This is a genomic window from Novosphingobium sp. Sphag1I, from assembly GCF_056279125.1.
Window position 1 is genome coordinate 55,722 of record NZ_JBWBQS010000014.1, and the last position, 55,293, is coordinate 111,014.

57 protein-coding genes and 1 pseudogene (2 of these 58 running past the window's edge) are annotated in these 55,293 nt (G+C 63.6%); 12 read left to right on the forward strand and 46 right to left on the reverse strand.

Features of this window, described 5'->3' with window-relative positions:
* The 14 genes in view from traU to ACZ9HU_RS16410 are tightly spaced (at most 58 nt apart) and all read right to left on the reverse strand, a layout consistent with a single transcriptional unit that may run on beyond the window.
* Positions 1-529, reverse strand: the 5' portion of a protein-coding gene (traU, locus tag ACZ9HU_RS16345; RefSeq protein WP_476106544.1) for a conjugal transfer pilus assembly protein TraU. It extends 497 nt beyond the left edge of the window; only the first 529 of its 1,026 coding nucleotides appear in the window; it begins with the start codon at positions 527-529; its stop codon lies beyond the left edge, outside the window.
* A complete protein-coding gene (locus tag ACZ9HU_RS16350; RefSeq protein ID WP_476106475.1) occupies positions 529-798 on the reverse strand; it encodes a hypothetical protein in 270 nt (89 codons plus the stop codon). The genes traU and ACZ9HU_RS16350 overlap by 1 nt, the downstream gene beginning before the upstream one ends.
* A complete protein-coding gene (gene traW, locus ACZ9HU_RS16355; protein WP_476106477.1) occupies positions 798-1,454 on the reverse strand; it encodes a type-F conjugative transfer system protein TraW in 657 nt (218 codons plus the stop codon). Before traW ends, ACZ9HU_RS16350 begins: the two co-directional genes overlap by 1 nt.
* Positions 1,451-1,987 (reverse strand): S26 family signal peptidase, encoded by a 537-nt coding sequence (locus ACZ9HU_RS16360; protein WP_476106478.1) that lies wholly within the window; start codon positions 1,985-1,987, stop codon positions 1,451-1,453. The genes traW and ACZ9HU_RS16360 overlap by 4 nt, the downstream gene beginning before the upstream one ends.
* A complete protein-coding gene (locus ACZ9HU_RS16365) occupies positions 1,968-2,645 on the reverse strand; it encodes a TrbI F-type domain-containing protein (protein WP_476106479.1) in 678 nt (225 codons plus the stop codon). The genes ACZ9HU_RS16360 and ACZ9HU_RS16365 overlap by 20 nt, the downstream gene beginning before the upstream one ends.
* On the reverse strand, positions 2,638-2,997 hold the full coding sequence (locus ACZ9HU_RS16370; RefSeq protein ID WP_476106480.1) for a hypothetical protein: 360 nt from the start codon (positions 2,995-2,997) through the stop codon (positions 2,638-2,640). The genes ACZ9HU_RS16365 and ACZ9HU_RS16370 overlap by 8 nt, the downstream gene beginning before the upstream one ends.
* Before the next feature lie 5 nt (positions 2,998-3,002).
* Entirely contained in the window at positions 3,003-5,594 is a 2,592-nt protein-coding gene (gene traC, locus ACZ9HU_RS16375; protein ID WP_476106481.1) for a type IV secretion system protein TraC, read from the reverse strand.
* A gap of 1 nt (position 5,595) precedes the next feature.
* A complete protein-coding gene (locus tag ACZ9HU_RS16380; RefSeq protein ID WP_476106483.1) occupies positions 5,596-6,603 on the reverse strand; it encodes a TraV family lipoprotein in 1,008 nt (335 codons plus the stop codon).
* Entirely contained in the window at positions 6,600-7,478 is an 879-nt protein-coding gene (locus ACZ9HU_RS16385) for a DsbC family protein (RefSeq protein WP_476106484.1), read from the reverse strand. Before ACZ9HU_RS16385 ends, ACZ9HU_RS16380 begins: the two co-directional genes overlap by 4 nt.
* Complete coding sequence (locus tag ACZ9HU_RS16390) at positions 7,465-8,805, reverse strand: TrbI/VirB10 family protein (protein WP_476106486.1); 1,341 nt, start codon at positions 8,803-8,805, stop codon at positions 7,465-7,467. The genes ACZ9HU_RS16385 and ACZ9HU_RS16390 overlap by 14 nt, the downstream gene beginning before the upstream one ends.
* A gap of 1 nt (position 8,806) precedes the next feature.
* On the reverse strand, positions 8,807-9,616 hold the full coding sequence (locus ACZ9HU_RS16395) for a type-F conjugative transfer system secretin TraK (protein WP_476106488.1): 810 nt from the start codon (positions 9,614-9,616) through the stop codon (positions 8,807-8,809).
* Positions 9,616-10,182 (reverse strand): type IV conjugative transfer system protein TraE, encoded by a 567-nt coding sequence (locus tag ACZ9HU_RS16400; protein ID WP_476106490.1) that lies wholly within the window; start codon positions 10,180-10,182, stop codon positions 9,616-9,618. Before ACZ9HU_RS16400 ends, ACZ9HU_RS16395 begins: the two co-directional genes overlap by 1 nt.
* A 1-nt stretch (position 10,183) precedes the next feature.
* Positions 10,184-10,474 (reverse strand): type IV conjugative transfer system protein TraL, encoded by a 291-nt coding sequence (gene traL / locus ACZ9HU_RS16405; RefSeq protein WP_476106492.1) that lies wholly within the window; start codon positions 10,472-10,474, stop codon positions 10,184-10,186.
* 58 nt (positions 10,475-10,532) lie between these two features.
* Positions 10,533-10,853 (reverse strand): TrbC/VirB2 family protein, encoded by a 321-nt coding sequence (locus ACZ9HU_RS16410; protein WP_476106494.1) that lies wholly within the window; start codon positions 10,851-10,853, stop codon positions 10,533-10,535.
* Between the two features lie 379 nt (positions 10,854-11,232).
* Between ACZ9HU_RS16410 and ACZ9HU_RS16415 the strand changes: the two genes are divergently transcribed.
* Together ACZ9HU_RS16415 and ACZ9HU_RS16420 are read left to right on the forward strand one after the other, a co-directional pair.
* Complete coding sequence (locus ACZ9HU_RS16415; RefSeq protein ID WP_476106496.1) at positions 11,233-11,697, forward strand: hypothetical protein; 465 nt, start codon at positions 11,233-11,235, stop codon at positions 11,695-11,697.
* Positions 11,698-11,799: 102 nt separating this feature from the next.
* Positions 11,800-12,378, forward strand: a complete 579-nt coding sequence (locus tag ACZ9HU_RS16420; RefSeq protein WP_476106497.1) for an XRE family transcriptional regulator — start codon at positions 11,800-11,802, stop codon at positions 12,376-12,378.
* Here the strand turns inward: ACZ9HU_RS16420 and ACZ9HU_RS16425 are convergent.
* The gene (locus ACZ9HU_RS16425; RefSeq protein WP_476106498.1) at positions 12,375-13,355 is read right to left on the reverse strand and encodes a lytic transglycosylase domain-containing protein; all 981 of its coding nucleotides are present in this window, start codon (positions 13,353-13,355) and stop codon (positions 12,375-12,377) included. The genes ACZ9HU_RS16420 and ACZ9HU_RS16425 overlap by 4 nt on opposite strands.
* 110 nt (positions 13,356-13,465) lie before the next feature.
* On the opposite strand from ACZ9HU_RS16425, the gene ACZ9HU_RS16430 reads away from it, so the two are divergent.
* The gene (locus tag ACZ9HU_RS16430) at positions 13,466-14,764 is read left to right on the forward strand and encodes a hypothetical protein (RefSeq protein ID WP_476106500.1); all 1,299 of its coding nucleotides are present in this window, start codon (positions 13,466-13,468) and stop codon (positions 14,762-14,764) included.
* An 18-nt stretch (positions 14,765-14,782) separates the two neighbouring features.
* Here the strand turns inward: ACZ9HU_RS16430 and ACZ9HU_RS16435 are convergent, their stop codons facing one another.
* Positions 14,783-15,052, reverse strand: coding sequence for a hypothetical protein (locus tag ACZ9HU_RS16435; protein ID WP_476106545.1), 270 nt, complete (start codon positions 15,050-15,052; stop codon positions 14,783-14,785).
* A 267-nt stretch (positions 15,053-15,319) separates the two neighbouring features.
* On the opposite strand from ACZ9HU_RS16435, the gene ACZ9HU_RS16440 reads away from it, so the two are divergent.
* Together ACZ9HU_RS16440 and ACZ9HU_RS16445 are read left to right on the forward strand one after the other, a co-directional pair.
* Positions 15,320-15,583 carry a hypothetical protein gene (locus tag ACZ9HU_RS16440; RefSeq protein WP_476106501.1) on the forward strand — a complete coding sequence of 88 codons (264 nt, stop codon included), beginning with the start codon at positions 15,320-15,322 and terminating at the stop codon, positions 15,581-15,583.
* Between the two features lie 102 nt (positions 15,584-15,685).
* Positions 15,686-16,096: a hypothetical protein gene (locus ACZ9HU_RS16445; protein WP_476106503.1), complete on the forward strand. Its 411-nt coding sequence runs from the start codon at positions 15,686-15,688 to the stop codon at positions 16,094-16,096.
* Between the two features lie 47 nt (positions 16,097-16,143).
* Here ACZ9HU_RS16445 and ACZ9HU_RS16450 read toward each other — a convergent pair whose 3' ends face one another.
* From ACZ9HU_RS16450 to ACZ9HU_RS16510, 13 genes are all read right to left on the reverse strand, one after another.
* Positions 16,144-16,518, reverse strand: coding sequence for a winged helix-turn-helix transcriptional regulator (locus ACZ9HU_RS16450; protein WP_476106505.1), 375 nt, complete (start codon positions 16,516-16,518; stop codon positions 16,144-16,146).
* A gap of 166 nt (positions 16,519-16,684) precedes the next feature.
* Positions 16,685-17,368 (reverse strand): ZIP family metal transporter, encoded by a 684-nt coding sequence (locus tag ACZ9HU_RS16455; RefSeq protein WP_476106506.1) that lies wholly within the window; start codon positions 17,366-17,368, stop codon positions 16,685-16,687.
* Entirely contained in the window at positions 17,365-19,857 is a 2,493-nt protein-coding gene (locus tag ACZ9HU_RS16460; protein ID WP_476106507.1) for a heavy metal translocating P-type ATPase, read from the reverse strand. Before ACZ9HU_RS16460 ends, ACZ9HU_RS16455 begins: the two co-directional genes overlap by 4 nt.
* A gap of 70 nt (positions 19,858-19,927) precedes the next feature.
* Complete coding sequence (locus tag ACZ9HU_RS16465) at positions 19,928-20,359, reverse strand: hypothetical protein (RefSeq protein WP_476106508.1); 432 nt, start codon at positions 20,357-20,359, stop codon at positions 19,928-19,930.
* Between the two features lie 110 nt (positions 20,360-20,469).
* Positions 20,470-20,757, reverse strand: a complete 288-nt coding sequence (locus ACZ9HU_RS16470) for a TFIIB-type zinc ribbon-containing protein (RefSeq protein ID WP_476106510.1) — start codon at positions 20,755-20,757, stop codon at positions 20,470-20,472.
* Positions 20,758-21,224: 467 nt separating this feature from the next.
* Entirely contained in the window at positions 21,225-21,725 is a 501-nt protein-coding gene (locus tag ACZ9HU_RS16475) for an SRPBCC family protein (protein ID WP_476106511.1), read from the reverse strand.
* 153 nt (positions 21,726-21,878) lie between these two features.
* Entirely contained in the window at positions 21,879-22,223 is a 345-nt protein-coding gene (locus ACZ9HU_RS16480) for a DUF190 domain-containing protein (RefSeq protein ID WP_476106513.1), read from the reverse strand.
* Positions 22,224-22,237: 14 nt separating this feature from the next.
* The gene (locus tag ACZ9HU_RS16485; protein WP_476106516.1) at positions 22,238-25,495 is read right to left on the reverse strand and encodes an efflux RND transporter permease subunit; all 3,258 of its coding nucleotides are present in this window, start codon (positions 25,493-25,495) and stop codon (positions 22,238-22,240) included.
* A 3-nt stretch (positions 25,496-25,498) separates the two neighbouring features.
* On the reverse strand, positions 25,499-26,668 hold the full coding sequence (locus tag ACZ9HU_RS16490) for an efflux RND transporter periplasmic adaptor subunit (protein WP_476106518.1): 1,170 nt from the start codon (positions 26,666-26,668) through the stop codon (positions 25,499-25,501).
* Between the two features lie 122 nt (positions 26,669-26,790).
* Positions 26,791-28,056: a TolC family protein gene (locus ACZ9HU_RS16495; protein WP_476106520.1), complete on the reverse strand. Its 1,266-nt coding sequence runs from the start codon at positions 28,054-28,056 to the stop codon at positions 26,791-26,793.
* Between the two features lie 53 nt (positions 28,057-28,109).
* Positions 28,110-28,457, reverse strand: a complete 348-nt coding sequence (locus ACZ9HU_RS16500) for a hypothetical protein (protein ID WP_476106521.1) — start codon at positions 28,455-28,457, stop codon at positions 28,110-28,112.
* Between the two features lie 178 nt (positions 28,458-28,635).
* Entirely contained in the window at positions 28,636-30,621 is a 1,986-nt protein-coding gene (locus ACZ9HU_RS16505; protein WP_476106522.1) for an FTR1 family protein, read from the reverse strand.
* A gap of 103 nt (positions 30,622-30,724) precedes the next feature.
* Positions 30,725-31,144, reverse strand: coding sequence for a MerR family transcriptional regulator (locus ACZ9HU_RS16510; protein WP_286772170.1), 420 nt, complete (start codon positions 31,142-31,144; stop codon positions 30,725-30,727).
* A 67-nt stretch (positions 31,145-31,211) separates the two neighbouring features.
* On the opposite strand from ACZ9HU_RS16510, the gene ACZ9HU_RS16515 reads away from it, so the two are divergent.
* Both ACZ9HU_RS16515 and ACZ9HU_RS16520 read left to right on the forward strand, forming a co-directional pair.
* A complete protein-coding gene (locus ACZ9HU_RS16515; protein WP_476106525.1) occupies positions 31,212-33,734 on the forward strand; it encodes a heavy metal translocating P-type ATPase in 2,523 nt (840 codons plus the stop codon).
* 66 nt (positions 33,735-33,800) lie between these two features.
* The gene (locus tag ACZ9HU_RS16520; RefSeq protein ID WP_476106527.1) at positions 33,801-34,673 is read left to right on the forward strand and encodes an undecaprenyl-diphosphate phosphatase; all 873 of its coding nucleotides are present in this window, start codon (positions 33,801-33,803) and stop codon (positions 34,671-34,673) included.
* A gap of 466 nt (positions 34,674-35,139) precedes the next feature.
* Here ACZ9HU_RS16520 and ACZ9HU_RS16525 read toward each other — a convergent pair whose 3' ends face one another.
* From ACZ9HU_RS16525 to ACZ9HU_RS16535, 3 genes are all read right to left on the reverse strand, one after another.
* The gene (locus tag ACZ9HU_RS16525) at positions 35,140-35,481 is read right to left on the reverse strand and encodes a winged helix-turn-helix transcriptional regulator (protein ID WP_476106528.1); all 342 of its coding nucleotides are present in this window, start codon (positions 35,479-35,481) and stop codon (positions 35,140-35,142) included.
* Between the two features lie 121 nt (positions 35,482-35,602).
* Positions 35,603-36,322 carry a methyltransferase family protein gene (locus ACZ9HU_RS16530; RefSeq protein ID WP_476106529.1) on the reverse strand — a complete coding sequence of 240 codons (720 nt, stop codon included), beginning with the start codon at positions 36,320-36,322 and terminating at the stop codon, positions 35,603-35,605.
* Positions 36,319-36,582, reverse strand: coding sequence for a DUF2933 domain-containing protein (locus tag ACZ9HU_RS16535; RefSeq protein ID WP_476106530.1), 264 nt, complete (start codon positions 36,580-36,582; stop codon positions 36,319-36,321). Before ACZ9HU_RS16535 ends, ACZ9HU_RS16530 begins: the two co-directional genes overlap by 4 nt.
* Before the next feature lie 256 nt (positions 36,583-36,838).
* Here ACZ9HU_RS16535 and ACZ9HU_RS16540 point away from each other — a divergent pair, with 256 nt between their 5' ends.
* The 4 genes from ACZ9HU_RS16540 (at position 36,839) to ACZ9HU_RS16555 (ending at position 41,561) form a co-directional block, all read left to right on the forward strand.
* Positions 36,839-38,299 (forward strand): MBL fold metallo-hydrolase RNA specificity domain-containing protein, encoded by a 1,461-nt coding sequence (locus tag ACZ9HU_RS16540; RefSeq protein ID WP_476106531.1) that lies wholly within the window; start codon positions 36,839-36,841, stop codon positions 38,297-38,299.
* The gene (locus ACZ9HU_RS16545) at positions 38,296-39,834 is read left to right on the forward strand and encodes a thymidine phosphorylase family protein (protein ID WP_476106532.1); all 1,539 of its coding nucleotides are present in this window, start codon (positions 38,296-38,298) and stop codon (positions 39,832-39,834) included. Before ACZ9HU_RS16540 ends, ACZ9HU_RS16545 begins: the two co-directional genes overlap by 4 nt.
* Positions 39,831-40,715 (forward strand): ribose-phosphate pyrophosphokinase, encoded by an 885-nt coding sequence (locus ACZ9HU_RS16550; protein WP_476106533.1) that lies wholly within the window; start codon positions 39,831-39,833, stop codon positions 40,713-40,715. Before ACZ9HU_RS16545 ends, ACZ9HU_RS16550 begins: the two co-directional genes overlap by 4 nt.
* Positions 40,716-40,940: 225 nt before the next feature.
* On the forward strand, positions 40,941-41,561 hold the full coding sequence (locus ACZ9HU_RS16555; RefSeq protein ID WP_476106534.1) for a response regulator transcription factor: 621 nt from the start codon (positions 40,941-40,943) through the stop codon (positions 41,559-41,561).
* A gap of 179 nt (positions 41,562-41,740) precedes the next feature.
* Here ACZ9HU_RS16555 and ACZ9HU_RS16560 read toward each other — a convergent pair whose 3' ends face one another.
* The 10 genes from ACZ9HU_RS16560 to atpD form a co-directional block, all read right to left on the reverse strand.
* Positions 41,741-43,507 (reverse strand): oleate hydratase, encoded by a 1,767-nt coding sequence (locus tag ACZ9HU_RS16560; protein WP_476106536.1) that lies wholly within the window; start codon positions 43,505-43,507, stop codon positions 41,741-41,743.
* A gap of 79 nt (positions 43,508-43,586) precedes the next feature.
* The gene (locus ACZ9HU_RS16565; protein ID WP_476106537.1) at positions 43,587-44,432 is read right to left on the reverse strand and encodes a F0F1 ATP synthase subunit gamma; all 846 of its coding nucleotides are present in this window, start codon (positions 44,430-44,432) and stop codon (positions 43,587-43,589) included.
* Positions 44,429-45,949: a F0F1 ATP synthase subunit alpha gene (locus ACZ9HU_RS16570; protein ID WP_476106538.1), complete on the reverse strand. Its 1,521-nt coding sequence runs from the start codon at positions 45,947-45,949 to the stop codon at positions 44,429-44,431. Before ACZ9HU_RS16570 ends, ACZ9HU_RS16565 begins: the two co-directional genes overlap by 4 nt.
* A complete protein-coding gene (locus ACZ9HU_RS16575; RefSeq protein ID WP_476106539.1) occupies positions 45,933-46,682 on the reverse strand; it encodes a F0F1 ATP synthase subunit B family protein in 750 nt (249 codons plus the stop codon). Before ACZ9HU_RS16575 ends, ACZ9HU_RS16570 begins: the two co-directional genes overlap by 17 nt.
* Position 46,683: 1 nt before the next feature.
* Entirely contained in the window at positions 46,684-46,926 is a 243-nt protein-coding gene (locus tag ACZ9HU_RS16580; RefSeq protein WP_017501321.1) for a F0F1 ATP synthase subunit C, read from the reverse strand.
* The gene (locus ACZ9HU_RS16585) at positions 46,923-47,624 is read right to left on the reverse strand and encodes a F0F1 ATP synthase subunit A (RefSeq protein WP_021245230.1); all 702 of its coding nucleotides are present in this window, start codon (positions 47,622-47,624) and stop codon (positions 46,923-46,925) included. Before ACZ9HU_RS16585 ends, ACZ9HU_RS16580 begins: the two co-directional genes overlap by 4 nt.
* Positions 47,621-47,887, reverse strand: coding sequence for an N-ATPase subunit AtpR (locus ACZ9HU_RS16590; protein WP_454798705.1), 267 nt, complete (start codon positions 47,885-47,887; stop codon positions 47,621-47,623). Before ACZ9HU_RS16590 ends, ACZ9HU_RS16585 begins: the two co-directional genes overlap by 4 nt.
* Positions 47,884-48,159 (reverse strand): AtpZ/AtpI family protein, encoded by a 276-nt coding sequence (locus ACZ9HU_RS16595; protein WP_476106540.1) that lies wholly within the window; start codon positions 48,157-48,159, stop codon positions 47,884-47,886. Before ACZ9HU_RS16595 ends, ACZ9HU_RS16590 begins: the two co-directional genes overlap by 4 nt.
* Positions 48,156-48,566: a F0F1 ATP synthase subunit epsilon gene (locus ACZ9HU_RS16600; protein WP_037448025.1), complete on the reverse strand. Its 411-nt coding sequence runs from the start codon at positions 48,564-48,566 to the stop codon at positions 48,156-48,158. The genes ACZ9HU_RS16595 and ACZ9HU_RS16600 overlap by 4 nt, the downstream gene beginning before the upstream one ends.
* Positions 48,563-49,975 (reverse strand): F0F1 ATP synthase subunit beta, encoded by a 1,413-nt coding sequence (gene atpD, locus ACZ9HU_RS16605; RefSeq protein ID WP_037448022.1) that lies wholly within the window; start codon positions 49,973-49,975, stop codon positions 48,563-48,565. The genes ACZ9HU_RS16600 and atpD overlap by 4 nt, the downstream gene beginning before the upstream one ends.
* A 275-nt stretch (positions 49,976-50,250) precedes the next feature.
* Between atpD and ACZ9HU_RS16610 the strand changes: the two genes are divergently transcribed.
* Positions 50,251-50,670 (forward strand): hypothetical protein, encoded by a 420-nt coding sequence (locus tag ACZ9HU_RS16610; protein WP_017501314.1) that lies wholly within the window; start codon positions 50,251-50,253, stop codon positions 50,668-50,670.
* 27 nt (positions 50,671-50,697) lie between these two features.
* On the opposite strand, the gene fabI is transcribed toward ACZ9HU_RS16610, so the two are convergent.
* The 4 genes and pseudogenes from fabI to ACZ9HU_RS16630 all read right to left on the reverse strand — a co-directional run.
* Positions 50,698-51,471, reverse strand: a complete 774-nt coding sequence (gene fabI / locus ACZ9HU_RS16615; RefSeq protein ID WP_037448018.1) for an enoyl-ACP reductase FabI — start codon at positions 51,469-51,471, stop codon at positions 50,698-50,700.
* Positions 51,468-52,658, reverse strand: coding sequence for an acetate/propionate family kinase (locus ACZ9HU_RS16620; RefSeq protein ID WP_237364623.1), 1,191 nt, complete (start codon positions 52,656-52,658; stop codon positions 51,468-51,470). Before ACZ9HU_RS16620 ends, fabI begins: the two co-directional genes overlap by 4 nt.
* Positions 52,651-54,078, reverse strand: a complete 1,428-nt coding sequence (locus ACZ9HU_RS16625) for a bifunctional enoyl-CoA hydratase/phosphate acetyltransferase (protein ID WP_021245224.1) — start codon at positions 54,076-54,078, stop codon at positions 52,651-52,653. Before ACZ9HU_RS16625 ends, ACZ9HU_RS16620 begins: the two co-directional genes overlap by 8 nt.
* A 3-nt stretch (positions 54,079-54,081) precedes the next feature.
* Positions 54,082-55,293: pseudogene (locus ACZ9HU_RS16630) on the reverse strand (PHA/PHB synthase family protein) (it continues 511 nt past the right edge of the window).

A 55,293-nucleotide genomic window follows, 5' to 3' on the forward strand; every position in this document is an offset into this window, starting at 1 on the left:
GCGGATCGATCTCGGTCATATAGGCGATGTCGAAGCTCGCCTGCTCGAAGCAGACGAAATCGGTGAGGATCTCCATCCAGTAGAGCAGCGGGTAGACGTACCAGTGGACGTGCCATTTGGCCGTGCTCTGGGATCGTCCCCCGACCATCGACGGGCCTGTCAAATATCCCTGGCCGATATCGAACCCCGGCGCGATGCGGATGCCGCCGAGGTTGGGAAAGCACCAGGGCTTCATCGTCACGTCCGCGAGGCGGGCCGGCTCCCAAAAGCCGACGGAGATGCCGATGCGCGGAATGGGGCTCCCGCACAGGCAAATCGGCGACGCGGGATTAGCGGTATCGGGGCGACCGCTGGGCCAAATCTTGAGGCCACCCACTGACAACGGGAACAGGCAGGACCAGCAGACATCGGTTATCGGGTTCACGAATTTGCCGTGGCACGTTGGTCCCGCCGCCTGCGCGCTTGGCGCGAGTACGAAAGCGGCGATCGCGACGAGAAAAAGGCGCAGGGCCGATCGAGCGGAACGCATCATAGCTCCTCTCCGACTGCATCGAGAAACGCTGTGTCCGCGCGATGCTTGCGCACCAGGTAAAGCGCCGTCGTTGCAAGGACGGCGACCAACAGCACCGCGATCGCAACGGAGGCCATTCGGCCGAACCAGCCTTGCAAGGGATGCAGACCCAAAATGCTGGCACCGAGCGACAGGCAAAGCGCCTGCCAGATCAGGCGAAGGCGCCGGAGCGCACGGGTTTCTGGCGCCGCCATCGGGGTGCGGAGCATGTCCAGCCAAAGCGGCATCAGCCCGGCCCTCCGGTCTTCAGGACGACCTCGGAGACGCGCATCACCTTGCCCGCCTGAGACACAACCGCCGGCGTGTGTTCGATGCCGAACCGAGATGTAAGCTTTCCGGCCTGATCGAAGTAGAAGCGCCGCTTTTTCGCGGTCATCTGTTCGACGGGCGAGCCTCTGACGAGGATGATCTTGGCCTTGAGATCGGTATAGCGCGCTGTCGCCCAGGCCATTTGCTCAGGATCGTCGCCGTCGATGAAGACGAGGTCCTGCCGGATCGCGACGAAGTCGAGCGGGTTGATCCGCTGACCGGCTGTCGCAATCAGGTTGCCCTTCTGGTCACGGATATCGCGCTCCATCGTGACCGACGGATCGAAATCCCATGTGCGAGCGGCTCGCGCTGGCGTGATCCCGGCAACCGGATCAGGCCGGCGAACCTTCGCCTCCACACGCTTGGCGAACATCTCATTCGTGCGCGCGAGCTCGCCGCTGGCCTCGGCTCGGCGCAGACGGCTCTCAATCGTCGCAAGGAGATCCGGCTCAATCACCGGGAATGTTTGCGCGGCCTGACCGTAGTCCTTCGCCTCCGAACGCATGGGGCCCAGGACAAGCGCCGAACCGAGCGCCGTGACCGCGCAAACGCAGCCCGTGACAAGCATCCTCATAGGATTGGCTCCCCTGTCCCAATGATCTGGCGCCCACAGACGAAGCCGATTTCGGCGTAGCGACTATCGAAGCCGTCCTTGTGGGGCGTGGCCGCAAAATAGCAGCCGTCCGGCACCCGGCCGGTGAGGCCCGGGGTCAACGGCTCGCCGAGGCGTGTGAGCGGCTTCATATCCGCGACAGGGCGGCCGTTCACCGCGACCGTGCGGCCCACATGGCTGATGATGTCCCGAGGCATGCCATAGACGATCTTGCCGAACATCCGCGGTTTCGCGCCGAAATGGCGACGCAGCAGAGCGCCCGCAGGTGGATCGAAGAAGACATAGCTCCCGCGCGTCGGGAGCTTGTGGCGCTCGATGAAAAACGCCCAATTCGGCAGCGAGTCCGTCGTGTTGATCAGGATGATGTGGCGGTCCTGCCATGCGCTGATTGCGCTGAACCCCAGCGTCCCAACGACAGCAAGCGCCAACGTCCCCCAGAGGCGTTTGCGCGGCCGCCAGGGCTGCGCCGCGACCTTATTGGCCACCGTTGCCATCAGGGCCTCCGAAGGTGGAAACAGACGCTCCAGGCACTTGCGCTGGCGCCGGCTGCACAGTCCCCACCTGTCCTGCCGGTGCGGGCCCGTAACCGCCGGCCACGCCAGCCATGGGATCGATGGTGGCGCCCTGCATTAGCTGCGGCGCGGCACGCGAGGCGGCCAAGGCGGATTGGGCGGCCGAAAGCTCCTGCAATCGCTGCAATTCGTCAACCGAAAGGCGCTTGGGTTCTGGTACACCAGAGGCGAACACGGCCTTCTTGAGGCTGTCCGTAATGTCCGGCACGTTCTTGGTAAGAACGGCCTCGCCGACGAGGACGATCTGGCCGCCTTGGCTCCGGCGCTGCAATTCCTTGTCGAGCGACGACATGAACGCCTGCATCTCGGCTCGCACGCGTTCCGGGGGCGAACCAGAAAAGCGCTGTGCCTCAACATAATCGCCGACCAAAGCCGACAGCCGCGCCGAGACGATATTGTCCTGTTTCGACTGGGTCAGCGACCGGGTTACCCACATACCCCAGACGATCGCCGCGATCAGCAGCAGCAGGATCAGCGTCTGGATGCGCGTGAGGCCCCCAAATCCGACCCTGCGCTTCGCCGCTCGGGTCTCTGGCGCGGAAGGGGGAATCGGTAGGTCGAGTTGGGGTTGTTCAGCCATGACGGTGGGCTCCCTGCTCTGCGCGCGGAGGCAGGATGCGGTTTGCGCGAAGAACTACGACAGCGGTGGAAAGGATCATGTGCGCGACTGCGAACATGTTGAGGAAGGCACCGGCTCGCGCCGGATCGGCGGCGACGTAACGGGTCGTGAAATTGTTCAGCTGATGGACGAAGCCATCAAACGAGAAGCCGCCGATCGCGAGGAAAAAGAGAAAGAACAGGCCCCAGGTGATCAGGAAGGTCGACGCGACAAAACCAAGTCCGTGGAGCGCGAAGTACAGCACGTTCTGCCATTCGCGCCGCGTGAGCCTGGCACGGTGGCGATTGGTCCCTTGAGCTGAATGCATCGCCATTTCTGCTACTCCGCGGCAATCGCGACCTCATCTGACGGGACGAGGTTGCTGACCCACTTTTCGGGATTGTTGGGAAAGGCGATGCGCTCGATCGCTTCGTCCATGCTGAGCCCTTCAGCGATCAGGGCGTCGATCGCCGCGAAGGTCTTCGGGCTCGAGGAGAACAGCGCCGCCGAATAGGGATCGAGAACCAGGCGGCCGACCGCCAGCGTGTCGGGCCCTTTGATCATGATGTCCGAATATTCGAAGCCATTGCGTTTCAGGGACCGCAGTAGCGCATCGGTATAGTCGTCCATCTCGAAGCGATCGTGCTTCTTGAAATCCGCGATCGTCTCCGGCTTTTGCTGGAGAATCACGAACCAGTCCGAATTCTCGAGTGCCGCGACCGAGCCCGCCGACTTGTAATAATCGTTCAATGACTGGGTCGCCGTGACCAGCGACGCGCCGTACTTCCGACAGGTACGCGCGTAGGTCTCGATGAAGTCCGCCATCGCCCCGCCGCGCAGCATTTGCCACGCCTCGTCGAGCAGGAGCGCCTTGGGGATCGAGCGGTCGAGCTTGCGCATCATCTGCTGCGACATGAACATGATCGCCGTCAGCACGACGCTGCGCAGCTCCTCACGGGCCGACAAGTCGGAGAGCTCGAAGACGGTGAGCTGGGCCGACAGCTCGAACGAGACCTCGCCCTGAAAGAAGCGGCCGTAGGTGCCACCGGACGAGAAGGGTCGCATGGCGATCGCGAGGTTGGCGGCCAGCCCGTTTCCGGTCGCCTCAAGCGCCTCGATGACAAGATCGATCGAACCACGGCTGCCGTGGGCCTCCCAGACCTGGTTGACAGCGCCGTCGATCAGTCCGCGCTCCGTATCGTCGAGCAGATTTATGTGCCGCGACATCTGATTGATGATGGCCTTCAGCATCGCCATGCAGTCGAGGAGATAGTCCTCATCCTCGGCGGCCTGGGCCTCGTCGATCATCGAGAAGGGGTTGAGGCAGAAGCCCGAGCTCATCGTGAATTCGACAAAAGCGCCGCCCTGGAGCTTGGCCGAATGCTCGAACGAGCGGCCGTCATCGATCACGACCACGCGGGCCCCGGCACCGCAGAGCGATCCGCACAGCTCCTGCAATGCGACCGACTTGCCCGAGCCCGATTTGCCGAAGACAGCGACATTATGATTGCCGGCGGCATTCTCGAACGGGCTCCAGAAGAAGGGCTGTCCCCGCCGGCCGATCAGCAGGAGATGCGGTATGCTCCCGCCGAGATATTCGCCCTGCAACGGAGCGAGGTTCGCCGCCGTCGTCGTAAGCAAGGTGCGCATCCGCTTCATGCGCTCGAGATCCTTCGACAGGCCATTGGCCATCGTCATGGGCATCGCGCACAGGAGACCCATGACCTGCAGGTAGCGGTCGTCGAGAAGATCCCAGCCCGCCGCCCGATAGACCGACTTCAGCACGCGCTCGTTGCTGTCGCCCTGCCCCTTCGGCGAAAAGGACGTGACGCTGAAGAACACCCGCACGAGCTTGCGGCCCTGTCGGATCTCTTCATTGACATGCCGCCATTCCTGCGACTGCTCGCGCAGCTGCGGCAGGAACCGAGACGATTTGGAATCGGCCAGGCTGGTCGTGCGCATGAACTTGTAGCTGGCTTTGTTGGTCGAAGCCTGCGGGTCGGGAAATTCGATGCAAAGGTTGGTCGACACGGGGCACGGCATGCGCAACTTGTCCGTGAAGATGTCGCCGATCAGCCGCGTGACGTCCCACGGCGCCCAGCGTGTGGGCAGGTTACGCACCGAGAAGGAGCGCACGTCGAACACGTCGGGGTAGACCTCCCCAATCTCCGGGGCACCGTTCAGCGTCTTGCCGGTCGGACGAAACCGTTCGGTCCGCAGCAGCATGCGATCGGGCTCGATATGCAGTTCGATATCCCTGCGGATCGCCTGGTCGGCGATCGGGTCCAGCGGGTTGTAGCTGATCGCATCGTCACCGGCGGCAGTAGTCGGCGACGTGATGTCGTCGATCCAACCGATCAAGGAGACGGGGTCCATTTTGCGCGCGGATACGTTGACCGACTGGAGCGCGGAAATCAGGCCATCCATCAGCGAAACGATCTGCTCGATCGTGATCGAGGAGGAATCCGGGGTGGAATAGGAGATGGCGACGCGGTGATGGCGCAGGCAGAAGGGCGCATCGGCTGACAGGGATTCCCAGACGCCGTCGGTCAGGAAGTCGACCCGGTGCTTGGCCATCCGCTCGTAGACGCCCCTCGCCGAGTAGCGCGGCAGATACCACTTCGAGAGCTGCTCACCGATGCGCGGCGACATCCATTGATGGATCTGAAGGCAACCAGGCGCCGGAATGCCCTCGGACAGGAACTGCGCCAGGATTTCGCCTGTGCGCTCGTCAGCACCCACCAACGGCGCGGCCTCAATGACGAACCCGCGCGACGCGCTGTTGTAGAAGATCCCCGTCTTCGGGTCATAGCTGCGGTAGGGAAGCCAGTGCGCCAGCATCGGAATGGCGAAATCCGGCCGCTGGGCGTCAGGCCGCTTGCTGTCGCCAAAGATGCCAGACAGCAGCTCGTCGAGGAAACCGCGCGCCATGTCAGTTTTCCTCCGGAACTGCGGCCGGGAAGCTCGCCGCCCGCACCGTCGACTGCGCTTTGCCGTCCTGTGCTGGAACCGTGCCCGTGAGAGCCGCCGCCTTCGCGTCGCTTTCCGCCTGGGCCGCGCGCGACCTAAATTCCGGTGACGCCTTCACTCGCGCGGCCGCGTCGGCGCCGACGGCGGTCCTCGGCAAGCTGATCGGCGCTGCTGCCGGCTCAGACTGTGCCGTGGGTGTTGGCCTCGTCGCCGGTGCCTTGGCATCTGTGGCCGGCGCCACCGGCGCCGCTCCGTCAACGCTACGGGTTTCCGCACGTCGCTTGGAGGCCTCGGCAGCCGGTTGCGCCGGATTGTGACCCGTCCTGGGGGCTAGGCGGGCCGCAACATCGTCCTGGATTGCCTTGACCGGGTCGGATAAGCGGGCACGAGCCGCCGCCACAACCGCGGGATCGGGAAGATCGGGATCAACGCCGCCGGCCGCACGGTCGTCCAATTCGGCGCGATCGACGGCATCGGCCAGCGAGTTAGGCGGCGCGACCAGCGCCATCGCATTGCGATCAGGAATTGCGCTGGCGTTGGCCAGGAGCTGCTGCTGCCATTCGCCGCTTTGGACGACGGCGTGAACAGCCGTCACTTCATGAAGACGTCCGCGCTCATCGATATAGGGCTGGAACACGATGCGCAGGACACGCTCTTGTGTCCGCCGGGCATCGATCTGCGACGCCGATGCCCCCTGCCCCATCGAGGCAATGCGGGACGATCTGGGCGCCGTGCTGCGGACCCTGCTGTCGCGTGCGGGCGACGGCTCACTGATTGCGCCCTCGCCGGCGATCATCGCCAGTGCGCGATCGTCGATCGAGGAGGACGGCGCGCAAATGCCGTCCGGCGCCGTGCAGGAGAAACTTCCCTTCACGTTGCTGCCGAAGGTCGCACAGCCGGAGAGCGCCGCCAGCGCCGCCAGCGCGCATGAGCCCCGCAACAGCAGGGTGCTACGGAATGCCCCCTTCATGATTGGGCCCCCCGCAGCCAGGCCTCGAGAAACTCCTTGGGTCGATAGCCTTCGAGAACAGCGCCATCCCCGCGCACGATGATCGGCGTCGCATTGAGCCCGTGTTCGCGGGCAAATCGCTCATTCGCGTCAAGGCCCTTGGTGTCGCAGGACGCGGGTGCCTTGAAGGGTTCGCCGGCATAGGCGGCATGGAGCGCCTGCTCCTGGTTCTTCGAGCAATAGACACGATCGGCGATGTCCCGGCTTCCGAGCACCGAGATCGGTCGCTCGACGACCTTCACATCCATGCCGCGCAGCACGTTCGTGAGCGCCCTGCAGTAGCCGCAGCGGAAGTCCGTGAAGATGGTGACGCTCTGCTTTGCAGCCCGATTGCCCCAGACGATGGCGCCCTCGGTTGGAAGGCCCGACAAGTCGAGCGCGGCCGGGCGTACTGGCACGCTCGTCTTGCCGATACCGCGCGCGGGCGCGGTGACATCACCCTGGTCGCCGTCATCGGTCGCTGCGGCGTTCGCCTTGGCGGCGCCACCTACCAGCATGTCGGGGTTGATTTCGAGCAGCCGCGCCGCTGTCAGATCCTGGCGCGTCTCCATATCGTAGACCCGGCCGATGATCAGATACCGGGCGCCGCGATTGACGTAGAAGAGGTTCGCCCCGGATGTGACCTCGCACAATCCCTCGATCTTCTCGCAGTCGAGCTTGGTCAGCGGCGTTTTGGGAAGCCGCGTCTTGAGGAGGAGGCTGACCTTGGTCTCGTCCTTGCCAGCGACGTCGGCCGCAAGGGCAATGCCCGCAACGCTGAGCGCGGCAGCGGCCGCCACGATCGGCGCGGGACGAGCGAACGCACGCAGCTTTCGCAGACGATCAATTGCGGACATAGACACCCTCCAGGAAGACGATTTCGACGTCGATGCCGGTCGGCATCTCGATCACGGGTTGGTATTGCTCGGCCCGCTCGATCAGATATTTCGAGACGTCCTTGCCCGATTCCGCGGCGCCGCCACCGAGCGCACGCAAGCCGACGCTGCCGAAGTTTGGGGTTCGGTTGGTGCCCCCCTCCCCGTCGGTGCTGATGCTTGCGAGCGGCTGATTGAACGCTGTGTTGAGAGCATTGCCGCCACCGCTCACCAGCCCGGCCAGGAAGGCCTGCATGGCGAGTGATCCTTCGCGGCTGACCACACGGCCGCGCACGCCGGTCTTGCCGCCGAACGCGATGAATCCCTTGACCTCGGACACGGCGTAGCGGCCGCCCGGCTGAGGGCAGGTCATCTTCTGGAGTTTGACGTAGACCTTCTCGCTGGAGAGATCGCCGCGCGCGGCTCCGTTGATGAGGCAACCTTCGATCTTGGTCGTGAGAAGCCGGCCGTTCTGATAGACGGAGCGCGCCGGACCAGTGACGCGCAACACCACCGGCAGAGGATCGGTCTGACTGTTCACCCCTGCACTGGCGTCGACGCCGACGATGACCTTGGCGCTCGCGAAGCTGTTCGGCGGCAGATAATTGATGCTGTCGCTGAAGGTAGTCGTTCCCTTGGCGACCCGCGTCGCATTGCCCGCGTCGGCGGTCTGAAAGCTGACCAGCTTGACCTCGGCAGCACCACCCATCGGCATCGGACGGCCGCCGGCGGCCCCATTCTGCCCGTCCGGCCGCTGATAGGCCTGCGTCCCGTTCGGTCCGTACATCGCGCCCGGCCCTGTGGAGGGCGCCGGCGCGGGCGTGGCACGGGCGGAGGCCACTTGCCGCCGAAGCGCTTCGTTCTCTTGCTGATAGGCGGAGAGGACGCGCGATCCGTCCGCGCGCATGGCCTGGTTTTCGCCCTTCAGGAGTTCGACCTGCTGCGAGAGCTGGTCGAGCCGCTGCTGCTGACCGTTGACGGATTTCAGCTGGTTCTCAACCGATTGCATCTGGTTTTCGGAGAGGGCCATCCACTCCTGCTGGTTGAGGTTCTTGTTGACCATGTCCTTGGTCGACACCTCGACCTTCGCCGTCCCAGCATCGTCGCCGTCGTGGGCCTTTTGATCGCCACCGAAAATCCAGAAGGACGATGCGACCAGGCCTACGCCGGCGACCCCTGCGAGCAACATCCGCTGCTTCTTCCTCACGCTTTCGTTCGCGGACAGGTCGGTCGAGATCGGTGAGACGCCTTCGCCGTCGCCGCCGTCGAGCGGTTCCCGCTTGCGCTTCAGGAAGTCATTCCAGGCCATGTCACTGCCTCCCGGTTTGTGAGACGAGGTAGGCCGTCGTGACCTTCCCAGGATCGAGCTTCGGCTCGGCGATGGACACCGCGAGCGCACTGTTCGGCGCGACCGTCGTTTCGGTCAGGGTGATGGCTTCGGTGCCGCGATTCTCGATGCGCAGGACGCGGCCAGTCAGCTCCGATCCGCGGTATTCCGCGATCATCTGGACTTTGAGAATACCGACATAGACGGGCCGCAAGGTGCGCTGGCGCATCTCGTAGCCATCGGCGACGCTGTTCGAATACATGGCCTGGACCAGCTCGACCGCCGCTTCCTGCGGGCTTGGGACAGCCGCCAGTTGAGGCGCGCCGTTCTCGTCCGCCTTGGCCTTTGCGATCGCCGGATTGGAAATGAAGAGCTGGACGGCCTGTTCGCCAGCGATCCGGCAGACGATCTTGTAGACGTACCCCCGCTTGCTCGTCGCGAAGAAGGACAGCGCGGGGCGCGCAAAGCCCTCGGGGACCGACAGATAGATGTCCCCGCGCACCGGCTCGTTGACGACGGAAAAATCGTCCTGCGGGTTGCCGGTCGAGATCTTCGATACCGAGGCGAATTCGTCCTCGACGAGGCTGATCCTCGTCAGGTCCTTTGCCGAGGCGGCGCAATCCACCTGACTGCCATCAGCCGCCATCACGGTCTGGTCCGCCCACGCCGGGGATACGACGAGCACGAAGCTCACCGCCACCAGCGCGACACCGATCAGCCGGCTCAAAAGGCAGTAGTAGCGCGACAGGAAGACCGCGCCGGTTGCGGCGCTGCCGATGACGTAGACCGACATCACTGATCCTTTTCCTTGCCGGTCGTCACCATTCCAAAGCCCACAAGCTTCAGGGACAATCCGGAATATTGCCAATCGAAGCGGAAGGAGCGACGCTCGCTGGAGACGACCTTGTTGCCCACGATGGTGTGCAGGTCGCCAGTGACGGTCGACTGCAGATTCTTGGTGTCCAGCTCCATCGTCTGGATGGTGAAGAACTGCGCGATCGAGGAGCCGCGCTGCTCATTCACGATCTTCATGAGGTCGGCGCGGATCTTTCCCTGTGCGCTCGGCGCGGTGATCTCGAGCACCGACTTCATCCAATATTCGAGGTTCGCCGGGCTGCGGTCGAGCGTCAGCACCGCGGTATCGCGGGTGACCAGCTCCAGATACTGCCGCGAAACACCTGAGGAGTTCACGACCAGCGGCGATCCGAGGATCGGCTGAAGGACCACTTCGCGATCGCGGGTGACGGTGATGAGCCCGAGAATGGCGCACAGGGCGCCGAGGACGCAGGCGACGATCACCAGCAGGTTGCGCTGCTTCAGTACTCGCTGGCTCTGCGCGTGGGTGTAGGAGATTTCCATCTCAGCCCGCCATCAGCCGAAGATAGGAGGGCGGTGTGGCCTTCATGCCGGTAAAGCCGGCCGGAAGATGCCAGTAGGCCATGTGCAGCAGCCAGGAGATCGCCCGTCCTGCCTTAGCCTTCTTCAGCCCCCACCAGCCCGCGCCCGCAAGCAACATGCCAATGAGGATATGCTGAGACAGGATGCCCCAGACGAATGGGAGAACCATCGCCAGGAACTCATCTAGGGTCCACAGCCCGATTAGCTCAGGATCGTCCAGATGAGACGGAATGACGTACTTGTCCGCGGCCATATCACCACCCTCCCCGCAGGCCGACCGGATCTGCTATTCCGATCGACCCTTGGACTGTTCAGATTGTTGCCGTGACGGTGGAGGTGACGATCGGAATGCCCGTGCCCGCGCCGACACCGACGCCCACGGGAATCGCGATCTGGCCCATAGAGAAGCGGCCCGACGCGAGCGCAACGATGCCGCCGGCCAGCGAGAGGACAGTGATGATCTTGCCGCCCGAGCCTTCGAGGAAGTCAGTGAACTTCGTCAGGGCCGTATCGAACGTGGTGTCGGCGCCGGCGAATGCTGGGCCGGCAAAGAGCAGAAGCGCGAATACGAGTGCGACGAGAGCGAAGATCGCCAGCTCCGCACGGCCGCTGTACTTGATGACAGACTGCATGAGAGTTTTCCTTCAATCGGAACGCGACTGATCCGCGCCCAATCGAAGGGTGGTCTCGTCAAGTGACGGGTCGCAATGCAGTTCCCGACGGCGCCAGGATCGAGTCGAACATAATTTGACTTTGATCGGGTCGTGCCCCGGAAGCCGGGGCGGCCTGCCCCAGATCGCGGGGCGGGCCGCCCTGAATATGGGGGCAGGCTGCCCTTTTTCCCGGGGCACAGTACTTTTCGATTCGGCACTCGCCCCGATAATTGCGATTAACGATTATGCAGGTTAGATTCGCTAACCGGAGTCGCAAGAAGGCCGTCAGCCAGACTTGATAGAGTTTACGATATGGACCGGCGGCTACGCGGATAACGCATTGCCTGGAGCAGGTGCGATGGCAGGAGATCAATGCATCCTGGCGCTCGACATCTCGGAGCATCTTTTCCATCTGACGACGGAGAGCCTGCGTCTGCGCGCGAACGAAACGAAGCGCTACCAGACGCTCGAAGACCTGCTGTCGGATAGGGTGGGCATGACGTGCGTGCTGGAAGACCACCCGCCCGAGACGATACGCGAACATCTGTCGGCGATCCCGACAACCGGCGATATCCGCATCGATCTGACAATTACCAAATCGAGTGCCGATAGCCTCGATGCAGTGAAACAGCTTATTGCCGATCGCTTAGGGTCCGATATCACCCTTGGCGATACGCTTTCGGTTATGCTGTTTCATTATGTCGTGGGCCAAAAAGCGGCGCGTGTTCTTCAACGGATTGGTCTTGAGTGCTCGCATGACGGGCCTGGAATAGCAGCGGCCAGCAAAGATGCGCCCGCAGATAACATAGTTCCGCTCAGATAGTTACACCCCAGTTTTGCTGCAAATGCACAAAGATACTGTGGCTTGCCAAGTTGCCGCCACTGTGTTTCGTTTTCAGCGTTGCGTGCAAAAGGGGGCTGTGATTTGTCATCCCTTGCCCAGTTCGAGGCGTCAGACGATGGCTGCAGTCCAGTCAGCGTCGAGCAGCGGGATTTCGTTCCGCTGATCCTCGAAGCCATGTCCGAGCAAAACATCGGACAACGCAAACTCGCACTCAAGACCGGCATCAGCAAAACCCGCTTGGGGCTCCTGCTCCACAGCGATCCCGGCAAACGGGCGGCGATGTTTCTAGGCGAGTTTCAGCAGATTCTAGGGGCTCTCGACATCAACGTCGTTCAGGCCATGATTGCCGTAGAGACATACCGCGATCCGAAGCTGTTCCTCGACGAGCGATTCCAGACCTCGATCGCAATGCTAACCGAACTGTTCAAAGGGCTCCCGTCGATGCTCGTGGCTGCGCTCGATGAAATCGAAGGAATGGACGGCACCGAAGTCCGCAAAGAGTGGGCCGGTCCGCTGAGACAGGCCGTGATTGAGAAGTTGGTTAGAGAGGTCGGCGCCGTCATGGCGCGAAGAACTCATCTCGCGCAGATATCGACCTTGAGTCTGCTATTATGGTTTTCGACATTGGCCACAAACCTGTTCGAGCCGCTCCTGATCTAATATGAAGTAACTGTTACCGCGCTGCCGATCAGCGGCGACCGCGTTGCAGGCGCCACCGTCGTTCCTTGCACTGTTAAGCGCGGCGGAAGCCCGGCCAAGCGTCGCCAGTTTAGCAAGACATTTTCGACATAAGCCTGTGTTTCCACGATCCGTGGCAGCATCCCATCCCTAATGCGTCCAGGCCCAGCATTATAGGCCGCGAGCGCCAGATGGACTTGTCCGAACCGATCGAGCTGCTGGCGCAGATAGCGGGCGCCACCTCGTAAATTCTGCTCGACGTCATAGCGATCTACACCGAGCCTGGCAGCCGTGCCGGGCATGAGCTGCGTAAGGCCGAACGCGTTCTTTGCGGAGTAAATTCCGGCATCGTACGCGCTCTCCCGAATGATCATTGCATCGAATAGCCCAACCGGAATCCCGTACTCGCACGCGATGCTGCTCATCATTCCATAATAGCCGAATCGTCTGGATTCGGCGCGCGCATCCAGAAAGCCCGTGGGCCGATAGCCGCCTGGAGAACAGCCGGGCGCGAAGCTCGTTGGCACGCTCGAAAACGGCACCCCTTCTCGCATCCAACCCGGGATGGCGATGGATGGCGGCGAGGAAACCGCCGTGTTCATGGATGCAGGGTCAACAGACGCCAATCCGACGTGAGCGAATGGATCGGCGTCGCCACTGTCAGCCTGGCCGGTAGCGGCGAAGCTGTTCGCCATCTCAAAGGCAACCCAGCGTCGACTCAAGTCATGGGTCCGAAACCCGGCAGGGATCGGTTCCAGGGCGGGCGTTCCACCATTATCCTCGCCCTCGAGGGCGGTCGCGGCAGGAGGTTGATCGCGTGGTAGCGTGCCCGCTGCTGACCCCGCCCCCATCACGATGACCTGCACCGTCCTTGGGGTCTTGGTTCGTTGGCTGGCACCCGCCTCCGAAGCACAAAGCCCGACGCACAGGGTCACGCACGTCAACAAAATCGATCTCATATGCGAACTCCCACGCGACATCAGCGATAGTGGAGGTCAAGGCGAATGTTGTTGTCAATCCCACGAGCCTCAGGAAGCATCGCTGAAAATCAGTTCAGACAGGTTTGTTCATGTGGTTGATCGATCGCCATAGTGACGGGCTGGGCGGCGCCCGCATCCCGCTCCCCCTCCCACTTCGGGCGGCACTGATACTGTGGTACTCCGGCGTGGGCTCCCGTCCCGACGAGGACGCTGGCATCACCTTGGTGCAACAAGCGCGCATTGGCGCGAAGTGGATCGCCTGCGACTGCCTTGGCACGGATCGCCCACCTCCGATTCTGACCCCGGCGTTTCTGTCCGAAGCCGAAACCTATTATCTGCGCCGGCTCACCAGCACGAAGCGGCCCGAGCATCACGTGGATTGTCCGTTCTTTCGGGATCAGGTCACGAACCGCCTAACCGAGACCCGCGGCGCCCAGACGCCTGCAGACCCTCCCATCGGCTATTTCGAGGTTCTGCGTCCTGCGCCAGAGAAGCTGGCTCAACGCCCCGACAATGACGCAAGCGACGATCGCACGCGAAACGCTTCCGTACCGCGCCTGGCTCGCCTGCTCTGGCGCCTGCTGAGCAACGCCGGTCGCAACATAGCCATTCCCTATCATGAGGAGCTGCCCGAGCGGACGATCGCAGAGGAGTTCAAAACGCTCGCCAGCGCTGCCGCTAAGATCGAGGTTGCGCCGGGCATCGAGCTCGGTCGTGTGCTCTGGACCCACGGGGACGCGCTTCACAGCAGGCGCGCCTATGCCGGCATTCGAGAGCTCGCGCGCCGCTGGCCCCGAGGCCATGCCCCACAAGGCTTTCTCACAGTCTTTGCGAAGGAGTTCAAAGGTTCGACGATCTTCCCGGCGGGATCAGAGCCCATAACGGTTGCAAATCGTGTCCAGTCGCCATCGGTACGGGCGAACCCGATCAAGGGACCATATCTGGTGATCATCGTGATGGGCGAATATCCCGAAGCACACGGCTATGCGCCGCTGCGAGCCTATGCGCAGCCGATCTATTCGGGCACTCGCTTCATGCCGGTCGAGAGCGATTTTGAACGGAGCGTGCTCCGGGCGATCCTTGACTCCAGACACGAATTCGCACGCCACGGCGTGGACATCGCGTTCGAGAAACCGGTCTTCGACAGGCTGACGCCGCTCGGTCCATGTCGGCCGGATTTCCTGATAGAAGCGCGCTCGCGATCGACCGGGGAGATCCGGCAACTGATCGTCGAAGCGATGGGTGGGGCGAGCGCCGACTATCTGGCTCAGAAAGCGGCAGGACACCAAAATCTGGCGCAGATCGCACCTGTGCTTATCATTGGGCCCGGCGACGTCGCCGATGGGAGGGTCAGCCGGCTTCTGTCCGAGGCATTGATTTATGCGTGAACTGTGCCCGGAGGTTCTTCAGCTCCACGAGAGGGTCGCTGCGAACGAACAGACGATTCCCAGGGTGACCGGGGTCGAGAGCAGGTAAAGCTTTTGCCATCGCCACCAGGTCCTGGGGACAAAAAGGATCGCGCTACGGAAGCTCTTGAAATTTCCCCATGCTTCCTCGCGATACAGCTCGACAAAGATGGCCGCAATCGAGAGAACCACTGCAAACGCGCAGCACAGGCCTGCCGCGGCGTAAATCGCGATCCAGTTCTGTATTTCCAAGGCCGACAGATGTGCCACCAGCTTCACCGGTCCTTCTATTTCGCGAGGCTAGGAAAGATCTCCAGACCAAGATCGTTTCCTGAGCATAACTGCCTGAGTCGTCCGTCGGAATAGTGCCTTGACGGTTAATACCACCTCAACGAACCACCCTGCGCTGCAACATAGCACCATAACGGACACGATTGTCAGGGAACCGGATTATTCAACTCCCTACCAAGATAGGCTCAGCCCGATTGCGCTCGCGGCTGCAGAGCCGGTCAATGAGTTTTGAGTGGGTGCGTTGCTATGCGAGTTTCGGTCCTTGTCATCCTGCACCGTGGCAAAGACCATATCACGATACACGAGGACGACGTTCGCGCCTGGTCCGAGCTTCTGCACTTCGTCGACAGCAGGTGGAACAAACATCTCGAGACGGCGGACACGCCGCGGCCGGCCTTGGAGGATGACCGGGTTAAAGTCTTCTTCGCGGCGCCTGGCGCTTCATACATCCTGGGCAACGCGGATGTCTCCGCGCTCGAGGCGCATGTCAGCGCTGCGCTTAACGGCTAGACCAACGCCTTTCGCTCACGTCACAGACGGATCGATTGACAGCCTCCCGGTTGCGCTGCTCGCACAAACACGAATAGCTTAGGTCTCTCAGAGGGTAGCTCCATGTTCGAATGCCTCATCTTGGGCGACAGCATTGGCCTCGGCATCGCGAGAGAGATCAACGCCCGATGCGCACGTCAATGCGACGTGACAGCAGTGGAACGCGCGACAACCGACCAGATATTGGCTTGGCGGAAACCGCGCAAAATCTATGGAGCCTGCATATTTGCAATCGGCTCGAACGATGAAATCGGTGCGGGATTGGCAGCCAAGCTCAGCAAGCTGCGCCAGAGTATCACCACCCGGCGGGTCATTTGGCTCCTCCCCTATTCAAGGGAGCGCGCATATCTCGTCAATTCAGTTGCTGTCAGTTTCGGTGACGAAACGCTGGATCTCATGCGCTTTCGCTCGAAGGACCATATTCATCCGATCAGCTACGGCGATGTCTCAAAAGTGCTCCTCGCGCGACCGTGATGGGCCATTACCCCTATTGCTGATCATTGGCGTGGGCCAACCACGGATCAGCACTGCTGATCGTCGTCGAGCGAAGTGCTTCGATCGGATTCAGATAGCTCCAATTTCCATCGTTCAAGATGATCGAGCGCAGGTCGCAGGCCTTGGGCAAGTGGCCCGAGTTTATAAATTTGGTGGGCATTTGGCGGAGGTAGGTGGTTACGCGTTATCAGACGAGCCGTCTCCAGCTCTCTTAGACGGGCCGTTAGAACATTGGCGCTCACCTTCGGTATCGCCCGCCGAAGACAAGTGAAGCGCATTTGCCCCTTATTCAGAGCCATGAGGATCTGAAGAACCCAACGTCCGGTCAGATGAAGGAAAATCTCATCTGCCTCAGCTTGCCGCAACGGGACATCGCCGAGCAGATTCTCTTCGACACACATAGTAGGCACTCACGTAACTCCTGGAGGACGATTGCGCGCCAATCGCCTTCCGGTAGATGAAAGACATCTCAGGACACCTCGTGGTGGCCACGCGGTCGCATTGATCTCTGGCGGCTTTCTCCAAAAGCGAGGACATCCACGGCATCGCGCGTCACCGTCGAACAGGTCAGATCAATTCTTCGAGCAACAACAGCGCGAGAAAACCGACGAAGAACATCGCGCTGATGAGCGGGCTGTCCGGCTTCTCGTGCGCCTCGACGAGCAGTTCCTCGGTGACCAGATAGAGCAGCGCGATCAGCCCGAAGCTCAGAAAACCGGCGACGATGGCAGGTGGAAACCCGGCGACGGGCAGCGCGACCAGCGTTCCCAGCGGCATCAGAAGGGCGAGCCCGGTCGTAATCGCGACGATGCGCAGCTTGGACGTGACCGTTTCGCCCAACTCTTCGGTCACGGTGACCCCGAGGAACAGGACTTCGAGCGTCAGGGCGATGGTCAGCAGCAGCCCCGCTTTCGCGCCCGCGATAAAGGCAAGCCCCAGCACCAGGCCGTCGATGAGCAAATCCGTGCCGATGGCCCCAATCAGGGCAAGCGGGCCACGGATACGTTCTTCCAGCGATTTGAGCCCTAGCATGACAACAACGCCGGCCGCGCCGCCCACCAGCGTCGCTAACGGCGCTCTGCCATGCATTACGTCGGGGAGAATTTCAGTGGCAGCCGCAGCGAAGACGACGCCGGCGGCAAGGTGCTGGATTGCACTGGTGAGCTTCGGCCCGGGTCGCCGCCATACGGCGATTATCGCTCCGAACAGCACTGCAAGGACAGGAATGATCGTATAGGCGAGCGCAATCATGCGTTGGACTCCCCGTTGTCCCGATAACCAAGCAATCGCAGCGCGTTGAACACGACGAGCAGGGTCGAGCCTTCATGCACCGCGACCGCTGGGCCAATGCCAAGCCCCAGAATGGTCGCCGGAACAAGTAGGGCAACCACGCCGAGGCTCACGAATACATTCTGCCGGATGACCGATCGCGTGTGGCGGCTAAGGTCGACCGCGAACGGGAGATGGGAGAGGTCGTCGGCCATCAATGCGACATCTGCCGTCTCCAGCGCAACGTCGGAGCCGGCCGCACCCATGGCGATGCCGACTGTCGCGCTGGCCATGGCTGGTGCGTCATTCACGCCGTCCCCGACCATGGCCACCTTGGTATTGGCACGCAACTTCTTGATCGCCTCAACCTTGTCCTCGGGCATGAGGTCGCCCCAGGCTTCATCGATGCCGACCTGGGCCGCCACCGCCTCCGCCACCCGTTGATGATCGCCGGAAATCATGATCATCCGCTCGATGCCGATCCGGCGTAGCCGGGCAAGCGTGTCCTTCGCCCCCTGGCGCGGCGCGTCCATCAGCCCGATGGCACCGAGATCCTGCTGATCGCGCCTGACGACCATGCTGGTCTGGCCCGCCGCCCTCAGCGTTTTGATTGCCTCCATCATCTCCTGCGACAGCGGCGCGACGCCGTCGGCGCCGAACATCTCGGCCTTGCCGATGAGAATTTCGTCCTCACCGACAAGGGCCGAGACGCCGCGACCCGTCAGGCTCTTCAGGCTTTCCGCCTGCGGGATGGATTGGTCTCCGACATGATCGCGGCCGTCGCGCGCGATTGCCTGCGCCAGAGGATGGTCGCTCAGGCTCTCGACCGCGACGGCGATCGCCATCAATTCTTCCTTCGCTACGCCGGCAGCGGGGATGACCTGCTGAATACGCGGTTCGCCAATGGTGAGCGTGCCGGTCTTGTCGAAAGCGATCGCGTTCAGTGATCCAAGCAATTCCAGCGGTGCTCCGCCCTTTACAAGGACGCCGCCGCGCGCAGCGCGAGCCACCCCGGAGAGGACCGCACTGGGGGTAGCGATGGCGAGCGCACACGGGCTCGCTGCGACCAGCACCGCCATCGCGCGATAGAAGCTGTCGCGGAATGGCTCGTCGATCACGACCCAGGCGAACAGCAGCACGAAGGAGAGCGCCAGGACCACCGGCACGAAGAAGCGTTCGAACCGATCGGTGAAGCGCTGCGTCGGCGACTTCTGCGTCTCGGCCTCGCTGACCAGCTTGACCACCTTGGCGAGCGTGCTTTCGGTCGAGAGCCGGGTCACTTCGATCTCGATGAGACCGCTGCCGTTGATGGTGCCGGCAAATACACGATAGGCGGCATCGAGCCGGTCAGGGTTGGCGCGCGCCGCCGCGTCGTCCTGGACTGCCCGCTTGTCGACCGGCATGCTTTCTCCAGTCACCGGGGCCTGGTTGATCGCGGTCGTACCCTTGACGATAAAGCCGTCGGCCGGGACGCGCGCGTCTGGTTTGATGATGACGATCTCGCCGACCTTGAGGTCTTCGACCGCAACTTCGCTTGTACCGCCATCCGGCCGACGCACGGTCGCGGTCTTGGGCGCCAGTTCGGCTAACGCCTCGATCGCCCGCTTTGCGCGCCCCATCGCATAATGTTCGAGCGCATGGCCCAGGCTGAACAGGAACAGGAGCAGCGCGCCTTCGGCGAAGGCACCGAGCGCGGCGGCGCCGGCAGCTGCTACGAGCATCAGCGTGTCGATCTCGAACTTGCGCAATTTCAGATTGTCGATCGCTTCGCGCAGCGTGAAGAAGCCGCCGAAGAAATAGGCCGTAATGTAAAGTGCAGTCGGCAGCCACGATGGGGTTCCGGCGATCAGCTTATCGACCGCGAACCCGATTCCCAGCATCGCGCCGCAGGCGAGCGCAAAAATAAGCTCGGTATTGGGTCCGAGAAAATTGCCATGCGCATGATCGTGGCCATCGGCTGCACCATGGCGATGCTCGCCCGGCGCATGGTCATGGCCGGCATGATCATCGACTTTGAGCGCCGTCCGCTTCCGGCGCACGCCCAGGCCGGCAAGCTCGGCGTGAATGCGATCCTCGCTGATGCGTTCGCGATCATATTCGATGCGGACGGTCCCACTCGAAGCGGCCTCCGCTTCTATGACTCCGGAGAGTGCGCGCAGCCGCTCAGCGACCGTGCGCGCCCGTCGCTCGTGCGTGATGCCGTCGACCTCCCAGAGGAGATGACCGAATCTTTCGGTAAGCGCCGCACCCGCCGCGTGTGCGGTTTCCCGGATGCGGGCCAGTGAGACGACATCGGGGTCATAGTGGATGCACAGCAGAGCAGGCTTGCCGTTGTCAGGCATCACAATGTGCGCCTGTTCGACTCCCGGCCTTGCGGTCAGCTCCGAGGTCAGACGCCCGACACAAGCGTCGGAAGCGTCGGTGATCTCGGGGAGGATGAGCGGGATGTCGAGTTGAAGCTTTTGCGTCATGAATAGTCCTGTCTTGCGGCATGCCGAGGCGTCAGCCTCCCGTCCTGAAATTCGGCGAACGAGCTGACTGTCAGGGCGGCTGCAATCGATCCTGATGCGAACCGCCCGGGATGCGGTGGCAGACACGCGTTGGCCGGTCAGGGCGCATGACGGCGATATCGCCGTAGGAAATCGCCACGTTCACCTTGTCGCCAACGTAGCTCAGGCCCGCCGCGGGTGCGCTCAGGCGTTCGGGCTTCCCGTCCGGCAGAAGCGAGAGATCAATCGTCAGACCGTCGGCCAGAAAATCTAAGCGCACCTTCGACCCGTCATCGCAGACATAGAGGTGCTCCACGACCTGTCCGGCAATGGACCGGGGAGCATGGTCGCTTCCGGGATAATTGGGGGCCTGGGGTTCGGCCGAGCAACCGGACATGCCGACCAGCGCAATTACGCTGGCCAGGATCGCGAACGACCAATGTGGTCGGTTGCACAGTTCCGGTTGTTCTACAATTTTCTTCACATGCAGGCCTCCGGGAATCGTTCGCCGTGGACGCCAGGGATGACGCCCACGGCGCGGACCCTTCTCACAAGCATAGGGGCACTGGCTTGCGGGGGCCGATCGTCGACATTTCAATCGAATAGATCGCTGAGAAAGCCTCTACGCCGATGCCGACCTTGGCCACCATGCCCGCGTCCACCATGGTCGCCCCGCTTGTAGTCGAGGGAGGGATCGACCGGCGCTCGTCGGCTGTCCTCCGTGTCGCTGCGCTCGATAATCTTGTCGAGTTCACCCCGGTCCAACCAAACGCCTCTACATTGGGGGCAGTAGTCGATTTCAACGCCCTGCCTTTCGCTCATGACGAGATCGATTTTGCAGACGGGGCACGGAAGCCCTTGTTTTGACGAAGTTTCTACCATTGCTAAATCCTCATTGTCGGATCGGTGTGACTTCGGACGGAGGGCCCGGTGACCGCCCCGACTTCGGCTTCGATTGATCGCTGCGAGGCCGATAGGAGACGCTGATCGACTGGACTCGATCGGGGCTTGTCATGGGCAAGAGCGCCGAGAAGCTTGCTGATCGATAGCCACGGCCCGAGAGACTGCCCGACCATCGGGTGTCTCGGCTGATCGGTGGCCCATCCGCCATCGTCGCGGTGACGTGCAGATGTCCCCAGAGAGGGCCGAGGCTTAATCCTGGCCGACGAACCCACCCTGTCACGAGGATGCCTTGATCACGCTTGTACGCTCGGACCCCGTGAAAACTGAGCCTCTCGTTAGGGACGCGCACTACTTGTGTGGCGAGTTCTGGGCCGGAAGCGCAGCCGGATAACATAACGGCTATCACGCCCGCTCCGATTCCGCGCCAAGCGTTGATGAGCCTTGCCTCAGTCATTGGCTGCGTCGCGCTTGGGCGGAATCTTGACTGGCCGGTGGCGGTCCCGCGCCGACTGGCGAGGCAATCGAGATTGCCGGCGAAGCAGGGTCAGCAGGGCCGCGTCCTGATACCGCAAGGTGCGGCGAAGCCCCTTTCGCATCAGTCGACCAGCCAGTGCACCGACGAAGCCCCCGCATTCGATGGCATGACGGATGCTCACGCCATTCGCGATCGGGGCGATCTCGTAACGCTCGTCGAAGGTCATGAAACCGCGGACACCCATCTGCCACCCAATCAGCCGAGGCTTGTCCAGCCTGTTGATAACCATCTGCGTCTTCAGCTTGCGATCGCCACCGAAGAGGAGCCAAGTTATGTCCACTTCGGCGCCCCGTTCTGCTTGGCCGGAGATACGATAGATCGGGTGCCATCGCGCGAAGCCGTTGAGATCGGCGAGCAGCGACCAGACCCTCAGCGCCGACATATTGAAATCGAATGTGGTTTCTTCCTTCATGGCTGCCTGTCCTGTCGGTCCACGACACGGGCAAACGGAGGGCCGCGTATGCGCGGCCCTCATCCCGGTTTGAGGCGGATTTGCTGGGGCATTGGCGAAGTGACACGGCCTTGCATTGTGCAAGCAGACCATGCGCACGCGTCAAACCGCCGATCACGAGGTTGGCCCCGGAGGCGCCTGACTTGCCTTGCCGCCGATGACCTCTACGGCTTCGAGCGTGATGAGGCCGATGTCGGGTACGTCTTGGAGCATGGCGACAAACGCTCGCAATTCATCTTCGGAGTCGACAATCTCGATCACCACCGCGCGATCGCTTTCGAGCACATGGCGGCGGTGAACGTGCGCAGATCTGCCAAAGCCGATCAGCGCCTCCAGGACGGTAACGCCGGCCATTTTCCGGTCTCGCGCCAGCGAAGCGATATATTCGAAGACCTTGCGGTCTCCGATGAAAGCGGCTTCATCGGTATAGATGCGCAGCAATTTTGCTTGTTCGCTCATCTTCATTTCCTCTCTCAAACGGCTGCCGGGGGGGCATCCGGCGTTTCCCCATCCTGCACATGGTTAGGTCGACGACGAATGCGCTCGCCAACTCCGAGCACCACCTTGGTGATGGCCGGGAGCACAAGAAGGGTGAGAACGGTCGCAGCGATGAGACCGCCAATCACCACCGTCGCCAGCGGCTTTTGCACCTCGGCGCCCGTCCCATGTGCCAATGCCATGGGAACGAAACCGATGGCCGGGACAAAGCCGGTCATGACGACCGCCCGCATCTTCTCCCGGCATCCATCGATGATCGCTTGGCTCAGCTCGGCGCCGGCCTCGAGCCGTTCCCGGATTGCCGTCATGACGACAAGCCCGTTCAGGACCGCCACGCCAGCAAGGCAGATGAACCCAACCGCGGCCGACACCGAAAACGAGATCCCGGTCAGCCATAGCGTGTAGACACCGCCCGCAAGACCGAGCGGCACGGCCAGGAACACGGCCGAGGCACGGGCAAGCCCGCCAAGCGCCATGTAGAGCAGTCCAAAAATTGCCAGGAAGCACAGCGGAACGACGATCGACAACCTGTCGGACGCCGCCTGTAGGTTCTGGAACTGCCCGCCCCATTCGAGGTAGGAACCCGCTGGCAGCGCTACGGCATCGACCTTGGTCTGCGCCTCGGTGACGAACGATCCGACATCCCGACCGCGAACATTGGACTGAATGACGACTCGGCGTTTGCCATTCTCACGGCTGATCTGATTCAGGCCCTCGGAGAACCGGAACTGAGCGACCTGAGATAGGGGCACCGAGCCTCGGACCGCACCGCCGTCCTGGGGTAGCAGGATAGGAAGCGCGGCCAGCGCATCGAGGCTGACACGCGTCGATTCCGGCACCCTGACCGTCACCTCGAAGCGCCGATCGCCCTCGAAGAGCAAGCCCGCATCGCGGCCACCCATCGCGGCCGCGACAGTGTCGGCCACTTCCTCTAGGGTGAGACCATATCGAGCAATCGCAGCGCGATCGAACTTCACGTCCAGGGTCGGTGAACCGCTTGTCTGTTCGGCCTTGACGTCCGCGGCGCCTTGCACCGACTGCAATACCCGGACGATTTGCTGCGCCGTCGCCCCCATCTTATCGAGATCATCGCCGTAAAGCTTGATCGCGACGTCGCCGCGCACACCAGCGATCAGTTCGTTGAAGCGCAACTGGATAGGCTGGCTGACTTCGTACACCTGACCGATTTTGGCGCCGGACTTTTCTTCGATGCGTTTGAGAACATCAGCTTTGGTCTTTACGCCTTCGGGCCACTCCTCCTGTGGTTTGAGGATAACGAAGCCATCCGAAACGTTCGGCGGCATCGGGTCGGTCGCCACCTCGGCAGTGCCGGTTTTTGAAAACATGAGTTCGACTTCTGGTAGGCTGGTGACAGCCCGTTCGACGTCGCGCTGCATCTTGAGCGATTGCTCCAGCGAAACAGAAGGAACGCGGGTGGAGGCAAGCGCTACGTTCTTTTCGTCGAGCTGCGGGATGAACTCCTGACCCAAAAAGCCAAACACGACCGCCGATGCAGCGAAAAAGGCGAAACCGGCGCCGATGAACGGCCAAGGCTTCTCTACAGCCTTTTCGAGCACCGGCATGTAGTGTGCTTTGGTCTTGGCAATAAGCCAGACTTCCTTCTCGGAGACCCGACCCCGGATCAGCAGAGCGACCATCGCCGGCACGAAGGTCAAAGCCAAGATGAACGCCGCGACCAGGGCCAGCATGATCGTGATCGCCATCGGCGAGAAGGTTTTCCCCTCGACCCCGGTGAACATCAGCAGCGGCGCGAAGGCGAGTAGTATGATCGCTTGACCAAAGACCGTGGGTTTAATCATTTCCTGGCTGGCTCGCATCGTCTCCTCGAGCCGCTCGCGCAGCGAAAGAAGCCGACCCTCATGCTCCTGGCGATGAGCCAGTCGCGCGAGGCAATTCTCAATGATGATCACGGCACCATCGACAATGAGACCGAAATCCAGCGCGCCCAGGCTCATCAAATTACCCGGGACGCGAAACGCGTTCATGCCGATCGCCATCATCAGGAACGAGAATGGGATGATCAGCACCGCGATGATCGCGGCGCGGACATTCCCGAGGAGCAGGAACAGAGCCGCGGCCACAAGAACCGCTCCTTCGATCAGGTTCCTCTGCACGGTGCCGACCGTCGCGTTGACCAGCTTCGAGCGGTCGAGGACCGTCGTGACCTTGATGCCCGCCGGCAAAGACTTGCCGATCCCGTTCAGCTTCTCACCGACGCTACGTGCAACGACGCGACTGTTCTCGCCGATCAGCATCAAGGCCGTGCCGATCACGGCTTCATGGCCGTTCTGGCTCGCCGCGCCGGTACGCAACTCGCCACCAACTTTTACATTGGCGATGTCCTTGACCGAGATCGGCAAGCCCCCGCGCGTTGCGACGATAGCATCCGCGATCTCGTCAATGTCGCGGATACGAGCGTCGGCGCGAACGAGATAGGCTTCGCCACCTTTGTTAAAGTAGTTCGCGCCGACCGCGAGATTGGCGGCTTCCAGCGCCTTGGCGAGTTCGGAATAGGAGATGCCATAGGACGAAAGCTTCACCGGATCAGGCTCGACGACATATTGCTTGGCATAGCCGCCGATCGAGTCGATCCCGGCGACCCCCTGAACCGTGCGAAGCTGCGGGCGAATGATCCAATCCTGCACCGTCCGAAGATAAGCGGCGCGGCCCACTTCATCGGTCAATCGGGCGCCCTCGGGCGTGAGGAAGCTGCCGTCCGACTGCCAACCTGGTTGACCGTTGCGGATGGTCGCGCCCTTGCCGCCCGGGTTGGCGAAGTCGACCGAGTACATGAGCACCTCACCTAGACCGGTGGTCACCGGCCCGATCTGCGGCTGCACGCCCGCCGGCAATGTGTCGCGCGCCTGGGTGAGACGCTCGCTCACCTGCTGGCGAGCAAAGTAGAGATCGGTACCCTCGGTGAAGATCGCCGAAACCTGACTGAAACCGTTGCGAGAAAGCGAGCGGGTGGTCTCAAGGCCTGGGATACCGGCAAGGGCGGTTTCGATCGGAAAAGTAACCCGCTTCTCAATCTCAATCGGCGAGAGACCCCGTTCGACCGTATTGATCTGGACCTGTTTGTTGGTGATGTCGGGAACCGCGTCGATCGGCAGCTTGGAGAGCTGCCATCCGCCGAAGCCAGCGACGACGAGGAAAAGGAGGAGCACCGCCCATCGTGCGCGGACGGATAGCGCCATAAGGTTTGCGATCATGGCTTATTCTTCCTCGCCTGCGCCCTTGCCGAGCTCGGCTTTGAGCAAGAAGGCGTTGCGGGTGGCGATGGCGCGACCGGCTTCGAGACCAGATGCGATTTCAATTCGGCCTGCGCTACGCTGGCCCGTCGTTATCGGCATTGCCTTGAAGCCATTTGCGGTCCGCACGAAAACGACATCACGGCCGTTGACCGACTGCACCGCTTCTTCAGGAACGACGATGGCATTCGAGGTGGCGCCACGGCTCGGCATAATACGCACACGAACGGCGAGACCGGGCTGCAGCACGCCGCCGGTTACGTCGAGCACAGCCGTTGCAGCGCGTGTTTCCCCGCTCAGGGTCGGCGTCACGGCCCGCACACGCGCTTCGACGGTGCGACCATCGGGAAGTTCAACAATAGCCTTGTCGCCCGCCACAAGGCGGGACGCGTCGGCAGAGCCGACAGCCGCATCGATCTGAATCTGTCGGGGATCTGCAACCCGGAACAGCTCGGTTTCCGGCTGAACGAACGCGCCAAGACTGACCTTCATCGACGTCACCCGGCCCGAAATCGGACTTGCGAGCACTACGCCACGTCCATCCGAGGTGACATTGGCAGCGCCGGCAGCAACGCGCGCACGTTGCGCCTCCGCAGCCGCCGCCGCAGCTTCCGCCTGCGCCTGCTCAAGGTCCACCCGAGCAGACACCTTCTGGTCATAGAGATAGCGCTCTCGCGCGAGAGATTTTTGCGCCAGCACCGCTTTCGCACCGGCTGCGGTGCGGTCGGCGGCTATCTGTGCGGCATCGCGGCTCTCGACCACGGCCAGAGCCTCACCGGCGCGCACAGGATCGCCGAGCCGTTTGAGGATCCGCGTCACAGCGCCACCAGCCCGTGCAGTCACGATCGCTTCGCCTGTCGGTGAGGGCGTGACGATCGCCTGGCTCACGATCTCCGCGCCCAGTCCTCCGGCGGTAATCGTCTCTGTCACAATGCCCGCATCCTTGATTGCTGCGGGTGTCATGGCGAGTGTGTCGGCGGTGCCAGCCTCCTTTGCCTCTTCGGGCTTAGCAGGAGCTTCCGTTGCGGCGGGCGAGTTGTCCCCGGTGAATCGGGCGACGCTAAAGCCGCCTATGGCGGCAACGAGCACCGCGACGGCAACACCGCCCATCAGGCGCTTGTCTTGCTGGATCATAGAAACTCTCCGGAATGAGGTAGATCAGGACATCGAAGCCCGTCGGTCCAGCGCGTCGCCGCGACCGTGATGATGGGAATTGCCGTGCTGGCGCGCGGTGAAACGGCGAGAATCGCCATGGTTCAGCGCTCCCCCAGTTCGGGAGCGGGCGCGGTCAGACGTTCAAGCCGTGCTTCCGCGTCATGAAAGGCTGCCAGCGCATCGGTGGACGCCGCCCGGGTCTCAGCCAGCGTTCGCTCTGCCTCGAGAAGATCGAGCTGGCTGAACTTGCCCTGTGAATAGCCAATGCGAGCGATGCGGGCGGCTTCGGAGGCGGCGGCAAGACCCGGTCCTCCCGCCGAACGAGCCGTTGCGGCTGCATTGGCTAACTCCGCCTGGGCGCTTGCGATGGCCTGCTCGGCCTCGATAACGGCGATCCGGCGGTTGGCATCGGCCCGAGTTTGCTCGGCTTGAGCCTGACTTACGGCAGCCGCGCCGTTATTGAAAAGCGGGAACGGAATAGCAATCCCGATCACTGCCGCTGTGTCGTTAGTTTCCGACAGATGCCGTGCGCCGGCGCTGATGGTGATATCCGGGATGCGCTGGGATCTGGCGAGCCGCACCTGGGCATTCGCAGTGGTGAGATCGGCCTGCGCGGCAGCCAGCGCCAATGTACCGCTCGGATTGACCGGCAAAGTCGGGCCATAACCACCGACGCGATCGAACCAGCCAAGATCAAGCGAGCCGTCGATAGGCTGGCCCACAAGCCGCTCGAGGTTGCCTCGGGCAACCGCTGCCTCGCGAATTGCGCGCTCGAGACCAACCTCGGCATTCACCCGCAAGACGTCGGCCCGCTGCTGATCGATAGGCGCGCCCGCACCTGCGGTCACGCGGGTGCGGGCTGCCTTGAAAGCGTTCCCTGCGATCTCCGCCTGCTGGCGCGCGACATCCACCCGCCGTTCGGCTGCGGCCGCCGCGATATAGGTTTGCGTGATCCGAAGGTTCAGATCCGCAAGCGCGATCGCCGCATCGATCTGGGCGCGCACGCTTCTCGAATCGGCAACGGCGATACGAGCGGAACGCTTGCCGCCAAGCTCTATCGGCAGCGCAAGTGTCGCCGTCGTTTCCGCGCTTCGCAATCCACGATAGATGCCAGACCCGGCAACATTCTCGGTCTGAACCTGAATTTCAGGATTGGGTCTGAGTCCCGCGATGGTTTGTCCAGCGGCCGCAGAGCGAACCCCCGCCGCCGCCGACTCGATACTGGGGGAGCTTCCCCCAGCAATGGTTCGGGCACGGTCGAGCGTGAAGATGGATTGAGCGGTAGAAGGGGGTGACGTTGCCGTCTGCGCCTGCGCGATCGACGCGCAGGACGTGACGGCCAATATGGCCGCAATGATACGATGCATGAATGATGGACTCCTGACGAACCTTGAAAACCCGTCGGCATCGCCGACAGGTGCTAGGGATTCGTCAGGCTATCGGAGGGCGAAGAGCCGGATCGGCCGGCGCGCGCCACCCGGCTGTGATCGAACGGGCGCGGAAGCACCGGCGCGATAACGGTCTGAGGAACCGACGTCAGTTTGACAGGAACGCCGACATGATGGCCATGGCATCCGCCGTGATGATGCGGATAGCCCTTTTCGGCATCGGCCGGAACTTGATCGCCGTCCCCGTCAACATGGGACAAGCCCGCATCCGCCGCCGAGACTTCGACGCACGCAACACCCTCGGCTGCATGCGCAACCGAGCCAAACCCCAGGGAAAGGGCTAGCGCAAGGTGCAGCAGGAAGGCGGCCAGACGGGACATGCGATAAACCTGTAACAGCTACGTGCCGGTTTGTAACTTTGAATGCGGTGCGCTCATCAAATTACGAAGTGAGTTGCTCCTCATGTTCATATTCCAACTTGCACAAACATTTTGAGACCTATGCACCCTCTAGTTCCTATAGGGTCAAGAAGAATCTTACCTGTCGGCTCGAAGCCCATCAGGTGGCTGCGGCACGGCGCCGGTTGAGAAGGAAGCCTCCGACCACCGCGACGAGCATCAGCAATTGGGCGCTCATCGACTGCAAGGTCGGAAAGATACCCAGCATCGAGACTCGGATTCCGCCTGCGAGCGGCTCGATGTCGATGATACCCGCTTCCTGCAACGCGGCGACGCCCTTGCCGGCGAGCACTACGGTGAGGAATGCCATCAGCCACGCGCTGTAGGCGAAGAACTTTGCGATCGGCAGATCACGGCTGTAGCGCAGCATGGCCCAGGCGACGAGCCCGAGCAGCATTACTGCCGAGCCGGCACCCGCCAGCATCATGCCGCCATTCCCCTGGGTCCAGAGCGCGGCGTAGAACAGGATCGTCTCAAACACCTCGCGGTAGACGACGATGAAGGCCAGGCCGAACAGGAACCAGGCCGATTGCCGCGACAGCGCGTGCGACATCTTTTCACGGATGTAGCGTTGCCATTGATCCGCTTGCGCCTTTCCGTGCATCCAGATCCCTACGGAGAGCAGGACGACAGCCGCGAACAGCGATCCGAACCCTTCAGTAAGCTCCCGGCTCGCGCCGCTGATCCCGATCGCATAAGTCGCGATCCCCCAGGTGACGCCGCCGGCCGCCAGCGCCCCGATCCAGCCGCCATGGACATAGGGCAGCACTTCAGGTCGGTCCGCCTTGCGCAGGAAGGCGATCATCGCAACGACGATCAGCAGGGCTTCGAGCCCCTCGCGCAGCAGGATGGTGAAGGCCCCCAAGAAGGTCGATGCGCTACTGGCCGCGTCCGGGGACAAGGCGGCGTCGGCGTCGTCGAACAAGCCGCCCAGCACCTGGACGCGCGTGGCAATCTCGTCGGCGGAGCGGCCTTGCTGGAGCGAGGCTCGGAACTCACCCATGACGCTTTCAATGTGACCCATGAGCGTTGCGTCACGTGCAGTCAGCATCGGCTCGAGCGGCTCGAATCCGTCGAGATAGGCCGACAGCGCCAGCTCCTCGGCAGCGTGGCGATCGCCCGCACGATAGGCCGCGAGGCTCTGTTCAAGCTTCGCGCGCGCCACATCGAGTGAGCCGGGAGCCTGCTGAACGACCGCTTCCGGGTGGCGGCGCAGATAAGCAATAACTGCATCGGCCTGCTCGCTCCCAATGCTCTTAGCGAGCGTTTCCGGGGTCAGTCCTGCCAACGCCGTCAGGTCGGGAATCCGTTGACGGAGGCTGGGATCGGCTTTCCACAGTCGTTCGCCTTCCCTCGCGGCCGCATCGGAAAAGGCGAAGCGACCGGCATAGAAGGCCAGCGCCCAGCGATCGTCGCCTGGCAGGCTCCCGAAACTCTGCATCGCTGTGCCGTCGATGCCCTGGTCGATGACCTGATAGAGCGCGAAGGGGCTGCGCTGCCGCGCGCGCTCCACGTCGTTGAACGCGATCGGCGGCGTCTTGAGCTTTGCAGCGTCGGGGCCATGGCCATCCCCGGTCATGCCGTGGCAGCTCGCACAATTCTGCGCGAACAAGGTGGCGCCGCGGGCAAGGTCGGGCGCCTTGCTCGGCGCGAGAGGCACCGGATAGGCCTTAAGCAGATCCGCAGCGAGGCCATGCGCGACGCGGGCGACCTCTTCGGGTGCGCCCTTCGCGGCGATAACGGCCTGGAGCCGGGTAGCCCCTTCAATGAGCTTGGCTCGCTCGGGCGTTGGCGGCAACGTCGCGAGGCGCGCGGAGACCGATGCTGCGAACTCAGTCATTTCGCTATATTCGGACGCATTCTTGATCTTCCCACCAGTGACCGCACCACCATAATCGACTGCCATATAGTCGAGCAGCCGCCATGCGGTCTGAACATCGGCCGTGTCGGCATGGGCGATGGCGCTCGCGCCCAGCGCAAAGGACACCGCACCAACGACGGCCAAGATGCGGAGTGTCACGCGGTGGAACGAGAACGCTCCAACGCGAATCGACAAGGTGCGGGGGTTGCTCGCGGACGTAAACATCCGCTTCCTTTAGACCCTCTAGCGGCTAGAGGGTCAAGCGATTTTGCGAGTTATTTGCATTAGCGTGGCTGATCGTGGAACCCGCTCGAGGCCGCCAACCCATCTAGCCGCCCGCCACGGAAACCGGCGCCAATGTTTCGATGATGCGGCATTCGGAAATAGTGCCGTGCCCGCACTGAACGATCACGCTGCTCAATTCGGACCTGAGTGTATTCAGATCCCGAAGCTTTCGGTCGATCTCGGCAAGATGTTCGCGCGCGATCGTGTCCACGGCTTTGCACGAGATGTCTTTCTGGTCGGCGAGCTTGAGAAGCTCCTGCACCTGGTCGATCGAGAAACCGAGCGCGCGAGCCCGGCGGATGAAACTGAGCCGCGCGAGATGCTGTGGAGCGTAAGCCCGATAATTGCCCTTCGTCCGAGCCGGCGGCGCAAGCAATCCGACGCTTTCATAATAGCGAATTGTCTCGACCTTCGTTCCGGTCGCTTTCGCGAGCTTTCCGATGCTGAGCGGCTCGACGGACATATTGGTTGACCCTCTAGTGACTTCAGACTTTATAGAGGATGTCATGTCGAAAAGTCGAGGTGACGTTATGATCGAGCCGACCGAGGCGAGCGCTATCGCTACGAAGCGCCAATGGCGATTCAAGATCCGCGGACTCGATTGCCAGAATGAGGTGCGCCTGCTCAAGGAGGCCCTCTTCCCCCTTGGCTTCGACGAGCGGCATTTGTCGTTCCAACCGAAGCGCGGACTCCTCGACATCGAAGTCGAGGCGGTCCTCGAGGTGGAGGCAGTGATCGCGGCGGTGTCGACCACCGGGATGACAGCCGAATGGCAAGCGCCTGGCGCCGCCGAAAAGGATGAAACGACTGCTGATGGGTGCAGCGGCTGTTCCGGCGACCGGTCACCCGTCGAACAGGCGCGTCCGGATTCTCCGGATAGCGTCATCTTCAAGATCCACGGCATGGACTGTGGTGACGAAGTCGCGGTTCTCAAGCGCGAAGTCGGGCCGGTCGTCGGGTTGGAGAACCTCTCGTTCGATCTCATCAATGGCCGCATGTCGGTCGCAGGTGCGTCCGATGCCGTGCATCACGCCAGAATATTGAAGGCGGTCGAACGCACCGGCATGCGCGCCGAACCTTGGAAAGAAGGTGGAATCACCGCCGGTGCGCAAGGCGAGCAACGTCGGCGCCGCGTTCAGGCGGTGCTGACGATCGCCAGTGGCGTGTTGGTCGTGGTGGGTTTCACGATCCATGCCGGTGCGAGCGGCCTCGCTGCGGTGCTGCACGAGAGCCTCGCGCGCGAGGCCCACCCTCCCCTCCTGGCCATGCTCGCCTACTCGCTGGCGATCCTCTTGGCGGTCCGATACGTCGCTCCCAAGGCGGCCCTCGCCGCGCGACGGCTCAGGCCCGACATGAACCTGCTCATGATCGTCGCGGTGGCAGGCGCCCTCGGCATTGGGCAATGGTTCGAAGCCGCGACGGTCGCCTTTTTCTTCGCTCTCGCGCTTGCTCTCGAGGCATGGAGCCTCGGACGTGCTCGCCGTGCCGTCGCGGCACTCATGGACATCGCGCCCAACTCCGCCCGAATACGGGATGCCGCAGGCGGCGAGCAGGATGTGCCGGTCGCGGACGTCGCTGTCGGCACGCAGGTGATAATTCCGCCTGGCGGCAAGATTCCGCTCGATGGGCGCGTGGTTGCGGGGACGAGCGCGGTCGATCAGGCGCCGATTACAGGCGAAAGCGTCCCCGTCACCGTCGCACAAGGCGCAACGGTCTTTGCGGGAACCATCAACGGCATGGGAGCGATCGAGATCGTAACGACCCGGCCGGCCTCCGACACGACGCTCGCCCGTATCGTGCGCATGGTTGGCGAAGCGCAGAGTAAACGGGCGCCGACCGAGCAGTGGGTGGAACATTTCGCGCGGATCTATACGCCCGTCGTGATGGCGCTGGCGCTGGCGGTATTCCTCGTGCCGCCGCTTCTACTCGGGGGCAGTTGGGCCACCTGGTTTTATCAGGCGCTGGTGTTGCTCGTCATCGCCTGCCCTTGCGCCCTGGTCATCTCGACCCCGGTCAGCATCGTCGCGGGGCTGACCGGCGCAGCCCGACAGGGCGTGCTGGTCAAGGGTGGCGTCCATCTCGAGACGCCGGCCCGCATCACCGCGATCGCCATGGACAAGACGGGCACGCTCACGCTTGGGCGTCCCAAGGTGGTCGAGCTGGTCCCGTTTGACGGCCGAGACGAGCTTGAATTGCTGGCGATCGCGGCTGCGATCGAAGCGCGAAGCGAGCACCCGATTGCGCGTGCGATCCTCGATGCCGCGGCGGAACGCGGCGTTGACGTGGTCCCCGCAAAGTCCGTGACAGCATTGCCCGGCAAAGGCGTGGTTGGTGCGATCGACGGTCGCGAGGCCTGGGTCGGATCGCCGGGCTATTTTGGAGAGCGACTTGGGGACGCTGGCGATAATGCGCTCACCGCCCAATTGCATCGGATAGCCGCAGCTGGTCTGACCGGGATCATCGTCGGTAAAGCGGAGGCAGTCATCGGACTTATTGCGGTCGGTGACGCGGTGCGTCCCGAGGCCAGACAGATCGTCGCGCAACTGCATGAACTTGGCATCGCCCGGGTCTTGATGTTGACTGGCGATGGCCGCGCGCCTGCCCAATCCATTGCGCGCGATACCGGTATCGATGAGGCCCTCGCCGAGTTGCTTCCCGAACAGAAGCTCGAGGCGATAGAAAGGCTGGTAGCACAACACGGCCTTGTCGCGATGGTCGGGGACGGGGTCAATGACGCGCCGGCCATGGCGCGCGCCGGTCTTGGCATCGCCATGGGCGCGATTGGCAGCGATGCGGCGATCGAGACAGCGGACATCGCGCTGATGCAGGATGATCTCTCCCGCCTGCCGTGGCTTATTCGGCATTCGAGGGCGACGCTTGCCATCATCCACCAGAACATCGGCTTCTCACTGGCGGTGAAGCTCGTGTTCGCAGGCCTGACGCTGATTGGCATGGCGTCCCTCTGGGGCGCGATCGCGGCGGATGTCGGAGCATCGCTCCTGGTCGTACTCAATGGCATGCGTCTTGTCGGTCGACATCAGCGAGTTCGATAATCCGATTACCCGGGACAGCAACGCAACGATCTACGGGTATTCAACGCCCAGAAGGACTGCACTGATATGACCGGACAATGTGCCGCAGGGGTCGACACGGGTTTCGTGACACTGGGCTATGCCAAGGTCGCACTATTGGGAGTGGTGCAAGGTATCACCGAACTTCTGCCGATTTCCTCGACGGCCCATATGCGCGTCGTGCCGGCCCTGTTGGGATGGCAGGATCCCGGCTCCGCTTTCTCAGCGGCGATGCAGCTCGCAGCGCTCGCCGCCGTGATTAGCTATTTCTGGCACGATGTACGCCGCCTCGCGGTCGGTTCGGCATCGGCAATCAACCAGCGACAGTTCACCGATCCAAATCTCCGTCTGGCGATCTGGATCGCTCTCGCGACGGTCCCGATCGTACTGGCGGGCGCAATGCTGTCGAGCGTCCTCAATACATGCAACTCGCCCGTTCGCAGCCTTACGGTGATTGGCTGGGCCTGTGTCTGCATGGCACTCCTAATGGCGCTGACCGAGATCACGGCCCGTCATCGCCGGACCGTCGAGAGTTCCTCGCTTGTCGATGCGCTTTTGGTCGGGCTTGCTCAGGTTGGTGCCCTGATTCCTGGCGTTTCGCGATCGGGTTCGACTCTAACTGCGGCCTTGGCCCTTGGCTTCAAGCGCGAGGAGGCGGCACGCTTCTCCTTCCTGCTGGGTATCCCGGCGATCGCACTCGCCGGTCTCAAGGAGCTTTGGGAACTCCACCGGGCGGGGCTCAGCCCGCACGGCTGGTCGGTGTTAGCGCTCGGCCTTTTCACCGCCTCGATCTCAGCCTTTGTAGCCATCTGGGCGCTGATGCGAATCCTAGAACGCTCCTCCGCTTGGCCGTTCGTCGTTTATCGCGGGACGTTTGGCATATTTTTACTCGTTGCGACTGCTAACGCATGGTTGGTCTGAAGCGTCGGCCGGGGGGGCAATTTGTCAGTTCGCATGAAAAATTGTGCCCAGACCTGTCCACACGCGCTGTTCTTCAGGAAAGCGGAGTGCCTCGGCGCTATCGCCATGCCTGCACCCGCTGCAACGCAATCCTGCGGCCAAAGGCCGGCGACTGCTGCGTATATTCTTCAAGCGGCACCGTGCCCAGCTCGCCTTTCCATCTCGGCGGGCCGGGCACCTCCTGCTGCGGCTAGCTGTAGAGCCAGGGCTATCGGTATCCCGGTGACCCGCTAGCGGCGCCGTTTGGGAAACAGACGCCTGTTGGTTCGCGTTCGTAGAGTCTTCGCCTACATTGCCGGTAAGCGTCACATCGAAATAAAATTTGTCACCGACCTTCCGCGCATCGGTGCCCGCGACCGCTTCCTCGAGTGCCATTGTCATCGCCGGCTATCAAGGCGACTGCGACGACAAACTCATTTCCCCCACCTCATTTCTGCGAAGAGAGTCTCATTCTCCACCGTTCGAGATGATGGAGCGCAGGACGCAATCCGTGCGCCAATGGTCCCAGCTCATACACCTGGTAGGACTCAGGTGGCGGCAAGATTGTACGAGAGACCAGACATACGGCTTCCAGCTCCCTTAGACGCATCGTAAGCACATTGGCACTAACCTTGGGTATCTCCCGGCGAAGCGACGTGAAGCGTAATTCCCTACTGCTGAGCGCGACAAGAATTTGCAGCACCCAACGGCCTGTCAGAGTCTGAAATATGGCATCGGCTGTCGCGGGGCTTATGGCGTTGTCGGGCGCGCGCTCTGACTCGATACACATCAAATTACTCTCACAATGTTCGGCAAGTCCCGCAGGAATTCGCCAGCGCCTTCGCACGAGGCTGAGTAGAGACAGAACCTGCCGCCTTGGAAACAGCAAGATTTCTCGATTTTCTGTGGCGTTAGCGCTTTGGAGCGTCGAGCTCGCTGACGCCTCGGTCTGGTTTGTCGGCCGCGCCTACCTGCAGACTGGCTGGTCCCGCCGGAGCCCGCTTGAACCGCGGAATGAACGCGGGGACGCGGCGCATATAATCGCGGTAGCTTTCACCAAATTCCGCAAGCGCAGTCTTTTCTTCGGTCCACGCCAGCCTGAAATACATCACCACGAGCACCGGGAACATGGCGAGCGTCAGCAGAGTCGGCCATTGCAGCAGGAAGCCAAGCATGACGAGGATGAACCCGACATATTGCGGGTGGCGTACCTTGGCATAGATTCCTGTGGTCGCCAGCTTGTGAGCGCGTTGGGCAGCGTGAAGTGGCGCCCAGCCGGCCGAGATCAGCCAGAAGCCCGCGCCGATCAACACAAAGCTGGCAATATGGAACGGCCCGAAATGCGGGTTGACCCGCCAACCGAACATCATCTCGAGCAGGTGGCCGGCGTCGTGGCTCCACCAGTCGATGCCAGGGAAATGCGATTGCAGCCATCCTGAGAGCACGAAGATCGTCAGCGGGAAACCATACATCTCGGCAAAGAGGGCGATGATGAACGCGCTGAACGCTCCGAAACTGCGCCAGTCGCGCTTGGTCGCCGGCTTGAAGAAGCTGAATGCGAACAGGATGAACACGGCCGCGTTGACCAGAGCGAGGCCCCACAGGCCATAGCCGTAATCGGTATGCGTCATCGCGACTCCCCCTCGGCACGCTCATTGGAATTGGCCGGCAGGCCGGTCTGGAGCTGATTGGGCTCGTGGCCATGTTGATGGCCGCCATGACCATGGTGCATGAACAGGTGCATGAGCGGACAGGCGAGAAGGATCAGATAGGGCAGCACGCCGAAAAAGTGCGCGGTGTGCTCGGTGATTAGGAAGAAGCCCGCTACCAGCAGGAACCCGATCAGGACGATCGTCCCGCGTTTGCGCATTCGATGGTCATGATCGTCCATATGCCACTCTCTTCTAGCCGATGCGCCGCCAGGTTAGGCCTAAGTCCCGGGAGCAAGGTATAAGTAGAGACCGAAGTTCGGCAGAGGCGGCCAGCGGTGGGCGTCGAGATGCGTCGATTGGACCCGTCCACCGTTATCAGCGCGGCACCGGCACTGAGGCTAAACAGGCTTGCTGCGGCTTTTGCGTATAGGCTCGAGGTACGAGCCCACCAATGCTGCGCTCACGCATATAAACGTGAGAGGCAGGCAAGGATTCATGCACAAGAGGAAAAAGAAGCATCGCCCCCGCAGCCATTTCGGCACGGCTATCCTCGAACAAGAAGCGCGTATCGATCTCGCGGAGCGCTCAGCAGATGGCCTCGGCATCGCCTTTCTCGGCGCATCGGGGACCGTAACGGGCTCTCGGTACCTAGTGGATGATGGCGAGACGCAGGTGGGCATCGATTCCGGCCTGTTCCAGGGTCCGAAGGATCTGCGCCGCCTCAATTGGGCGCCGATTCCGCCCGAGGTTGCCGATGTCGACCTGGTGCTGCTCACCCATGCGCATCTCGATCATTCCGGCGCGCTGCCCCGGATGGCACGATTCGGGTGGGGAGGAACCGTTCTCAGTACACGGGCCACCGAAGCTCTGTGCGAGCTTCTACTGCCGGACAGCGGTCATCTTCAGGAGAAGGACGCGGAGTTCGCCAACCGTCACGGTTTTTCGAAGCACCAACCGGCACTGCCGCTCTACACCCAGGCCGACGCGCGCTTGGCGCTGCAACTGTTCCGAACGATCGAGTTCGGAGCATGGCACGTGATCGCGGATGGCATCAAGGCACGCTATCATCGCGCCGGCCATATCCTCGGGGCCGCGTCGATCGAGATCAACTGGAAAGGTCGCACGATCCTCTTCTCCGGCGACATCGGGCGTTACGGCGACGCGGTGATGAAGGATCCCGAGCCGCCCGCGCGCGCCGACTATGTCCTCGTGGAGTCCACCTATGGCGATCGCCGCCACGAGCAGATCGACCCGACAAGAGCGCTGGGGGACCATATCGAGCGGTGCGTCAGGCGCGGCGGCACGGTCGTGATCCCGGCTTTCGCCGTGGGACGCGCGCAGTCGCTCCTCTATCACCTTTCACGTCTGCGTGCCGACGGCCGTCTGCGGGACATCCCTATCTATCTCGACAGCCCCATGGCGATCAACGCGAGCGGGCTGATGTGCGACTTCATGGGGGAGCACCGGCTGAGTCGCGCGGAGTGCGAGGCGGCCTGCGGAGTCGCGCACTATGTGCGCGAAGTAGAGGAGTCCAAGGAGCTGACCGCGAATCACGCCCCCAAGGTCATCATCTCGGCAAGCGGCATGGCGACTGGTGGCCGTGTCCTGCATCATCTCAAGCGCTTCGCACCGGACGGAAAGAATCTCGTCCTCTTTTCGGGCTTCCAGGCGGCGGGGACGCGCGGCGCGGCGATGATCAGCGGTGCCCGGACGATCAAGATCCACGGCGAATATATTCCGGTCGAGGCCGAGGTCGCAAACCTTACCATGCTGTCTGCGCACGCCGACAGCGATGAGCTCATGCGATGGCTCGGCTCGCTGCACGAGGTGCCAAAACATGTGTTCATCACCCACGGAGAGCCCACCGGCGCACATGTGCTGGCGAAGCGCATCTCGGAAGAACTGAGCTGGTCCTCCAGCGTCCCGGCGCTAGGAAGCTGGGGCATGCTGGCGTGAGCGCCCCCGCAATCGAAGAAACCGATGCAGAGCCCATCGCGACGACGCTACGGGCGCGACGCCTCGGCCTTACCGCAGCCGGCAACGATCCGATTGCAGTCATGCGTCACGACTGCCCGGTCTGTCGATCCGAAGGGCTCGCATCCCGCGCTCAAATCAGCCTCCGCGCCGGCGGCCATGAAGTGGTGGTCTCCCTGCTGCACAGTTCGGCCGATATTCCGGCACCCGGCGAGATTGGCCTGTCCGAGGCGGCTTGGCACCGACTCGGCGTCAGTGACGGCGACCTGGTGGAGATCGCGCATTCCCAGCCGCTTGCCTCGCTCAGTGACGTGCGGCGTCGTATCTACGGGAACCGACTCGGCCAAGCGGCCTTCTCGGCGATCATCACTGACATTGCCGAGCGCCGGTACAGCGATGTCCATCTCTCGGCCTTCGTGACGGCCTGTTCGGCGGTCCCGCTTGATCAGGATGAAACCGTCGGGCTCACGAGGGCCATGGTCGATGTCGGAGAGCGGCTGAGCTGGGCCGGTGCCGTCATCGTCGACAAGCACAGCGTCGGCGGATTGCCGGGCAATCGCACGACGCCGATCATCGTATCGATCATGGCCGCCGAAGGCCTGATCATGCCCAAGACGTCCTCACGCGCGATCACCTCGCCGGCCGGCACTGCCGACACGATGGAAGTGCTGGCGCCCGTCGACCTCGACGTGCCCGCGATCCGCCGGGTGGTCGAGCGCGAGGGTGGATGTATCGCCTGGGGCGGCGCCGTAAAGCTCAGCCCGGCCGACGATGTGATCATCGGGGTCGAACGGGTGCTCGACATCGACGCGGTCGGACAGATGGTGGCCTCGGTGCTTTCCAAGAAAATTGCCGCCGGCGCGACCCATCTCGTGATCGACATCCCGGTCGGCCCGACCGCCAAGGTGCGCAGCGCCGAGGCAGCCGAAACGCTCTCGACGGCGCTGACCGCGGTCGCCGAGGCCTTTGGCCTGCGCACCCGCGTGATATGCGGCCCGGGCGTCGAGCCGATTGGCCGTGGCATCGGCCCGGCGCTCGAAGCCCAGGAGATACTGGCCGTGCTCCAGGGCGGACCCGGCGCAGAGGATCTCGCGCACCGGGCATGCGAACTCGCCGGAGGCCTCCTCGAGCTGGCGGGAGCGACACCGACCGGCGGAGGATTCGCGCGCGCGCTGGAAAGCCTCGAAAGCGGCCGGGCCTGGGCGAAATTCCAACGCATCTGCGAGGCCCAGGGCGGCATGCGCGAACCGCCGGTCGCCAAGTTTCAGCAGGATATGATCGCACCCCATAGCGGCAGGATCGTCAGCATCGACAATCGCAAGCTCGCGACGGTCGCCAAGCTCGCCGGCGCTCCGACAGCCAAAGCAGCGGGGGTCGCGCTCCACAGCCGCCTGCACCAGACCGTGCAGGCAGGCGCGCCGCTGTGCACCATTCATGCCGAGAGCCCCGGCGAACTCGACTATGCCGCGGCATTCGCGGTGAGCGATGGCGCGATCTTCGGGATTACTGCTGAATGAGCCGGACAATCGTCTTCGCGCTTCCCGGGAGCGAGGCGCTGCTGCAGGCCCTGTGCACCGCCCTCGACGCGGAGCCGGGAACACTGGAACATCGCCAGTTTCCCGACGGGGAGACTTATCTCAGGATCGAAAGCGATGTCGCCGATCGGCACGTTGTCCTTCTGTCGAGCCTCGATCGTCCGGACGCGAAGCTGCTGCCGCTTCTGTTCGCCGCGGACACGCTTCGCGAGCTTGGTGCCCTCAAGCTTGGTCTCGTCGCCCCTTATCTCGCCTATATGCGCCAGGACGTGCGCTTCCATCCCGGCGAGGCGGTCACGTCGCGAACCTTTGCCGCCCTCCTGTCTCGCCATCTCGACTGGATGGTGACGGTCGATCCTCATCTCCATCGCTACCATGCGCTGGCAGAGATCTATCGCATTCCGACCCAGATCGTTCATGCGGCCCCGCTCCTGGCAGCATGGATCAAACGTAACGTCGTCCGGCCGCTGATCATCGGGCCCGACATGGAAAGCGAGCAATGGGTCGCGCAGGTCGCGGCGGACGCCGATGCGCCGTTCCTCGTCTGCGAGAAAGTGCGGTCCGGCGACCGTGAGGTGACGATTTCGATCCCTGACGCCTCGGCATTTCTCGACCGCCAGGCAGTGCTGGTCGACGATATCGCCTCGTCAGGGCGAACGCTCGCCGTCGCGGCACGCCAGCTCGCCGGCATGGGTTTCGCACCGCCCGATTGTGTGGTGGTTCATCCCCTCTTCGCGGGCGACGCAGCGCAGGTTCTGGGCGGGTATGTGGGGCGCATCGTCAGCACGAACACGATCGTTCACACCTCCAACGACATCGACATGATGCCGGTGATCGCGGAGGCGGTCCGCAACGTCCCGTAAGCAGGACTGTGGGCCACGCAGGCGCCCCTCCCTGAAATAGCTCTTTGAACCTGCCGACAGCATGTCGTCCGCGCTTTGGCTCGCCAGATGCCGGCGTGATCGCCGAGTTCGTGAGGCGCAAAATCCCTCTTGACCTTGGACTATGGTCCAACCCGCACAAGGCGCGCGCGAAGCGGCAACGTGACTGACGCTGCAGCATAGTAGGTTCGAATTGCCAGGGGGATCATGGCGGAAAAGCGCGTCGTTCATATCGTCGATGACGAGGAGACAATCAGGAAAGCGGTGGGGTTCACGTTACGAACAGCGGGTTTCATCGTCGAGACCTATGCATCGGGACCGGACTTTCTGAAGATTGCGGGTGAAGCCGAGACCGGCTGTGTCGTTCTGGACATGCACATGCCGGATATGGACGGTCTCGAGGTTCAGGCAGCCCTGACACAGAGAAGCATCGACATGCCGATCGTCGTGCTGACTGGAAATGGCGACATTGCACTGGCGGTCCAGGCGATGAAGGCAGGCGCGGTCGATTTTCTCGCCAAGCCGATCGAAAGGGCCGTACTCCTCACTGCGGTCGACCGAGCCTTCGCGCGCATCGACCGGGCAGAGAGCCGTGCCCTCGAAGAAGCTGAAGCGAGGATGCAGATAGATCTTCTGACGCCGCGTGAACGAGACGTCCTTGAGGGTCTCGCTCAGGGGCACCCAAACAAGACCATCGCCTACGACCTCGGCATCTCTTCCCGAACGGTCGAAGTCCATCGTGCGAGCCTTATGGCGAAACTCGGCGCCCATACACTTTCCGAGACCTTGAGAATCGCCTTTGCGGCGGGAATGGGAAAGCGGTCGTAAGCCTGAAGACATAACCATGTAACTGCGCTCCGTTCGGCTTTGCCACTCCGGAGCACATCTAGGGGTTGGCGGAATGATGCTTCGACTTCACCGAACGGGTGACGAAGGCATGGCGACGCAGGTTCCGGCGGCTCGGGCGCGGGCTCGCCCCTCCCAAACGGCCAGATGGACTTCGATCGCTATTTCGAAATCAGGTGAAACTCTTCCAGCAACTGGGCGATCTCTGTCCCTTCGAGCTTCTTCATCAGCAGTTTGCGGAGGAAGGACGGGCCGGGAATGTCGATCCCCTTGCCATCCCTGAGCGGCCCGATCGCGGCCAGGAGCGTGCGGATATCATAGGTCGAGTTGAACACTTCAGGCACGCCGCGTTCGACCTTCATCAGCGTGTAGACGGCCTCCATTGGCGTGCGCACCGAATATTCCGTCGTGAAGATACAATCACGCTGCTTCGACTCGGCAAACTGGCCGATGAAGGTGAAATTGACCGCTCCCTCGGGCACCACGTCCGGCCGGTCGCCCGCCTGGCGCGGCATGAAGAAGGCGGTGATGTAGGGCATCATCACCGGCACGGTCTTCGCTCCTGTCGCGGCAAGCCCGAGGATATCCGCGACCGGCACGCCGAGATGATAAAGCCATTCCTGCGTGATCTCCTCACCCGTGCAGTCCTGCATCGGCTTCTTCACATAGTCGCCCGGCCGATCGACGAACAAGGCATAGAACCACGCGACGATCTGGTCCTTCGGCTGCTTCTTGAAGTGGGGTTGCCGGCTGACCGTCCAGCTCAGCAGCCAGCTCGAGTCCTTGACCGTGACGATGCCGCCGGTCACCACCGTGCCGCTGAACGGATCGCGCTTGGCGATCTTGCGAATATACGCCGGGATGCGCGCGTCGAGCGTGGTGATGGTCGCCGATGCCCATTTGGTTTCCGGGATATGGGATCCGAACACGTCGGGACGGCCAAAGGCAGGATCCTTGGCCGCGATCCGGCGCCACAGGTCCCAGGCCGGCGCGGGTCCGTCATTCAGCATGGCTGGTGTATGATGATCGCCATTGTCGGAATTCTCGGTCAGCGATCCGATGGTGATGAAGACGAGATCGTCGGGGTCAAGGTCGACGCCGCCTTCGACGCCGTTTTCGATCCAGGCAATCCTGGTCGCCTGTTTGCAGCCCGGCCGGATATCGAAATCGACGTCGGTGACCTCGACGCCGTAGCGAAACCTGACGCCGCGATCCTGCAGCCATTTGACCAGGGGCAGAACCATCGATTCATATTGATTGTAGCGGTTGAACTTGAGGGAGGAGAAATCCGCCAAACTGCCGATATGGTGGATGAAGCGATGGAGATAGAGCTTCATCTCGAGCGCGGAATGCCATTCCTCGAAGGCGAACATGGTGCGCCAATAGAGCCAGAAATTGCTCTTGAGAAAATCATCGCCGAAGACCTCATTGATCCGCTTGTTCTCCATCTCCTTGCGCGTCGCGAGGAAGACGGAGAGCAGGTCGTTTTGCGCGCGGTCGCCGAGCGTCAGCAGCGCCTTGTCGGGCACATCCTCGCCCTGGTTCTGCGTCGCGCGCTGCAGCGAAAAATTGGGATCGTCCTTGTTGAGCCGGTAGAATTCGTCGAGCACGCTCGCATCCTCGATCTCCAGCGAGGGGATCGAGCGATAAAGGTCCCAGAGGCATTCGAAATGCTCCTCCATCTCGCGACCCCCACGGATGACGAAGCCCTTTTCGGGGACGTCGAGACCGTCGAGCGCGCCGCCGGGAACATCCAACTCCTCAAGGATGGTGATCCGCTCGCCGGCGACGCCGCCGTCGCGGATCAGGAACGCCGCGCCGGCAAGTCCCGCAAGACCCGAGCCGACGAACCAGGCCGTCTTCCTGTCGGCGCCTTCGGGCTTGCGGGGGCGCACGAAAGCTTCGTAGTTCCCGCTACTATAGTGCATGATGAACTCCCTCTTCGATGCCGACGACAATGGCGGTTCTGCGCGTTTTTGCGGAAAAGCAGAAATCCCTGCCCTGCATTCATTGTCGCCGCCGCCCGCTGCTCAATTCGACGACTTCACTGGTGATCTGATCCTGACGCGTGAGCCGCTCCTCGAGGCGCAGGGCTTCGCCCTTGCGATCGATATGGCTACGCGCGGTCGCCATAGTGCGCAGCCGCGCCTCATTCTCGGCGACGAATGTCTCGACCGCCGCCGCGCAGATCTGCGCGAAGACATATTCCACGGTCAGGTCGCCGATGAGATCCGCCGCCTTGAGGTTGATCAGCGGCGGCAAATCCGCCTTGGACGCGGGGACAGCGTCGAGGTCGAGCGGCAGGAGGCTCGCGCGCACGATCGACACGCCCTTGCCGCTACTCCAGACCGGATAAGCCATGGTGACAGGCACCGCGCCGGCCTCGTCCAGATAGTCGTAGAGCGCGTCGATGATGCTTGTCGCCAGGGCGGGAAGCGCGTCGGCCCTGCTCGGCATGCTCGCGCTCCATGCGACGCGCAGCCCGCGCTCGGCCGCGAGCGCCGCCGTGCGTGCGCCGATCAGAAGAATATGCCTATCCTGCATGTCGGCCGCAGCGCCGTCGAGCAGCTGCTCCGGAAAGGCGCCGGCAAAGCCTTGCTCCGCACCGAACAGGATAAGCCCCCCTCTCGCAGCACCAACTGCGCGCGCCGAAGAAAGCGCCAGTGGCTCGGCAAGGCGGCGCGCCTGGCCGATGGCGGTGCGGGCGGTTTCCGCATAGCGTCGCACCGCAGGCAGGAGCGAGCGCGCCTGCTGCGCCCGCTGTCCGGCGATGCCCTGCATGGCATTGACCACCGCGCCGAGCTGGCGGACGGTCTCGATCCGGTGGCCGATCTCGGCGAGACGATCGCTCATGGCATGGAGCCCGTCCGCTGGCTTTCGAGCAGCGCATTCACCGCCGCGACCAGAGCGGCCCGCTGCACAGTGTCGATCTGTCCGGTCCGCTCGATCTGCGCGCAAAGCTCGGGGACGTGATCGTCGATCCAGGCGGGCAGCCGCGTGCGGAGCGACGGTATCTCCGTGACCGCCATGTCATCGAGCACCCCTTCGCCGAGCGCGAGGGCCAGCGCGACCTGGTCGACAACCCGCAGCGGGCTCGCCAGCGGCTGCACGAGGAGGGCGCGTAAGCGCTTGCCGCGTTCGATCTGGGCCCGGACGCGCGGCTCGGGCTGCTCGCCGAAACGGGTGAACATCTCGAGTTCCAGGAATTGTGCGTAGTCGAGGCGCATGGTCCCGCTCGCGTCGCGCAGGACGCGCAGCTGCGTCTTGCCGCCGACCCGGCTCACGCTCGTGCCCACGTCGATGGCGGGCTTGTGCCCCTGCGCGAACAGCTTCGCGTCGAGAATGATCTGACCGTCGGTGATCGAGATCAGATTGGTCGGAATATAGGCGCTGACATTGCCGGCATCGGTCTCCGCGATCGGCAGGGCCGTGAGTGAGCCGCCACCCTTCTCCGCCGAGAGACGCGCGGCACGTTCGAGCAGGCGGGAATGAAGGAAGAAGACGTCGCCAGGATAGGCCTCGCGCCCAGGCGGCTGTCCGGTCAGCAGGGCGATCTCGCGATGGGTCGCGGCATGCTTGGTAAGATCGTCGAGCACCACCAGCGCGTGGCCGCCCGCATCTCGAAAATATTCGGCCATCGTGAAGCCCGCGAACGGCGCGATCCATTGCAACCCCGGCGCCGCGGCGGGGCTCGCCACGACAAAGATGGTGCGGTCCGGTGCGCCATGCCGCCGCACCTGATCGATCACGCGCGCGACCGCCGAGCTTTTCTGGCCGATCGCGACATAGACGCAGATCATGTCGCTCGTGCGCTGGTTGATGATCGTGTCGACCGCGAGCGCCGTCTTGCCGGTGGCGCGGTCGCCGAGAATGAGTTCGCGCTGCCCGCGCCCGATGGCGAACATCGCATCGATCGCGAGCGTGCCGGTCTGGACCGGCTCGACGACGAGGTCGCGCTCGATGATCGCCGGCGCCGGCCGTTCGACAGGGTCAAAACGCTTGGCCCTTATCGGCGCGCCGCCATCGAGCGGACGGCCGAGCGGATCCACGACGCGGCCAAGCAACGCCTCGCCGACGGGCACGCGCACCACCTCGCCCGAGCCGGTTACGGTGTCTCCTGCCTCCACCTGTGCGGCATCGTGGAGCAGCACGCAGCCGATCCGCTCACGATCGAGCGTGTGGACGAACCCGGTCTGGCCGCGGGCAAAATACAGCAATTCGTCGAGGCGCGCGTCCGGAAGGCCCGAGACCATGGCGACGCCGTCCCCGATCGATTCCACCCGACCGATCGCATCGACACGCGGCCCGAGATTGGCGCGCGCGATACGGCTCTGGGCCTGCGTCAGCCAGTCTTCAGGCGATCCGGGCATGATCGTCCTCGTCGAGGCTGTCCACCATGGCGTCGAGATCGGCGCGCCAGCTGTTCCGCACGACGGCGTGCGGCGTGCGAAGCTCCGCGCCCGCAATGAGGTTGGGATCGACCGCGAAGATCGGGGTCGCGGTATCCGGCAGGATCTCGCCAAGCGCGCGCGCTACCTCCGCCTGCAGATCGGGCGTGAGCGGCGCGGGCGTCGCGACGGTCACAGGCCCGGTTGCCGTCAGGCTGCGGCGATCCGCCTCGGAAAGCTCCCTGAGCCGCGCCTTGAGGGCATCGACCATGGCCTGCATCGTCTGCTCGGGCGGGAGTCGAGCGAGCAATGTGCCCGCCATCGAGGCGGCGAGGCTCCCTGCTTTTTCCCGCCACTGCGCCGCCACCCGCCCGTGTTCGGCATCGATCGTCGCATGACCTTGCGCAACGAGGGCGTCCGCCTCGAGCCTGGCCTGCGCGAGGAGGCGCTGGCGCTCCGCTTCGGCCTCGGTTCGGATCTCGGCGCGGCGAGCCGCCGCATCCGCGACGAAGCCTTCATTCTGCTCCTTGAGCGCCTGCGCTTCGGCCTCGGCCCGATCCTTCGCGTGCCCCGCATCGTCAAGTAGCGCCTGGGCCGATGCCTGGCGGGCCGCGATGGCATCCATCACCGGACGGAACAGGAAGCGCCCGAGCAGCCACACGAGGATGAGGACATTGACCGCCTGCAGCGCGAGCGTCCACCAGTCGATCCGCATGTCAGGCGAACGGGTTGGCGAAGAGCAGCAGCAGCGCGATCACGAGGCAGTAGATCGCCATCGTCTCGATCATCGCGAGGCCCACGAACAGCGTGCGCGAGACGGTGTTGGCGGCTTCGGGCTGGCGCGCGATCGCGTCCATCGCGGCGGCGACGGCCCTGCCCTGCCCGAGCGCCGGGGCGATTGCGCCGATCGAGATCGCGAAAGCGGCGCCGAGGATGCTGGCGAGATGGATCCAGTTCATGCGGGGGACTCCTGTTTGGATGGCGGGCGGGCGCCGTTCTCGCTGATAGCGCTCCCGATAAAGACCATGGCGAGCGCGCCGAAAATGTAGGCCTGGACCGCGCCGGTCAGCATTTCGAGCGCCATGAGCGGGATCGGGACGAGCAGCCCGGCGAGGCTCAGCACGACGCCGATCATGAAGACGCCGCTCATGACGTTGCCGAACAGGCGCACCATCAGCGAGAAGCTGCGGGTGAAGAGCTCGACGATATTGAGCGGGGCGAGCAGGATCGAGGGGCGCGCGAAGGTCGCGAGATAGGCCCTGGGCCCGAGCGCGCGGACGCCGAACCAGAGCGTCGCGCCGAAGACGATCAGCGCCAGCGCCGCGTCGGTTTCGAGGGTCGCCGTCGGCGGCTCGACGCCGGGGATCAGCGACGACCAGTTGGCGACCAGCAGGAACAGGAACAGCGTGCCGATCAGCGGCAGATAACGCTGCGGTTCCGCCTCCATCGTCTCGCGGATCTGGCCGGCGACGGTCTCGACGACCAGCTCGAGCGCCGCTTGGGCTCGGGTTGGGCGTAACGCAAGGCGGCGGGTCAGCAGCCAGCTTCCGATTGTAAGGAAGGCCATGATGCCCCAGGTCGTGGCGACCGGCTGGCTGATCGGCACCGGACCGATCGCGAACAGCACATGGCTTTCAAGTGGTGACGCGAATTTCATCGGGCGCCTCCGAGCCGGTGGAGCATGATCTGGCGCCCGCCCATGAAGCCGGTTGTTGCGGTAAGAAGCGCCGGCCACCCTTGCCGGCTGGCGATGACGAGAACCAGAATAGTGACGGCGAGACGCCCGAGCCTGAGCAGGATCGCGCGCGATGCCGGGCCGCCATGGGTGACGAGGTCGGCTTCTCTGGCGATGGCCGCGAAATGGGCGAGGCCGACCGCAAATCCGAGGGCCAGGAACAGGATGGGGGAGAGCTGGCTCATTGCCGGTGCATCCAGCGCCAGCCCGACCAGCAGCCGAGGGCGAGCCCGACGAGCAGGAGCGGCGCGGTCCAGAAGATGCCGCTATCCAGCCGGTGGTCGAGCCAGCGGCCGATCGCGAGACCGACCAGCGCGGGCAGGACGATCTGCCAGCCGAGCACGCCGATCTGGCCGAGATTGCGGGCGACGGGAGGAAGCCGCTGCGCAAGCCGCCGCCGTTCCGCGCGGGTCCGGATGGCTTCGACGATCGGCTGCTCGGGCTTGTCCGCGGTCACAGACCAAGCTCCCGGCCACCACCCTGCAGGGCCTCGACCATATGGCGGATCGCCTGCATCCTGAGCTTCGCCGACGCGGTCCGTTCGGATCGTTCGCCCTCGTCGCGCTCGCGGTAGCGCGCGAGCACGTCATGCTCGAGCGTTCCGAGGTCATCGCCGACATGGCCTTCGCGCGTCGCGACCGCGACCCCCGTGCCGTGGCTTACGGTCAGAATGCCGTTGCGCACCGCGCAATAGCCTGGAGCGCCATCGGCGCCCCGCCAGGAGACGATCGAGACGCCAAGCGCGGTCAGGAAATCGGCGTGGCCCGACAGGATGCCGAAACTGCCGCTGGCATCCTCGGCGCGAACCGACCTGACGTCCGTGTCGACGAGGATCGCGGTCGGATCGGTGATCCGCAGCTTCATGCGCCCTGCCCCACGCGAGAGCGTGCCTCTTCAATATCGCCTACCATGTAGAAGGCGCTCTCGGGCCAGTCGTCGGTCGCGCCGGCCAGGATGGCCGCGACGCCCTTCAGCGTATCGGCCAGCCCCACAGAACGGCCGGCTTGCCCGGTGAAGGCCTGGGTCACCATGAAGGGCTGGGTCAGGAAGCGCTGCAGCCGCCGCGCCCTGCCGACGATCAGCCGATCCTCGCGGCCCAGCTCCTCGATACCGAGCAGCGAGATGATGTCCTGGAGCTCGCGATAATGCGCGATCGTCTCCCGGACCTGCTGGGCGAGCGCGTAATGATGATCGCCCACGACCTGCGGATCGAGCAGGATCGACGAGGATCCCAGGGGATCGACCGCGGGATAGATGCCTTCGGCCGCCATGGCGCGCGAGAGCAGAATGGAACTGTCGAGATGGGCGGAGATGGCGGTGACCGCAGGGTCGGTGAAATCGTCGGCGGGCACATAGACCGCCTCGATCGCGGTCACCGCCGCTCCATGCACCGAGGCGATGCGCTCCTGCAGCGCGGCCACTTCGCTGGCCAGCGTCGGCTGGTAGCCGACGCGTGAAGGCATGCGTCCGAGCAGGCCGGAGACTTCGCTGCCGGCCTGGACGAAGCGGAACACATTATCCATGAGCAGCAGGACATTGCGCTTCTGCTCGTCGCGGAAATATTCGGCGATGGTGAGCGCGGTCAGCCCTACCCGCCAGCGCGCGCCCGGCGGCTCGTTCATCTGCCCGAAAACGAGCACGGTCTTGTCGATCACGCCCGAGCCGCGCATGTCCGTGAGCAGCTCATGGCCCTCGCGCGATCGCTCTCCGATGCCGGCAAAGACGGAAACACCTTCATAGCGCGCGACCATCGCGTTGATGAGTTCCATCACCAGCACGGTCTTCCCAACCCCCGCGCCCCCGAACATCGCCGCCTTGCCACCCTGGGCGAGCGGCGCGAGCAGATCGATGACCTTGATGCCAGTCTCGAACATCGCCGTCGCCGCGTTCTGGTCTTCGAGCGGCGGGGGTGCGCGGTGAATGGGCCTCAATGGAACATCCGGCCCAAGCGGCGCGCCGCCGTCACCCACCTGCCCGGTCGGCGTAAGGAGCCGCCCCAGAACCTTGTCTCCGACCGGGACCGCGATGGGGGCGCCCAAGGCCGTCACGCCGACATTACGAGCGAGACCGGAGGTCGGCTGAAGCGCGACGGCGCGGACGGTGCGGTCATCGATATGGCTCTGCACTTCCGCGACCAGCGGGCCTGACGATGCATCGACGCGCAGCGCTTCATTGACCGCGGGCAGCGGCCCTTCGTCGAACTCGACGTCGAGGACGGGACCGCGCAGCGCCGCAATCCGGCCGAGCCTGGCTATGGACGGTATCACGCCCATGCCGGTTGCCGGGTCAGACCATAATCATGCCCGACCGTGCCGCGATCATGACGGGACGGGTAGAAGTCGCTGCCCGCGGGCACGACATGGACGACAAGCCAAAAGTGCATTGGCTGAGCGTCGCAGGCAAGCCGCAGATTCGGCATACGTAGAGTTACCGATTCTCTCTGATTCAGCCTCGCCGAATAACGGCGGCGCGACGCGATGGGCCTCAGGCCAGGGCGCTATGCCCGATATGCCAGAGCTCAAACGCGAAGAGAAAGGTTCACCGTTTCATGCCCTATCCCGTTGATCAACTCGCCGCGCTCGCCAAAGCGAATGTCGGCCTGATGCTGAAGCTCGCCGAAGTCGCCCGGAAAGGTGGCGAAGAGTCGCTCGAGGTCGGCAACCGCGCCGCCGGCCGCTTCGCCGAAGAGGCGCGTGCCTCGATTGCGGGCGCGACGGACAAGACGTCGGACGCCGGCGCGGTCAGCCCGGCCGGACCGCGGGCACTGTTCGAGGACATGGCCACGGTCCGCGAGCATATGATTGCCGGCACAAGATCGGCGTTCGAGGAATGGCAGCAGGCCTGGCAGGCCGTCGCGAGCGCTCCGACGGCTCCCGGGGCGCTGGATGCCTTTGCTGCCATTGTCGGACCATGGTTCGGGCAGAAAAGCCCGGGCGACGGCGAGAAGCAGGCCACCAGCGACAAATAGGATAGCCCCCGATCGCGGCGAGCCGCCCTAGCCGAGCAGGTGCTGACCGCCATCGACCGGAATGATCGTGCCGGTGATATGGCGGCCGGCATCGCTCACCAGAAAGGCGGCGAGCCCTCCGACATCCTCGATGGTCACGAGCTGGTGCTGCGGGACCGTCGCCGCGGCCCGTTCGAGCAGCTCGTCGAAGCGGTCGATGCCGCTGGCAGCGCGGGTCGCGATCGGGCCTGGCGAGATCGCATGGGCGCGAATGCCCTTGGGGCCAAGCTCAGCCGCGACATAGCGGGTCGCGCTTTCGAGGGCCGCTTTGACCGGCCCCATCAGGTTGTAGTGCTCGACCACCCGCTCCGACCCGTAGAAGGTGACGCACAGCAGGCAGCCGCCATCCGACATCAGCGGCTCGGCGAGACGCGCCATGCGCAGGAAGCTGTGGCACGAGACGTCCATCGCCAGCGCGAAGCCTTCGGCCGAGCTGTCGACGACGCGGCCGTGCAAATCCTCCTTCGGCGCGAAAGCGATCGAGTGAAGCAGGAAATCGAGGCCGCCCCATTCGGACTTCACCCGCTCGAACAGGGCCTCCACTTCGCCCGGCACCCGGACATCGCACGCGGCGAGCCATTCGACTCCCAGGGTCTCCGCGACGGGCGCCACGAACGGCTCGGCCTTTCCATTGAGATAGGTCGCCGCCAGTCTCGCCCCACAGTCGTGAAAGGCCTGGGCGCAACCCGCCGCGATGCTATGCGCGTTGGCGATACCGATCACCAGGCCGCGCTTGCCAGTAAGATCGACGAGAGGTTTCATGCTTTCGGCTCCTCACGCAGCAGATCGGCGGCGTGGATAGCGATCATCCTTTCCTCATCGGTCGGGATGACGCGGACGGCGACACGGCTGGACGGCGCGCTGATGACTGCATCTCCTCGGAGGTTCGCGTCCGCGTCGAGGTCCACGCCGAGCCAGCCGAGCCGACCGGCGACGCGGGCGCGAATTTCAGGCGAATTCTCGCCGATCCCGGCAGTGAACACGAATGTGTCGAGACCCCCGAGCGAGGACGCGAGAGCGCCGGCCTGGCGCGCGATCTGCCAGACGAAGAGCTCGATCGCTTCCCCAGCGGTGGGCGTTTCGCTGCCGAGAAGCGCGCGCATGTCGCTGGAGACGCCGGACACGCCCAAAAGGCCGGACTCACTGTAGAGGAGATGCTCGACTTCACGCGCCGTCATGCCCCTCTGCTGGAAAAGATAGAGCACCGCGCCCGGGTCGAGCGCGCCGCAGCGCGTACCCATCACCAGCCCGTCGAGCGCGGTGAACCCCATCGTCGTGTCGATGCTGCGCCCCCCGGCCATCGCGCAAAGGCTGGCCCCGTTGCCGAGATGCGCGGCGATCGTGCGGCCACCGCCTGTATCGGGATCGATCGAACGCAGCTGCCGCGCGATATATTCGTAGGAGATGCCGTGAAAACCGTAGCGCCGCATGCCCTCTTCGCCAAGCGCGCGCGGCAGCGCGAGGCGCGTCGCGATCGGGGGCTGGCCATGATGGAAGCCGGTGTCGAAGCAGGCGACTTGCAGCACAGCGGGGCGCAGCCTGGAGACGGCGCGGACCGCGGCGAGATTATGGGGCTGATGCAATGGCGCCAGTGGGCAAAGCGCCTCGAGCGCGGCGAGGAGTGGCGCGTCGACCCGCGCCGGCGCTGAATAGTCGGTGCCGCCATGAACGATCCGATGGCCGACCGCGATCAGATCGTCGCCGACCGAGGCTTCGATCTCCCGCAGCAAATCCTCGAGCAGCGTCTCGTGCGTGATCGTGCCGTCTTTCGTCCAGCGCCGCTCGGCAAGGACATCCCCCTTCGCATCGCGCGCGATCAGGTGCGGCTCAAGGCCGATATTCTCGATCTTGCCGCTCGCCAGCAAAGAGGGCTCATCAGTGCCCGGCTCGGCGTAGAGCGCGAACTTAAGGCTCGACGAACCGGCGTTGAGGCACAGGATTTCAGCCATCGCGGCGCTGTCCCGCAACGCCGGGAGCCGCCTTGGTCGCAGCCCGCGCCAGCAGCACCGCGAGCGCGCAGGAGGCGAGGCGCGTGCGCACGCTGTCTGCCCGGCTGGTGAGGATGATCGGAGCGCGCGCGCCGAGCACCACGCCTGCGGCATCGGCGCCGCCCAGGAAGGTCAGCTGCTTTGCGAGCATGTTGCCGGCCTCCAGATCGGGCACCAGCAGGATGTCCGCCTGGCCGGCGACCGGCGAGACGATACTTTTCTCGCGCACGGCCGCCTCGCTGATCGCATTATCGAGGGCGAGCGGGCCATCGAGCAGCGCGCCTTCGATCTGGCCCCGGTCCGCCATCTTGCAGAGCGCCGCGGCATCCAATGTGGTGCGCATTTTCGGATTGACCGTTTCGACGGCGGCGAGGATCGCGACCCTGGGCTGTTCGATCCCGATCACATGGGCAAGGTCGATCGCGTTGCGCGCGATGTCGGCCTTGTCCTCAAGCGTCGGCTCGATGTTGATCGCGGCGTCGGTGATGATGAGCGGGCGCGGATAGCCGGGCACGTCCATCACATAGGCGTGGCTGATCCTGCGTTCGGTCCGAAGGCCCGTGTCGGACGATACGACCGCGCCCATGAGCTCGTCAGTATGAAGCGAGCCCTTCATCAGCAGCGCGGCTTCGCCGGCCCGCACGCGCGCGACGGCTTCGGCGGCGGCGGCGTGGCTGTGCGGGACGTCGATCACCCGGAAGGCCGCAATATCGACACCGGCGTCCTTCGCCGCATTCGTCATACGCGCCGCAGGGCCGATGAGAATCGGAACGACGATGCCGGCGTCGGCGGCCTCAGCCACTGCGCGCATGGCGTCGGCGCTGCACGGATGGACCACGGCCGTGACGCACGCAGATCCGTCCTTGGCGCGCGCCATCAACTGGCGGAAGCGGTCGTGGCTGGCGATCCGCACGTCGGGAAGCGGCATGCGGGGCCGGCTGACTTTCTCGGTGGGCGCCTTGACCTCGGCCTGGCCGCTGATGACGGTCTCGCCCTTCTGGTTCACGCAGGTGCAGTCGAGAACGATGACATGATGCTCGGCGCGCTTCTGCGCGACGGTGACGCAGGCCGTGATGGTGTCGCCGACGCCCACCGGGCGGGTGAAGCGAAGCGATTGGCCGAGATAGATCGCACCGGGCCCTGGCAGCTCGGTTCCCAGGATCGCCGAGATGAGCCCCGCGCCCCACATGCCATGAGCGATGACCCTGTGGAACATGTCCGTTTCGGCATAGACAGGGTCGAGATGCGCCGGATTCACGTCGCCTGACACCGCCGCGAAGAGCTGGATGTCGTCGGCGGTCAGCGTGCGGGTGAGGCTGGCCGTATCGCCGACGGCGATCTCGTCGAACGTGCGGTTCTCGATGAGGTTGGCGGCGGCCATGGCTCAGCGCTCCAGCACGTAGCGCCCGGGGGCATCACCGAGCGGCGGATAGTTCCGTTCGGGCGCGCCCATCGCCGGTGGGGCCGCCGCCTCGCCCGAGTGCGATCCAAGCCATGAACTCCATTCCGGCCACCACGACCCTTCGCGCACCTCGGCCCGCTCCAGCCAGGCATCGGGACCTGGCGCCGGGCCATCCTGCATCCGTGTCGCGATGCGATAATGGCGATGAGGATGCCCGGGCTCGGAGACGATCCCGGCATTGTGGCCACCGCTCGTCAGCACGAAGCGGATCTCCGCGCCCGTCAGCATGTGGAGCTTGTGGGTCGAGCGCCACGGCGCGACATGGTCGGTTTCCGTGCCCACCATGAAGATCGGCATGCTCAGCCCCGAGAGCGAGACCGGGTGGCCGCCGGCCTCGTAGCGCCCTTCGGACAGGTCATTGTCGAGGAACAGGCGCCGAAGATATTGCGCGTGCATGGCATAGGGCATGCGGGTGCCGTCGGCGTTCCATGCCATGAGGTCGGTCATCGGCTCGCGCTCGCCCATGAGATAGGTCGAGAGGATGCGCGACCAGAGCAGATCGTTGGACCGCAGCATCTGGAAGGCGCCGCCCATCTGGCTGCTGTCGAGAAAGCCGCGCGCCCACATCATCGCATCGATCAGGTTGATCTCCGCCTCGTCGATGAACAGACCAAGTTCGCCCGGCTCGCTGAACTCGGTCTGGGCGGCGAACAGCGTCACGCTCGCCAGACGCTCATCTTCATCGCGCGCCATCGCGGCCGCGGTGATGGCGAGCAGCGTGCCGCCGATACAATAGCCGGCCGCGTGGATCTTCTCGGTGCCGGTAATCACCTGGATGACATCCACGGCGGCCATCGGCCCAAGCAGGCGATAATCCTCCATGTCGAGATCGCGGTCGGCGCTGTCGGGATTGTGCCAGGAGATGCAGAACACGGTGTAGCCCTGCCCGACCAGCCAGCGGATGAGCGAATTTTCCGGCGACAGGTCGAGGATGTAATATTTCATGATCCATGCCGGCACGATCAGTATCGGCTCCGGACGCACCGTCTCGGTTGCGGGCGCATATTGGATCAGTTCCATGACCCTGTTGCGAAACACGACCTTGCCAGCCGTGGCTGCGACCTTCTCGCCGACCCGATAGGCCTCCGTGCCCGCTGCGGGCTCCCCGCGTACCAGGCGTTCCAGGTCGTCGCA

Excerpts from the sequence above, each read along its gene's own strand:
- ACZ9HU_RS16350 (WP_476106475.1), bottom strand. The coding sequence starts at position 798 with ATGCCGCTTTGGCTGGACATGCTCCGCACCCCGATGGCGGCGCCAGAA.
- traW (WP_476106477.1), bottom strand. The coding sequence starts at position 1,454 with ATGAGGATGCTTGTCACGGGCTGCGTTTGCGCGGTCACGGCGCTCGGT.
- ACZ9HU_RS16360 (WP_476106478.1), bottom strand. The coding sequence starts at position 1,987 with ATGGCAACGGTGGCCAATAAGGTCGCGGCGCAGCCCTGGCGGCCGCGC.
- ACZ9HU_RS16365 (WP_476106479.1), bottom strand. The coding sequence starts at position 2,645 with ATGGCTGAACAACCCCAACTCGACCTACCGATTCCCCCTTCCGCGCCA.
- ACZ9HU_RS16370 (WP_476106480.1), bottom strand. The coding sequence starts at position 2,997 with ATGGCGATGCATTCAGCTCAAGGGACCAATCGCCACCGTGCCAGGCTC.
- traC (WP_476106481.1), bottom strand. The coding sequence starts at position 5,594 with ATGGCGCGCGGTTTCCTCGACGAGCTGCTGTCTGGCATCTTTGGCGAC.
- ACZ9HU_RS16380 (WP_476106483.1), bottom strand. The coding sequence starts at position 6,603 with ATGAAGGGGGCATTCCGTAGCACCCTGCTGTTGCGGGGCTCATGCGCG.
- ACZ9HU_RS16385 (WP_476106484.1), bottom strand. The coding sequence starts at position 7,478 with ATGTCCGCAATTGATCGTCTGCGAAAGCTGCGTGCGTTCGCTCGTCCC.
- ACZ9HU_RS16390 (WP_476106486.1), bottom strand. The coding sequence starts at position 8,805 with ATGGCCTGGAATGACTTCCTGAAGCGCAAGCGGGAACCGCTCGACGGC.
- ACZ9HU_RS16395 (WP_476106488.1), bottom strand. The coding sequence starts at position 9,616 with ATGTCGGTCTACGTCATCGGCAGCGCCGCAACCGGCGCGGTCTTCCTG.
- ACZ9HU_RS16400 (WP_476106490.1), bottom strand. The coding sequence starts at position 10,182 with ATGGAAATCTCCTACACCCACGCGCAGAGCCAGCGAGTACTGAAGCAG.
- traL (WP_476106492.1), bottom strand. The coding sequence starts at position 10,474 with ATGGCCGCGGACAAGTACGTCATTCCGTCTCATCTGGACGATCCTGAG.
- ACZ9HU_RS16410 (WP_476106494.1), bottom strand. The coding sequence starts at position 10,853 with ATGCAGTCTGTCATCAAGTACAGCGGCCGTGCGGAGCTGGCGATCTTC.
- ACZ9HU_RS16415 (WP_476106496.1), top strand. The coding sequence starts at position 11,233 with ATGGCAGGAGATCAATGCATCCTGGCGCTCGACATCTCGGAGCATCTT.
- ACZ9HU_RS16425 (WP_476106498.1), bottom strand. The coding sequence starts at position 13,355 with ATGAGATCGATTTTGTTGACGTGCGTGACCCTGTGCGTCGGGCTTTGT.
- ACZ9HU_RS16430 (WP_476106500.1), top strand. The coding sequence starts at position 13,466 with ATGTGGTTGATCGATCGCCATAGTGACGGGCTGGGCGGCGCCCGCATC.
- ACZ9HU_RS16440 (WP_476106501.1), top strand. The coding sequence starts at position 15,320 with ATGCGAGTTTCGGTCCTTGTCATCCTGCACCGTGGCAAAGACCATATC.
- ACZ9HU_RS16445 (WP_476106503.1), top strand. The coding sequence starts at position 15,686 with ATGTTCGAATGCCTCATCTTGGGCGACAGCATTGGCCTCGGCATCGCG.
- ACZ9HU_RS16450 (WP_476106505.1), bottom strand. The coding sequence starts at position 16,518 with ATGTGTGTCGAAGAGAATCTGCTCGGCGATGTCCCGTTGCGGCAAGCT.
- ACZ9HU_RS16455 (WP_476106506.1), bottom strand. The coding sequence starts at position 17,368 with ATGATTGCGCTCGCCTATACGATCATTCCTGTCCTTGCAGTGCTGTTC.
- ACZ9HU_RS16460 (WP_476106507.1), bottom strand. The coding sequence starts at position 19,857 with ATGACGCAAAAGCTTCAACTCGACATCCCGCTCATCCTCCCCGAGATC.
- ACZ9HU_RS16470 (WP_476106510.1), bottom strand. The coding sequence starts at position 20,757 with ATGGTAGAAACTTCGTCAAAACAAGGGCTTCCGTGCCCCGTCTGCAAA.
- ACZ9HU_RS16475 (WP_476106511.1), bottom strand. The coding sequence starts at position 21,725 with ATGAAGGAAGAAACCACATTCGATTTCAATATGTCGGCGCTGAGGGTC.
- ACZ9HU_RS16480 (WP_476106513.1), bottom strand. The coding sequence starts at position 22,223 with ATGAGCGAACAAGCAAAATTGCTGCGCATCTATACCGATGAAGCCGCT.
- ACZ9HU_RS16485 (WP_476106516.1), bottom strand. The coding sequence starts at position 25,495 with ATGATCGCAAACCTTATGGCGCTATCCGTCCGCGCACGATGGGCGGTG.
- ACZ9HU_RS16490 (WP_476106518.1), bottom strand. The coding sequence starts at position 26,668 with ATGATCCAGCAAGACAAGCGCCTGATGGGCGGTGTTGCCGTCGCGGTG.
- ACZ9HU_RS16495 (WP_476106520.1), bottom strand. The coding sequence starts at position 28,056 with ATGCATCGTATCATTGCGGCCATATTGGCCGTCACGTCCTGCGCGTCG.
- ACZ9HU_RS16500 (WP_476106521.1), bottom strand. The coding sequence starts at position 28,457 with ATGTCCCGTCTGGCCGCCTTCCTGCTGCACCTTGCGCTAGCCCTTTCC.
- ACZ9HU_RS16505 (WP_476106522.1), bottom strand. The coding sequence starts at position 30,621 with ATGTTTACGTCCGCGAGCAACCCCCGCACCTTGTCGATTCGCGTTGGA.
- ACZ9HU_RS16510 (WP_286772170.1), bottom strand. The coding sequence starts at position 31,144 with ATGTCCGTCGAGCCGCTCAGCATCGGAAAGCTCGCGAAAGCGACCGGA.
- ACZ9HU_RS16515 (WP_476106525.1), top strand. The coding sequence starts at position 31,212 with ATGATCGAGCCGACCGAGGCGAGCGCTATCGCTACGAAGCGCCAATGG.
- ACZ9HU_RS16520 (WP_476106527.1), top strand. The coding sequence starts at position 33,801 with ATGACCGGACAATGTGCCGCAGGGGTCGACACGGGTTTCGTGACACTG.
- ACZ9HU_RS16525 (WP_476106528.1), bottom strand. The coding sequence starts at position 35,481 with ATGTGTATCGAGTCAGAGCGCGCGCCCGACAACGCCATAAGCCCCGCG.
- ACZ9HU_RS16530 (WP_476106529.1), bottom strand. The coding sequence starts at position 36,322 with ATGACGCATACCGATTACGGCTATGGCCTGTGGGGCCTCGCTCTGGTC.
- ACZ9HU_RS16535 (WP_476106530.1), bottom strand. The coding sequence starts at position 36,582 with ATGGACGATCATGACCATCGAATGCGCAAACGCGGGACGATCGTCCTG.
- ACZ9HU_RS16540 (WP_476106531.1), top strand. The coding sequence starts at position 36,839 with ATGCACAAGAGGAAAAAGAAGCATCGCCCCCGCAGCCATTTCGGCACG.
- ACZ9HU_RS16550 (WP_476106533.1), top strand. The coding sequence starts at position 39,831 with ATGAGCCGGACAATCGTCTTCGCGCTTCCCGGGAGCGAGGCGCTGCTG.
- ACZ9HU_RS16555 (WP_476106534.1), top strand. The coding sequence starts at position 40,941 with ATGGCGGAAAAGCGCGTCGTTCATATCGTCGATGACGAGGAGACAATC.
- ACZ9HU_RS16560 (WP_476106536.1), bottom strand. The coding sequence starts at position 43,507 with ATGCACTATAGTAGCGGGAACTACGAAGCTTTCGTGCGCCCCCGCAAG.
- ACZ9HU_RS16565 (WP_476106537.1), bottom strand. The coding sequence starts at position 44,432 with ATGAGCGATCGTCTCGCCGAGATCGGCCACCGGATCGAGACCGTCCGC.
- ACZ9HU_RS16570 (WP_476106538.1), bottom strand. The coding sequence starts at position 45,949 with ATGCCCGGATCGCCTGAAGACTGGCTGACGCAGGCCCAGAGCCGTATC.
- ACZ9HU_RS16575 (WP_476106539.1), bottom strand. The coding sequence starts at position 46,682 with ATGCGGATCGACTGGTGGACGCTCGCGCTGCAGGCGGTCAATGTCCTC.
- ACZ9HU_RS16580 (WP_017501321.1), bottom strand. The coding sequence starts at position 46,926 with ATGAACTGGATCCATCTCGCCAGCATCCTCGGCGCCGCTTTCGCGATC.
- ACZ9HU_RS16585 (WP_021245230.1), bottom strand. The coding sequence starts at position 47,624 with ATGAAATTCGCGTCACCACTTGAAAGCCATGTGCTGTTCGCGATCGGT.
- ACZ9HU_RS16590 (WP_454798705.1), bottom strand. The coding sequence starts at position 47,887 with ATGAGCCAGCTCTCCCCCATCCTGTTCCTGGCCCTCGGATTTGCGGTC.
- ACZ9HU_RS16600 (WP_037448025.1), bottom strand. The coding sequence starts at position 48,566 with ATGAAGCTGCGGATCACCGATCCGACCGCGATCCTCGTCGACACGGAC.
- atpD (WP_037448022.1), bottom strand. The coding sequence starts at position 49,975 with ATGGGCGTGATACCGTCCATAGCCAGGCTCGGCCGGATTGCGGCGCTG.
- ACZ9HU_RS16610 (WP_017501314.1), top strand. The coding sequence starts at position 50,251 with ATGCCCTATCCCGTTGATCAACTCGCCGCGCTCGCCAAAGCGAATGTC.
- fabI (WP_037448018.1), bottom strand. The coding sequence starts at position 51,471 with ATGAAACCTCTCGTCGATCTTACTGGCAAGCGCGGCCTGGTGATCGGT.
- ACZ9HU_RS16620 (WP_237364623.1), bottom strand. The coding sequence starts at position 52,658 with ATGGCTGAAATCCTGTGCCTCAACGCCGGTTCGTCGAGCCTTAAGTTC.
- ACZ9HU_RS16625 (WP_021245224.1), bottom strand. The coding sequence starts at position 54,078 with ATGGCCGCCGCCAACCTCATCGAGAACCGCACGTTCGACGAGATCGCC.